Origin of the sequence: Clostridium tyrobutyricum DSM 2637 = ATCC 25755 = JCM 11008, from assembly GCF_000359585.1 — a bacterium.
In the GTDB taxonomy this organism is placed as follows: domain Bacteria; phylum Bacillota; class Clostridia; order Clostridiales; family Clostridiaceae; genus Clostridium_B; species Clostridium_B tyrobutyricum.
In genome coordinates this window covers 1-57,671 of the sequence record NZ_APMH01000003.1, presented here as the reverse complement: position 1 = coordinate 57,671, position 57,671 = coordinate 1, and the positions used below count along the sequence as shown (strand labels likewise).

63 protein-coding genes (1 of these 63 running past the window's edge) are annotated in these 57,671 nt (G+C 30.1%); 5 read left to right on the top strand and 58 right to left on the bottom strand.

Going from position 1 to position 57,671, the window contains the following annotated elements:
* Positions 1 to 468: the 5' portion of a cell wall-binding repeat-containing protein gene (locus J418_RS0102425; RefSeq protein ID WP_017894719.1), read on the bottom strand. Its footprint begins 1,809 nt before the window's first position; the window shows 468 of its 2,277 coding nt (coding positions 1-468); it begins with the start codon at positions 466 to 468; its stop codon lies off the left edge, out of view.
* 218 nt (positions 469 to 686) lie between these two features.
* On the opposite strand from J418_RS0102425, the gene J418_RS0102420 reads away from it, so the two are divergent.
* On the top strand, positions 687 to 1,850 hold the full coding sequence (locus J418_RS0102420; protein WP_017894718.1) for a YibE/F family protein: 1,164 nt from the start codon (positions 687 to 689) through the stop codon (positions 1,848 to 1,850).
* A gap of 45 nt (positions 1,851 to 1,895) precedes the next feature.
* On the opposite strand, the gene J418_RS0102415 is transcribed toward J418_RS0102420, so the two are convergent.
* The 47 genes from J418_RS0102415 to glyA form a co-directional block, all read right to left on the bottom strand.
* Positions 1,896 to 2,186 (bottom strand): hypothetical protein, encoded by a 291-nt coding sequence (locus J418_RS0102415; protein WP_020381123.1) that lies wholly within the window; start codon positions 2,184 to 2,186, stop codon positions 1,896 to 1,898.
* Positions 2,187 to 2,206: 20 nt separating this feature from the next.
* Positions 2,207 to 2,578, bottom strand: coding sequence for a CBS domain-containing protein (locus J418_RS15860; protein WP_023625193.1), 372 nt, complete (start codon positions 2,576 to 2,578; stop codon positions 2,207 to 2,209).
* On the bottom strand, positions 2,568 to 2,912 hold the full coding sequence (locus J418_RS15855) for an EAL domain-containing protein (RefSeq protein ID WP_023625192.1): 345 nt from the start codon (positions 2,910 to 2,912) through the stop codon (positions 2,568 to 2,570). Before J418_RS15855 ends, J418_RS15860 begins: the two co-directional genes overlap by 11 nt.
* Positions 2,913 to 2,979: 67 nt before the next feature.
* Positions 2,980 to 3,384 carry an EAL domain-containing protein gene (locus tag J418_RS15850; RefSeq protein WP_023625191.1) on the bottom strand — a complete coding sequence of 135 codons (405 nt, stop codon included), beginning with the start codon at positions 3,382 to 3,384 and terminating at the stop codon, positions 2,980 to 2,982.
* Between the two features lie 128 nt (positions 3,385 to 3,512).
* The gene (locus J418_RS0102395; protein WP_017894716.1) at positions 3,513 to 3,794 is read right to left on the bottom strand and encodes a hypothetical protein; all 282 of its coding nucleotides are present in this window, start codon (positions 3,792 to 3,794) and stop codon (positions 3,513 to 3,515) included.
* 284 nt (positions 3,795 to 4,078) lie between these two features.
* A complete protein-coding gene (gene nrdR / locus J418_RS0102390; protein WP_017750694.1) occupies positions 4,079 to 4,534 on the bottom strand; it encodes a transcriptional regulator NrdR in 456 nt (151 codons plus the stop codon).
* A 143-nt stretch (positions 4,535 to 4,677) separates the two neighbouring features.
* The gene (locus J418_RS0102385) at positions 4,678 to 4,968 is read right to left on the bottom strand and encodes a YlmC/YmxH family sporulation protein (protein ID WP_017750695.1); all 291 of its coding nucleotides are present in this window, start codon (positions 4,966 to 4,968) and stop codon (positions 4,678 to 4,680) included.
* Positions 4,969 to 5,011: 43 nt separating this feature from the next.
* Positions 5,012 to 5,785 (bottom strand): RNA polymerase sporulation sigma factor SigG, encoded by a 774-nt coding sequence (gene sigG, locus J418_RS0102380; protein ID WP_017750696.1) that lies wholly within the window; start codon positions 5,783 to 5,785, stop codon positions 5,012 to 5,014.
* 73 nt (positions 5,786 to 5,858) lie between these two features.
* Positions 5,859 to 6,566 (bottom strand): RNA polymerase sporulation sigma factor SigE, encoded by a 708-nt coding sequence (gene sigE, locus J418_RS0102375; protein WP_017750697.1) that lies wholly within the window; start codon positions 6,564 to 6,566, stop codon positions 5,859 to 5,861.
* A gap of 75 nt (positions 6,567 to 6,641) precedes the next feature.
* Entirely contained in the window at positions 6,642 to 7,427 is a 786-nt protein-coding gene (gene spoIIGA / locus J418_RS0102370; protein ID WP_017750698.1) for a sigma-E processing peptidase SpoIIGA, read from the bottom strand.
* A 202-nt stretch (positions 7,428 to 7,629) separates the two neighbouring features.
* Positions 7,630 to 8,763 (bottom strand): cell division protein FtsZ, encoded by a 1,134-nt coding sequence (ftsZ, locus tag J418_RS0102365; RefSeq protein ID WP_017750699.1) that lies wholly within the window; start codon positions 8,761 to 8,763, stop codon positions 7,630 to 7,632.
* Positions 8,764 to 8,779: 16 nt separating this feature from the next.
* A complete protein-coding gene (gene ftsA / locus J418_RS0102360) occupies positions 8,780 to 10,054 on the bottom strand; it encodes a cell division protein FtsA (RefSeq protein WP_017894715.1) in 1,275 nt (424 codons plus the stop codon).
* A 174-nt stretch (positions 10,055 to 10,228) separates the two neighbouring features.
* Positions 10,229 to 11,503 carry a glycosyltransferase family 2 protein gene (locus J418_RS0102355; RefSeq protein WP_017750701.1) on the bottom strand — a complete coding sequence of 425 codons (1,275 nt, stop codon included), beginning with the start codon at positions 11,501 to 11,503 and terminating at the stop codon, positions 10,229 to 10,231.
* A 95-nt stretch (positions 11,504 to 11,598) separates the two neighbouring features.
* Positions 11,599 to 12,648 carry a type IV pilus twitching motility protein PilT gene (locus J418_RS0102350; RefSeq protein ID WP_017894714.1) on the bottom strand — a complete coding sequence of 350 codons (1,050 nt, stop codon included), beginning with the start codon at positions 12,646 to 12,648 and terminating at the stop codon, positions 11,599 to 11,601.
* Between the two features lie 111 nt (positions 12,649 to 12,759).
* Positions 12,760 to 13,467, bottom strand: a complete 708-nt coding sequence (sigK, locus tag J418_RS0102345; protein ID WP_017750703.1) for an RNA polymerase sporulation sigma factor SigK — start codon at positions 13,465 to 13,467, stop codon at positions 12,760 to 12,762.
* A 68-nt stretch (positions 13,468 to 13,535) separates the two neighbouring features.
* On the bottom strand, positions 13,536 to 15,206 hold the full coding sequence (locus J418_RS0102340) for a penicillin-binding transpeptidase domain-containing protein (RefSeq protein ID WP_017894713.1): 1,671 nt from the start codon (positions 15,204 to 15,206) through the stop codon (positions 13,536 to 13,538).
* A gap of 61 nt (positions 15,207 to 15,267) precedes the next feature.
* Positions 15,268 to 16,497, bottom strand: a complete 1,230-nt coding sequence (locus tag J418_RS0102335; protein WP_017894712.1) for a peptidase U32 family protein — start codon at positions 16,495 to 16,497, stop codon at positions 15,268 to 15,270.
* A 1-nt stretch (position 16,498) separates the two neighbouring features.
* Positions 16,499 to 17,149, bottom strand: a complete 651-nt coding sequence (locus tag J418_RS0102330; RefSeq protein WP_017894711.1) for an O-methyltransferase — start codon at positions 17,147 to 17,149, stop codon at positions 16,499 to 16,501.
* Between the two features lie 37 nt (positions 17,150 to 17,186).
* Positions 17,187 to 19,010, bottom strand: a complete 1,824-nt coding sequence (typA, locus tag J418_RS0102325) for a translational GTPase TypA (RefSeq protein WP_017750707.1) — start codon at positions 19,008 to 19,010, stop codon at positions 17,187 to 17,189.
* A gap of 170 nt (positions 19,011 to 19,180) precedes the next feature.
* Entirely contained in the window at positions 19,181 to 19,534 is a 354-nt protein-coding gene (locus J418_RS0102320) for a YlbF/YmcA family competence regulator (protein ID WP_017750708.1), read from the bottom strand.
* 30 nt (positions 19,535 to 19,564) lie between these two features.
* Complete coding sequence (locus J418_RS0102315) at positions 19,565 to 21,232, bottom strand: ribonuclease J (protein ID WP_017894710.1); 1,668 nt, start codon at positions 21,230 to 21,232, stop codon at positions 19,565 to 19,567.
* Between the two features lie 21 nt (positions 21,233 to 21,253).
* Entirely contained in the window at positions 21,254 to 21,718 is a 465-nt protein-coding gene (locus J418_RS0102310; RefSeq protein ID WP_017750710.1) for a Fur family transcriptional regulator, read from the bottom strand.
* 202 nt (positions 21,719 to 21,920) lie between these two features.
* The gene (locus J418_RS0102305; RefSeq protein ID WP_017750711.1) at positions 21,921 to 22,187 is read right to left on the bottom strand and encodes a DUF1292 domain-containing protein; all 267 of its coding nucleotides are present in this window, start codon (positions 22,185 to 22,187) and stop codon (positions 21,921 to 21,923) included.
* A gap of 53 nt (positions 22,188 to 22,240) precedes the next feature.
* The gene (ruvX, locus tag J418_RS0102300; RefSeq protein WP_017750712.1) at positions 22,241 to 22,648 is read right to left on the bottom strand and encodes a Holliday junction resolvase RuvX; all 408 of its coding nucleotides are present in this window, start codon (positions 22,646 to 22,648) and stop codon (positions 22,241 to 22,243) included.
* A gap of 147 nt (positions 22,649 to 22,795) precedes the next feature.
* Entirely contained in the window at positions 22,796 to 23,047 is a 252-nt protein-coding gene (locus tag J418_RS0102295) for an IreB family regulatory phosphoprotein (RefSeq protein ID WP_017750713.1), read from the bottom strand.
* A gap of 62 nt (positions 23,048 to 23,109) precedes the next feature.
* Positions 23,110 to 25,749 carry an alanine--tRNA ligase gene (gene alaS / locus J418_RS0102290; protein ID WP_017894709.1) on the bottom strand — a complete coding sequence of 880 codons (2,640 nt, stop codon included), beginning with the start codon at positions 25,747 to 25,749 and terminating at the stop codon, positions 23,110 to 23,112.
* Between the two features lie 296 nt (positions 25,750 to 26,045).
* Positions 26,046 to 27,089: an AI-2E family transporter gene (locus J418_RS0102285; protein WP_017750715.1), complete on the bottom strand. Its 1,044-nt coding sequence runs from the start codon at positions 27,087 to 27,089 to the stop codon at positions 26,046 to 26,048.
* 12 nt (positions 27,090 to 27,101) lie between these two features.
* Complete coding sequence (locus tag J418_RS0102280; RefSeq protein ID WP_017750716.1) at positions 27,102 to 27,548, bottom strand: PRC-barrel domain-containing protein; 447 nt, start codon at positions 27,546 to 27,548, stop codon at positions 27,102 to 27,104.
* Positions 27,549 to 27,658: 110 nt separating this feature from the next.
* A complete protein-coding gene (locus tag J418_RS0102275; RefSeq protein ID WP_017750717.1) occupies positions 27,659 to 28,102 on the bottom strand; it encodes an RrF2 family transcriptional regulator in 444 nt (147 codons plus the stop codon).
* 92 nt (positions 28,103 to 28,194) lie between these two features.
* On the bottom strand, positions 28,195 to 29,484 hold the full coding sequence (locus J418_RS0102270) for a replication-associated recombination protein A (protein WP_017750718.1): 1,290 nt from the start codon (positions 29,482 to 29,484) through the stop codon (positions 28,195 to 28,197).
* A gap of 85 nt (positions 29,485 to 29,569) precedes the next feature.
* The gene (locus J418_RS0102265; protein ID WP_017750719.1) at positions 29,570 to 30,331 is read right to left on the bottom strand and encodes a histidinol phosphate phosphatase; all 762 of its coding nucleotides are present in this window, start codon (positions 30,329 to 30,331) and stop codon (positions 29,570 to 29,572) included.
* 100 nt (positions 30,332 to 30,431) lie between these two features.
* Positions 30,432 to 31,112 carry a phosphatase PAP2 family protein gene (locus J418_RS0102260; RefSeq protein ID WP_017750720.1) on the bottom strand — a complete coding sequence of 227 codons (681 nt, stop codon included), beginning with the start codon at positions 31,110 to 31,112 and terminating at the stop codon, positions 30,432 to 30,434.
* Between the two features lie 148 nt (positions 31,113 to 31,260).
* Positions 31,261 to 31,593: a phosphoribosyl-ATP diphosphatase gene (hisE, locus tag J418_RS0102255; RefSeq protein WP_017750721.1), complete on the bottom strand. Its 333-nt coding sequence runs from the start codon at positions 31,591 to 31,593 to the stop codon at positions 31,261 to 31,263.
* A 15-nt stretch (positions 31,594 to 31,608) separates the two neighbouring features.
* Positions 31,609 to 31,953 (bottom strand): phosphoribosyl-AMP cyclohydrolase, encoded by a 345-nt coding sequence (hisI, locus tag J418_RS0102250; RefSeq protein WP_017750722.1) that lies wholly within the window; start codon positions 31,951 to 31,953, stop codon positions 31,609 to 31,611.
* Positions 31,954 to 31,964: 11 nt separating this feature from the next.
* Positions 31,965 to 32,726: an imidazole glycerol phosphate synthase subunit HisF gene (gene hisF, locus J418_RS0102245; RefSeq protein WP_017750723.1), complete on the bottom strand. Its 762-nt coding sequence runs from the start codon at positions 32,724 to 32,726 to the stop codon at positions 31,965 to 31,967.
* 20 nt (positions 32,727 to 32,746) lie between these two features.
* Positions 32,747 to 33,814, bottom strand: a complete 1,068-nt coding sequence (gene hisC, locus J418_RS0102240; RefSeq protein WP_017750724.1) for a histidinol-phosphate transaminase — start codon at positions 33,812 to 33,814, stop codon at positions 32,747 to 32,749.
* A gap of 27 nt (positions 33,815 to 33,841) precedes the next feature.
* Entirely contained in the window at positions 33,842 to 34,555 is a 714-nt protein-coding gene (hisA, locus tag J418_RS0102235) for a 1-(5-phosphoribosyl)-5-[(5-phosphoribosylamino)methylideneamino]imidazole-4-carboxamide isomerase (RefSeq protein WP_017894708.1), read from the bottom strand.
* Positions 34,552 to 35,157: an imidazole glycerol phosphate synthase subunit HisH gene (hisH, locus tag J418_RS0102230; protein ID WP_017750726.1), complete on the bottom strand. Its 606-nt coding sequence runs from the start codon at positions 35,155 to 35,157 to the stop codon at positions 34,552 to 34,554. The genes hisA and hisH overlap by 4 nt, the downstream gene beginning before the upstream one ends.
* Positions 35,158 to 35,179: 22 nt before the next feature.
* Positions 35,180 to 35,779, bottom strand: a complete 600-nt coding sequence (gene hisB, locus J418_RS0102225; protein ID WP_017750727.1) for an imidazoleglycerol-phosphate dehydratase HisB — start codon at positions 35,777 to 35,779, stop codon at positions 35,180 to 35,182.
* Between the two features lie 12 nt (positions 35,780 to 35,791).
* Positions 35,792 to 37,084 (bottom strand): histidinol dehydrogenase, encoded by a 1,293-nt coding sequence (hisD, locus tag J418_RS0102220; RefSeq protein WP_017750728.1) that lies wholly within the window; start codon positions 37,082 to 37,084, stop codon positions 35,792 to 35,794.
* Positions 37,081 to 37,758 carry an ATP phosphoribosyltransferase gene (gene hisG / locus J418_RS0102215; RefSeq protein WP_017750729.1) on the bottom strand — a complete coding sequence of 226 codons (678 nt, stop codon included), beginning with the start codon at positions 37,756 to 37,758 and terminating at the stop codon, positions 37,081 to 37,083. Before hisG ends, hisD begins: the two co-directional genes overlap by 4 nt.
* A 24-nt stretch (positions 37,759 to 37,782) precedes the next feature.
* Complete coding sequence (gene hisZ, locus J418_RS0102210; RefSeq protein WP_017750730.1) at positions 37,783 to 38,958, bottom strand: ATP phosphoribosyltransferase regulatory subunit; 1,176 nt, start codon at positions 38,956 to 38,958, stop codon at positions 37,783 to 37,785.
* 234 nt (positions 38,959 to 39,192) lie between these two features.
* Positions 39,193 to 40,359, bottom strand: a complete 1,167-nt coding sequence (locus J418_RS0102205) for an iron-containing alcohol dehydrogenase (RefSeq protein ID WP_017750731.1) — start codon at positions 40,357 to 40,359, stop codon at positions 39,193 to 39,195.
* Positions 40,360 to 40,632: 273 nt separating this feature from the next.
* Positions 40,633 to 41,517: a DegV family protein gene (locus J418_RS0102200; RefSeq protein ID WP_182915950.1), complete on the bottom strand. Its 885-nt coding sequence runs from the start codon at positions 41,515 to 41,517 to the stop codon at positions 40,633 to 40,635.
* Positions 41,518 to 41,594: 77 nt separating this feature from the next.
* Positions 41,595 to 45,359 carry a phosphoribosylformylglycinamidine synthase gene (locus tag J418_RS0102195; RefSeq protein ID WP_017894707.1) on the bottom strand — a complete coding sequence of 1,255 codons (3,765 nt, stop codon included), beginning with the start codon at positions 45,357 to 45,359 and terminating at the stop codon, positions 41,595 to 41,597.
* Positions 45,360 to 45,478: 119 nt separating this feature from the next.
* Positions 45,479 to 45,718 (bottom strand): hypothetical protein, encoded by a 240-nt coding sequence (locus J418_RS0102190; RefSeq protein ID WP_017750734.1) that lies wholly within the window; start codon positions 45,716 to 45,718, stop codon positions 45,479 to 45,481.
* A gap of 123 nt (positions 45,719 to 45,841) precedes the next feature.
* A complete protein-coding gene (gene glyA / locus J418_RS0102185) occupies positions 45,842 to 47,077 on the bottom strand; it encodes a serine hydroxymethyltransferase (protein WP_017750735.1) in 1,236 nt (411 codons plus the stop codon).
* A gap of 208 nt (positions 47,078 to 47,285) precedes the next feature.
* Between glyA and J418_RS0102180 the strand changes: the two genes are divergently transcribed.
* Both J418_RS0102180 and J418_RS0102175 read left to right on the top strand, forming a co-directional pair.
* Positions 47,286 to 48,056, top strand: coding sequence for a threonine/serine exporter family protein (locus J418_RS0102180; protein ID WP_017750736.1), 771 nt, complete (start codon positions 47,286 to 47,288; stop codon positions 48,054 to 48,056).
* Entirely contained in the window at positions 48,053 to 48,544 is a 492-nt protein-coding gene (locus tag J418_RS0102175) for a threonine/serine exporter family protein (RefSeq protein WP_017750737.1), read from the top strand. Before J418_RS0102180 ends, J418_RS0102175 begins: the two co-directional genes overlap by 4 nt.
* Before the next feature lie 36 nt (positions 48,545 to 48,580).
* Here the strand turns inward: J418_RS0102175 and J418_RS0102170 are convergent, their stop codons facing one another.
* Positions 48,581 to 48,853: a metal-sensitive transcriptional regulator gene (locus tag J418_RS0102170; RefSeq protein WP_017750738.1), complete on the bottom strand. Its 273-nt coding sequence runs from the start codon at positions 48,851 to 48,853 to the stop codon at positions 48,581 to 48,583.
* A gap of 157 nt (positions 48,854 to 49,010) precedes the next feature.
* Here J418_RS0102170 and J418_RS0102165 point away from each other — a divergent pair, with 157 nt between their 5' ends.
* Together J418_RS0102165 and J418_RS0102160 are read left to right on the top strand one after the other, a co-directional pair.
* Positions 49,011 to 49,484 (top strand): DUF4883 family protein, encoded by a 474-nt coding sequence (locus tag J418_RS0102165; protein WP_017750739.1) that lies wholly within the window; start codon positions 49,011 to 49,013, stop codon positions 49,482 to 49,484.
* 84 nt (positions 49,485 to 49,568) lie between these two features.
* On the top strand, positions 49,569 to 50,222 hold the full coding sequence (locus tag J418_RS0102160; RefSeq protein WP_017750740.1) for a DUF4397 domain-containing protein: 654 nt from the start codon (positions 49,569 to 49,571) through the stop codon (positions 50,220 to 50,222).
* Positions 50,223 to 50,271: 49 nt separating this feature from the next.
* On the opposite strand, the gene J418_RS0102155 is transcribed toward J418_RS0102160, so the two are convergent.
* The 9 genes from J418_RS0102155 to J418_RS0102115 all read right to left on the bottom strand — a co-directional run bounded on the left by J418_RS0102155 (position 50,272) and on the right by J418_RS0102115 (position 57,539).
* Positions 50,272 to 50,913 carry a lactate utilization protein gene (locus J418_RS0102155; RefSeq protein WP_017894706.1) on the bottom strand — a complete coding sequence of 214 codons (642 nt, stop codon included), beginning with the start codon at positions 50,911 to 50,913 and terminating at the stop codon, positions 50,272 to 50,274.
* A gap of 75 nt (positions 50,914 to 50,988) precedes the next feature.
* A complete protein-coding gene (gene scpB, locus J418_RS0102150) occupies positions 50,989 to 51,522 on the bottom strand; it encodes an SMC-Scp complex subunit ScpB (protein WP_017894705.1) in 534 nt (177 codons plus the stop codon).
* Complete coding sequence (locus tag J418_RS0102145) at positions 51,491 to 52,267, bottom strand: segregation/condensation protein A (protein WP_017894704.1); 777 nt, start codon at positions 52,265 to 52,267, stop codon at positions 51,491 to 51,493. Before J418_RS0102145 ends, scpB begins: the two co-directional genes overlap by 32 nt.
* Positions 52,236 to 53,423 carry a tRNA nucleotidyltransferase/poly(A) polymerase family protein gene (locus tag J418_RS0102140; RefSeq protein WP_017894703.1) on the bottom strand — a complete coding sequence of 396 codons (1,188 nt, stop codon included), beginning with the start codon at positions 53,421 to 53,423 and terminating at the stop codon, positions 52,236 to 52,238. Before J418_RS0102140 ends, J418_RS0102145 begins: the two co-directional genes overlap by 32 nt.
* 166 nt (positions 53,424 to 53,589) lie before the next feature.
* Positions 53,590 to 54,801: a D-alanyl-D-alanine carboxypeptidase family protein gene (locus J418_RS0102135; RefSeq protein WP_017750745.1), complete on the bottom strand. Its 1,212-nt coding sequence runs from the start codon at positions 54,799 to 54,801 to the stop codon at positions 53,590 to 53,592.
* A gap of 174 nt (positions 54,802 to 54,975) precedes the next feature.
* Complete coding sequence (gene xerD / locus J418_RS0102130) at positions 54,976 to 55,854, bottom strand: site-specific tyrosine recombinase XerD (RefSeq protein WP_017750746.1); 879 nt, start codon at positions 55,852 to 55,854, stop codon at positions 54,976 to 54,978.
* A 242-nt stretch (positions 55,855 to 56,096) separates the two neighbouring features.
* Positions 56,097 to 56,744: a stage II sporulation protein M gene (gene spoIIM, locus J418_RS0102125; RefSeq protein WP_017750747.1), complete on the bottom strand. Its 648-nt coding sequence runs from the start codon at positions 56,742 to 56,744 to the stop codon at positions 56,097 to 56,099.
* A gap of 65 nt (positions 56,745 to 56,809) precedes the next feature.
* Positions 56,810 to 57,331, bottom strand: a complete 522-nt coding sequence (locus J418_RS0102120; RefSeq protein ID WP_017750748.1) for an NUDIX hydrolase — start codon at positions 57,329 to 57,331, stop codon at positions 56,810 to 56,812.
* A gap of 25 nt (positions 57,332 to 57,356) precedes the next feature.
* A complete protein-coding gene (locus J418_RS0102115) occupies positions 57,357 to 57,539 on the bottom strand; it encodes a hypothetical protein (protein WP_017750749.1) in 183 nt (60 codons plus the stop codon).
* Positions 57,540 to 57,671: the final 132 nt, after the last annotated feature.

The window sequence follows — 57,671 nt, the reverse complement described above, 5'->3', positions numbered from 1 at the left end:
GAAATTGATCCCTTTGGATATATCCTGTGTAGTATAGTTGTCAACTGAACTCCAGTTAGTTCCGTCACCTACTCTGTATACATATGCTGTAGCCTGTTTTAATCCTGTTACTGTTACCTTGTTTGAAGTGTATCCATCATTTCCTTCTGACTTCTGTCCTTTGAAAGTCTTTGCCTTGTCTTCTGGAAAAGTACTTCCGGTCATGTCAGATTTTAATGCAACTTGTACCTGTGGATCTGATGTACTCTTTGAATACCATGCAAAGTTTAGCTGTGACTGGTCTGCTCCAGGTGCAAAGGTTATATCCTTTATATCTGGATTAGTTCCTTCTAATGTAACTGATTGACTTTTTTCTGTATTTTCAGCTGCTCTGGCAGACATTGGAACCATAAGACCTGAAGACACAACTAAAAAGCACAGCATGAATGATGCTGTTTTTGATACCAATTTTTTAAGATGCTGATTCATGAACTTTCCCCCTTATATGATTTGGTTAACATTTATTAATTGCATACAATACGCATTTTATCACCACTTATTTATTTCTTCTGTCTTGTTCATGTAAAATTCATGTAAAACAATAATAACATTTTTGTATTTAACTTAAATTTTACACAATCTTTATCACTACCTTGCATTGCTATTATAAAATTAAAAAATATATAAATATAAAACGGAGGAATATCATGATTAAATCTTCAAAAATATTTCAAATATCAATTTTTGTAATAGCTGCACTGCTATTTGGCATTTTTTTATACCACTTTAATGTAAGCCATCCTGTAACATACAACAAACAAAATGGGAAATCCTATGTGAAGTATGAAAAAGCACAAGTATTATCAGTAAAAAACATATCTTTAAAACAATTCAAGCAATCTAAAAATACATATTTTGGCACCCAACAATCTCAAATTAAAATTCTTACAGGAGAGCATAAAGGTGAAATCAAAAATGTAACAAATTATTTAAGTGATACACACAATGTATATTTAAAACCAAATATGAAAATAGTATCAGAAATATCTACAGCTAATGGAGGCAGCTATAGTGTATCAATATATAATTACTATAGAGCCAAAACACAATATATATTTATATTCATTTTCTTTGCCGCTCTTTGTATAATAGGTGGTAAGAAAGGATTTAGGTCTGTTATCGGTCTTGTTTTTACTTTAGCATGTATAATATTTTTATTTGTTCCTATGCTATATAGAGGATACTCTCCAATTTTCGCTGCAATACTTATAATAATTATAACAAGTTGTGTTTCACTGTTTTTATTAAATAACTGGAGTGCAAAAACTTTATCAGCTATATTGGGCACTATATCCGGAGTTATAATTGCAGGTATAATTGAAGCCATCTTAGGACATTTTTCTCACTTGTCAGGACTCAATTTAACTGATGTAGAAAGCTTGAATATGATTTCGAATGTATCTGGTATGAAGGTACATGAATTATTGGCCGCAGGAATTCTAATAGCGTCTTTAGGAGCTGTAATGGATCTAAGCATATCAATTGCTTCTTCCATACAGGAGATATATATGTCTAATCCCGGTATGAATAAAAAAGAACTATTCAGATCAGGAATGAATGTAGGAAGAGATATGATGGGTACTATGGCAAATACCTTGATTTTAGCCTTTGCAGGAGCATCTCTTACCATGATTATAATAATTTATTCCTACAATGTCAGTTATAATCAACTTATCAACATGGACATGGTAAGCTTGGAAATAATCCAGGGATTAACTGGAAGTATGGCAATAATTTTTACAGTACCACTTGTTTCATTTATCTCATCAGAAATTATTATAAGATCTTCAAAACAAAAGTCATTAAATTAACTATAAAGGACAATAGCTTATTGTTAAGCTATTGTCCTCATATTTTTATTTAATTTTAATTTTAACTTTAAATTGATCTACTATGTCAATAAGTTTTTTTGCATTATTGGCATTTTCAACAGTATCTAAAGATATATCTGCATTTTTCTGTTCTATTAAATTCATATTGTCAAGTATATTTATTGCCGCATCTGTACATTTTCCAACAGAATCATTAATACCACTAATTACATTTGAAATTTGCTGCTGTGACGAATTTATATCATCAGTAAGAACATAAAAATTTTTTATATAGGATTTGATTTTGATTCCGTCATTTTGATATTCCTTACTCATTTTTATTACTTTAAAATTATTTAAATCAGCGTAAACCAAAAAAAGTTACTGTCACAGTTCAAAATATTATTAAGAGTTGTGTTTATAATTTTATTTCCAGGAAGTCCTGTTAGAGGATTAAGATTTTTTGCATTATTTTTTTCAAATTTTACAGTATACTCAAGTAAATTTTTAATAGTCACAATTCCACAGTATTTATTTTCTTTTGTAACTATAACATAGTCATATATTCTTTTAGAATCCCTTGACATTGCAATTTTGGATACATTACTTATAGTATTGTAGTAATCGAATATTAATGGAGATGAATCCATAATCAATGATACAGGACGTTTTAAAAAAACGGAATTACCATATTGAGTAGCAAGTATATAATCAAGATTATGCTGCATAATTATCCTTTACAATGCATACACCTGTAACACTTGAAAATTCAAAAAATTTTTTCACCTGTTTGTTAGAGGCTGTTAAAGAAAATGTTGGATTTTTTTGTACAATATTACCTATATAGCTTATTTCAGATTTGAGTTGATTTTGCCTTATATTATTATACTTGATTATCTTCTTCTTTATATCTTCAGATATATCAAGAAATTTTTTATATGGTCTCTGAAGTAAATATCCCTGACCTGTTGAAACTCCAAGATTTATTAATTTTAGAAGCTCTTTTTCAGTTTCAATTCCCTCTGCAATAATCTTCATATTTGTAAAATGTGCTAATGACACAAAATTCCTTACAAGCTATTGTTTAAATTCATCTTTATCTATTACACTTATAAACGATATATCTATTTTAATGTAGTGGGGTTTTGTCTCCATTAGTGTCTTGAGTCCTGAATATCCTGTTCCCATATCTATGTTTTTTTAAGAACTCCCTAGTAAATCCCTTTCTAAATCTTTCATCCTTAAATATTTTAGGATCTACATTTATAAAAAGTAATTTATCTTTATCTATCATCTTTGCCCTTTCAATAGCTTTTTCTCTACATAATAATTCAAGTTCCCATATTCTATCACATTCTTCCGCAGTTGAGAAAAGATTCTCTGGTAAATGCAAAGGTGAATCTTCCGGTCCTCTACTTAAAGCTTCATAACCTATAACAGAGCCGTTTTCAAGAGATATGATAGGTTGAAATACAGTATTGATACTTTCACTTTTTAATATTTTTTCCAGTTCATATTTATATTTTAGATTCATTTCTACACCAACTGTCTTAATAATTATTTGTTAAATATAATTAATAATCCTATTAAGTCCATATATTAACTACCCTTTTCCATTACAACTAAAAGATATCAGCTAGGTAAAATAATAGTGCATTTTATCTAGCTGATATTTTGAATCTCAATTGTAAATTCTGGTGAATCGCATATTATTCGTTTCACTATATTTTTAAATACATTTTCAAATATACTTTTTATAATCTTATCTGAACAGGAATATATGATATCAAAACTAAGTATGTTATTAGTAATAAAAGAACTAACTATCTTAATGTAGTTATACTTTTCAATTTCAGATGGTATATTTTCAATAAAAAAGTCAATTAATATATTAAAATTTTTTAAATCAGTTATTATTTTACATGTAGCTAATTTACTGTCCATTTTTATTTCCCCTTTTGATTTTAATATATGACCCTTATTTATCTTATATATTTTATTTTAAGTTTCTAGTATTAAAATAAAATTGTATTTATGTTAAATTTGCATAAATACAGACAAAATATTTTTATTTAATTTGAAAAAAATAAGTATCAACAACCGCAACTAGTAGTTGTCAATACTTATCCTTTAATTATAAAAATGGATTAATTTTATTATACCAACTAATCACAAAGAAATTGTTTAGTTTATGTTAAATTATAATTAAAAATCCACCTATATATATTTTATTCTTTTGAAATAAGCTTCCTTATCTCCTCCATAAAAGTATTTATATCTTTAAATTGCCTATATACAGATGCAAATCTTACATATGAAACCTCATCTATTTCCTTAAGACTTCTCATGACCAATTCTCCAATATCTGTTGAACTTATTTCGGTTATCATTTTATTGTTTATCTTTTTCTCAATGTCATCTGCTATACCCTCAAGTTGTTTTCTGGAAACAGGTCTTTTCTGACATGCTTTTATAAGACCATTTAATATTTTATTTCTGTCAAAGTATTCTCTATCCATATTTTTCTTTATAACTAATATAGGCAAGTCTTCAATTTTTTCATATGTGGTATATCTCTTTTTACAGCCGAGACATTCTCTTCTTCTTCTAATGGCTCTACTGTCCTCAGTAGATCTTGAGTCAATAACTTTACTATCTGTATAACCACAATAAGGGCATTTCACTTCTCTTCACGTCCTTCTTTTATAATTATATATATTATACACTTTTTTCTTATTAATTTCATCATATAGCAAATTAAAACATTTTTATATATTAAAAAGAATAAGCACAAGGAGAATAATAATATTATCCTTGTGCTTATTCTTTAATCATTTACAATATCTTTTCCATCTACAAGAAGTACATCTATACCTATCTTGTTTACATTCTCCCAAGCTATCTCTATGTCTTCACTTTTTCCAAACAAACTAATTTTAGATGTCTGTGAAGGCAATATTATAGAAATAATTCTATTTTCATCACAATCTATCTTTAAGTCTTTTATAAATCCTAGTTTTGCTCCCGTATTTATGTCTATAATCTCCATGGCCATTAAACTTGCCAATGAATATAATGAAACATTCTCTTCTTCCATATTATTTTCATTATTCTCCATATTATATGTAACCCCCATTAATATTACTTACAATATAAATATATTATATATATTTTTTCATATGCCTCAATGCCGTCTTTTCTAATCTGGATACTTGAGCTTGAGATATTCCTATTTCATCTGCTACTTCCATCTGCGTCCTACCATCGAAGAAACGCAAATTCAATATAAGTTTTTCCCTATCATTTAACTTCTTCATTGCCTCTTTTATAGATATATCTTCAAGCCAATTTTCATCAACATTCTTAGTATCACTTATTTGGTCCATAACATATATGGCATCTCCTCCATCTCTATATATGGGTTCAAATAATGATACTGGATCTTGAATTGCATCCAATGCAAATACTACTTCTTCCCTTGGCATATTCAATTCCTTGGATATTTGTGATATAGTAGGTTCTTTATTATTCTCTTTTATAAGCTTATCTCTAGCTTGAAGTGCCTTATAAGCTATATCTCTAAGTGATCTACTTACTCTTATTGAATTGTTATCTCTTAGATATCTTCTTATTTCACCTATTATCATAGGAACTGCATAAGTAGAAAATTTTACATTTTGACTTAAATCAAAATTATCTATTGCTTTTATAAGACCAACACATCCGACCTGAAATAGGTCATCTGCATTTTCACCTCTATTGTTAAATCTCTGTATTACACTTAAGATAAGTCTTAAATTTCCCTTTATAAATTTTTCTCTAGCTTTAAGATCTCCATTTCTTGTCTTAATAAGAAGTTCCTTCATCTCTTTTTCCTTTAGAACTGGCAATTTTGAAGTATTTACGCCACAAATTTCAACCTTGTTAATTATCATGCAATCAGCCCCTTTAGAATATATAGCATTTTAAGTATTTACTAAGATGCTATATTTTATACTAAAGACATGCTCATAACATTTTATTTATTTCTTTTTTTAGTCTTTTTATTATTCTCTTTTCTAATCTGGATATATACGACTGAGATATACCAAGCATATCTGCTACTTGCTTCTGAGTTCTTTCAGTATACCCATTTAATCCAAATCTCAGATTAACTATTTTCTTTTCTCTTTCATTTAATTTTTGCATTGCCATAACTAACAGTTGTTTGTCTACTTCATCTTCTATCAAATCATAAACTATATCATTATCTGTGCCAAGTATATCAGACAGTAATAATTCATTTCCATCCCAATCTACATTCAATGGCTCATAAAAAGATATTTCAGCTTTTACTTTATTATTTCTTCTTAAATACATCAATATTTCATTTTCTATACATCTGGATGCATATGTTGCCAATTTAATTTTTTTGTTGGGATCAAAAGTATTTACTGCTTTTATTAATCCTATTGTACCCACTGATATCAAATCTTCTACATTGACTCCAGTATTTTCGAATTTCCTTGCTATATAAACAACTAGTCTTAAATTTCTTTCAATTAATGTGGATCTTACTTTTTCATCTCCTGATACCAATTTAAGTACCAAATCCTGTTCTTCCTCTTTACTAAGTGGTGGAGGAAGTACTTCGCTTCCTCCTATGTAGTATAAATTTTTTACAAAAATTTTAAATTTTAACATGCACCTGTTTAATAATACAGTTAGCTTAATCATAATTTTCCTCCAATTAATCATAGTTTTTAATTCTATATCTAATGTCCAAACTTATTTTTTGTCAAATAGTTATTACTAAATTACTCCTCTAGGTAATAATGCATGGTAATCACTGAATTCACTTAGCTTGTCCTCGCAAAATGCAATTATAGCTTCTCTTATCTCTGTATCTCTCCCTAAATCTATTTTAACTGCCTTTGGTCTAAATCCAGTTAATTTACCTCGCTTTCCATTCACAACCCTGTATGGTATATAGAATTTATCATAATTTTCAATATTAGTATTATAAAATACTGATTTTTCAACTATTATTACCGGAAGATTGGTAGCAGGCTCTTTTAATTCATTTCCTGTATCTAAAAACGCTTTCACCTTTTTACTGCCATTGTTCAATATGATATCAATATTAAAAATCAAGGTAGTCAGCGTTTTTCTATCTCTTATGTATATAACTAATCTATCAATTAAAATATACACAATCATAATAGAGCCTAAGAGCCATTTATAAGAAAAATCGTATAAATTATATGTACTAGTATTGTACTGGATGAACATACATATTCCAGCTAAAAGCATAGAATACATTATAAATATGCAAAAAGCCTTAAAATTAAAAATAATTTTCTTATTTCTAAAGGTTATTAATATTAATATAAATGCTATTAATATTTTAAAAAACAGACTAGAAAACATTGCAAAACGTGGATAAATTATTGTTATGACATAAACTGCACCTAAAAAAGATGATAAGAACATGTATCTTAATTTAGTTTTTACCCTAAGAGTTTTAGCTGTTATATACATCAGGAAAAAATTTACCACCATATTTATAAAAATTAAGACATCAAGAAATACAATCAATATAAACCATCTCCCCTATATCCTTTCCAATATTTATTTTTATTATATACTTATTATCTTCAAAATTTTGTCATTTTATAATCATATACAATATTTTTATTTTCTATAATATGCCATAGTATTTAAATTTATGCGAAAGGTAGATAAGAAATGGACAAATAAAAAAAGCATGTACAGTTTATTACACTATACATGCTTTTTGTTATTTTCTCTGTCTTCTCAGAAATGCCGGTATTTCAAGATCTTCATTATCAAGATCTCTATATTCAGATGTGGCAGCTGCCTCGTTTTTATTATTAATACGATCATTATCTAATCTATTCTCAAATTTATTTCTATTTAAATCCTGTTTTAAATTATCATTGGCTTTTGATTTAATTCTATCTTCTTCAAACCCAGTAGCTATCACTGTAATTCTTATTTCATCCTTTATGTCTTCATCTATAACTGCACCAAATATAATATTAGCATCTGGATCTGCAGCATCTTGTACAATTTCTGCAGCCTCATTTATTTCAAGCAATCCCAGATCAGCACCACCTGTTATGTTTAAAAGTACTCCTGTAGCTCCTACTATTGAAGTCTCAAGAAGAGGACTGGATATGGCCTGCTTAGCAGCATCTTGAGCTCTATTATCGCCATTTCCTCTTCCTACGCCCATGTGAGCAAGTCCTTTGTCTATCATAATTGTCCTAACATCTGCAAAATCCAAGTTTACAAGTCCAGGAATAGTTATAAGATCTGATATACCTTGTACACCTTGTTTTAATACGTCATCTGCAAATTTAAATGACTCCATTAATGTAGTTTTTTTATCAACTATAGACAATAATCTTTCATTTGGAATAGTAACTAAAGTATCTACTCTATCCTTTAAGTTATTTATTCCTTCTTCGGCATGTATCATCCTTTTTCTTCCTTCAAAAGGAAACGGTTTTGTAACTACACCTACTGTAAGTATGCCCATAGATTTAGCTGTTTCAGCAATTACAGGGGCAGCTCCAGTACCGGTTCCTCCTCCCATACCTGCAGTTATAAAAACCATATCTGCTCCTTTTATAGCCTGGGATATTTCATCCTTACTCTCATCTGCAGCCTTTTGTCCTATTTCAGGATTTGCCCCGGCTCCAAGACCCTTAGTAAGCTTTTCTCCTATCTGTATTTTCTGAGAAGCTTGTGAAAGCATTAACGCCTGCTTATCTGTATTTATAGCTATAAATTCTACATTCTTCAGCCCCTCTGTTATCATCCTGTTTACAGCGTTGTTTCCACCGCCTCCACAACCTATTACTTTTATTTGAGCAAATTGTTGAACATCAACATCAAAATCTAGCACAATAATACCCTCCCTATTAGAAAAAGTCTGTAAAAAATTCTTTTATTTTTGATACAAACCCACTATTTTCATAATTTTCTTTTTCCCTAGTACTTGCTTCTGTCCAATTTTCATAGCTTTTCTTGTTATTATCTTCATATTCATTAATCTTATTTTCATGTTTAACTTTCATTGAACTAGCTGCATCTTCAACAATACCTGCAACTACAGCATATATTGGACTAGATGCTCCTATATAATTTGGACTACCAATTCTAACTGGTTTCTCTAATATTTTTCTACTAAATTCTTCTATACCTTTTATTTGAGATATTCCACCACCAACTATAACTATTTCTGATATGTTTTCATAATTTTTAAGAAATTTTAACTTGTTATTTATCATAAGCAACAGTTCTTCTACCCTTGCTTCTATCACTTCAACAAGAATATTATAGTCTATATGAGTTTTACCATTATATCCGCTGTTGACTTCTATTTTCGACGACTTGTCTTTATTAAAATATCCAACAGCCCCATACTTTTTCTTTAGTTTTTCTGCACAAGATATTGGAACCTTTAAGCATACGGAAATATCATTTGTTATAGTATTTCCTCCTAATCCTATTGTATTTATATCGTTTATTTTTCCTCCTTCATAATCATAAATATTTACCGAATCTGCACCCATATCTACAAGTATAACTCCTCTTTGAATCTCTTCTTCTTTTAATACAACCTTTGATATGGCCATAGGTTCAAAAACTAATCCCATTACTTTAATTCCTGCTTTATTTACACTTTTAAAAAGATTATTCACTATAGTGGATTGTGCCAAAATTACTTGTGCATCAACTTCCAACCTAACGCCACTCATACCTATAGGATCTTTTATCTTATCATAACCATCAATTATATATTGTTGTGCTATTACCCCTATTACCTCTTTATCGCTTGGAATTGTGATAATTTTTGCTGCTTTTAAAACTCTTTTTACATCATTTTCCGTTACTTCTCCATCCTCTGACGATACAGCAACTATGCCCTTACTTTGCATAAGTTCACTTAACCCACCTGGAAGTGCAATATAGGCTCCCTGTATTTTTATATCTATCATTCTTTCTAATTCATATATACACTTTTTTATGGACTCAGAAGTACTATCTATATCTACTACTACTCCCTTTTTCACTCCGTTACACTCAGAAGATGTAATTCCCATTATTTGCATTTTACCGTATTTATCTAATTTGCCTGCAGCTGCACATATATTAAATGATCCAATATCTATTCCTATTATATAATCGCTCATCAAATATTTACCCCCTGTAAGAGAACCATCAAACATATATATTCAACAAAGAATTAGAATTTCCTCTTATTATTTTATCATATTTTGATAAAATCTAAAATATAATCAAAGCACATTATTCAATATATAGTAAAAGGAAAAGGTTAAGACCTTTTCCTAAAATCCACTTAAATCTTAATTAGCTTTTTTAAGATCCTTCATTTTTACACTTCTAGTATGCACTGTATGACTCCATTCCTTGTTATTTTTATTCAAAATACCCTGAATTGAAATTGGAAACCATGATAATACATACAATGGATATATTATGTAATATAGGAATATTTTAAAGCTTAATTTTTCTTCCAAAATTAATACAAAAGGAGTATATGCATATTGAAATATAGAAGCAACTATGGTTAAAATAGTAAATAGGCTTATGTTTATAGAATACACTACAGTATTAAAATTCGATATTACATTATACGTAACCATAAAGTGTTGTACTAACCCACTTATAGCTGAAATACCTATCAAAACTGTAACTATAGGTTGAATACTATATAAGGCACAATCAAAAGGTATAAAACTAAAACTTGTTACACCTTTTTTCAATAATTTAAAAAAATATCTGCTTGCTACATCAGTAAATCCTTGCATCCATCTTTTTCTCTGTCTCCATGATTGCCTTAATGTAAGGGGTTTTTCATCATATACTATAGCCTTATGTGCCCATCCTATTTTATAACCATGAAGTATAAGCTTACAGGTAAATTCTAGATCCTCTGTAAGACAAGTAGCTCCCCACCCTAGCTTTTTTAACATATTTGTCTCTATACAAAATCCCGTTCCTCCAAGTTGGGTAGATAGTCCCAAATTACTCTTGGCAAGTTGAAACATTCTATTATTAGTCCAAAATGCAATAGAATAACTACCTGTAATCCACGTATCCTGAGGATTCTTACTATCCAAATAACCCTGTACAACTTTATATCCTTCACATAATTTTTTATTCATTTCTTTTAGAAAATCCTTATGTACTAAATTATCTGCATCAAATATGGCAACTGAGGAATATTTTTTTCTCATTTTAAATAACTTGTTAAACATCCATTCCAAGGCATATCCTTTACCTTTTTTATCTTTATTAAATCTCTCATATACAATGGCACCTTTTTCTCTTGCCTTTTTTGCAGTCTTATCCGTACAATTATCCGCAACTACAAAAATATCATATAATTCTTTTGGATAATCAAGCGCCTTTAAGCTTTCTACAATACCATCGATTACGATTTCCTCATTATGAGCAGCTACAATAAGTGCAAAACTAAATTTTGCTTTAACTTCTTTATCATCCTTCTTTTTCCACAATCCAAAAAAAGATATACATAAATAATATAATGATATTATGTAAACGCCATAAGTTAAAATACGAGAGGCATTATGAATTATTTCCTTAAAGATGTTCACTCTAATCCCCCTTACTTTATTGTTATTTTATCATAAATGTTCATTAATTACTATAATATAAATTTTAATAATTGGCAAACATTTAGGGGATTATTTTACAGCATCCTTTTTAACATTTCCTTATCAACTGCATATCCAAGTGCTGCCTCAGAAGATATCAAACCTTTTTTATATAATTCTGACAGACATATATCCATAGTTTTCATACCATATTTTCTTCCTGTTTGCATAGATGATTCAATTTGATGTGTTTTGCCTTCCCTTATCATATTTTTTATAGCAGGAGTTGATATCATTATTTCAAAAGCTGGAATTCTTTCTTGACCATCTGCACTAGTTATAAGCTGCTGAGATATTATTCCCCGTATAACAGCAGCTAGTTGTATTTTTACTTGCTGCTGTTGATGAGGAGGAAATACATCTATAATTCTATCTATTGTTTTTGCCGCACCTATGGTATGTAATGTAGAAAATACTAGATGTCCAGTTTCAGCTGCTGTTAAAGCAATAGATATTGTATCTAAATCCCTCATTTCTCCCACTAAAATTATATCAGGATCCTCTCTAAGAACAGCCCTTAATGCACTCGAATAACTAAATGTATCTTTACCTATTTCTCTTTGATTTATAATAGATTTATTGTGTTTATGCAAATATTCTATTGGATCTTCTAAAGTTATTATATGTGCTGATCTAGTTGAATTAATTTCATTTATCATTGCGGCTAGTGTAGTACTTTTACCACATCCAGTTGGTCCTGTTACCAAAACTAATCCTCTATTATATGATGTAAGCTCTTTTAATACTTTTGGAAAATTAAGCTCATTTAAAGTTGGTATTTTCAATCCTACTACCCTTATTGCAATTGCAGTACTTCCCCTTTGCTTAAATACATTAACCCTAAATCTTCCTATTCCGGATACTGAAAATGAGCTATCACATTCTCCATGTTTAATATAACTGTCATAATTGTCTTCAAGTATCTCCTTTGCATATTTTTCTGTATCTTCAGATTTTAATTTTTCATTTGTTACTCTATTCAACTTTCCATTTACTCTTATAACTGGTGGTATACCAACAGTTAAATGTAAATCTGATGCTTTTTTTTCAACAGTAATTTTTAATAAATATTTTAGTGAATCCACTTTATTTCCCCTTTCAGACATATCAAAAGATATTTCAGCTAATCATACATTTCACTATTATTATTCGTATTATATTAAAAAATTTTTATATATTTTTTAATCTTAAGAATATTAACTTCCCTTCTTACCGTAATTTAACTCCTTATATAATTTTTTTAGTGCCTTCTTTTCAATTCTAGATACATAGGATCGCGATATTCCAAGCAACTTTGCTATCTCTCTTTGAGTCCTAGGCTTGCTTTCAGAAAGTCCATATCTCATCTCTACTACACACTTTTCACGAGTTGTAAGACATGTATTTATTTTTGAGTATAATTTTCTTACCTGTATCTTGTGGTCTACAATTTCAACTATTGAATCCTCATCGCTTCCAAGAACATCCATAAGTGATATTTCATTGCCTTCTTTATCAATACCTATAGGATCTTGAAGGTACACTTCACTTTTTATCTTCTTATTGTTTCTTATTAGCATAAGTATCTCATTCTCAATGCACTTTGCCGCATAAGTTGCAAGTCTAGTACCTTTTGATTGATCAAATGAATCTATTGCTTTTATTAAACCTACTGTTCCTATAGAAATTAAATCATCTATATCCTTCCCCGGATAAGAATATTTTTTTACAATGTGAGCCACTAATCTTAAATTTCTCTCAACTAAGACAGTTTTGGCTAACAGGTCCCCTTCTTTTAATTTTGTTAAATAGTGCTTTTCCTCCTCATTATTTAGAGGTTGTGGAAATGAATTGTTATTTGTAACATAGGCAGTCATAAATAACATGTTATTAATAATATCCAATAAGCAATTTGTTAAAAACACAGCTGCTCCTCCTAATAGTGCTTATTAATATATTATGAAGGTGCTTTTAAAAAAGTGCATATATATAATTAATTTTTTGTCATACTGTGTTTTAAATTTAAAACTATATCTCTAAAAATAGGTGCAGCTGTATTTCCTCCACTTTCATCATCTTTATTTATATCTTGAACAAATACTACCATTGAATAATTTTTTCCACCTATATTAAAGAAACCTATGAACCAACCATCAGAATGCTCTTTTATTGATTTGTCTTTACCTGAAGCTTCCATTCTTTCAGTACTTCCAGTTTTTCCACCTATTTCAATCTCCTTTAAATTAGCTGCCATACCCGTACCGTTTTTTACTACACTTATCATCTGTTTTTTCATTTCATCTGCAGTTGACTTTTTCAGCAATTGATTGCTGTTATATGTTAATTTTTCCAATGTTTTATTGTTATTGTCTACATATGCATCAATTATGTGGGGTTTTACATATATACCTGAATTCACTACTGTATTTGGTATGCTTATTGCTTCAATTGGAGTTATTCTTATATTTTGACCTATAGAAGCCAATCCCAAGCTTCCATCAGAAGTTTTAGGTTCTTTTACTTCAAAAGCTCCTGACTTTTCACCGTCAAAATCCAATACTTTATCAAATAACCCTTGGCTTTTGGCATTTTTAAAAAAGCTCTTAAAGCCAACTTTAGTACCTATTTGAGCAAAAATATCATTACGTGAAACTGTCAAAGCTTCTTCTGGTGTCATACTTCCATAACGCAATTCATCTTTCTTTTCATAAGTTCCAGTACATTTAAATTTATCAAAAGGTGATATTGTATTTTCATCCAATCCTGCTTCTTCCACAATAATTTTAAATATAGAACCTGGAAAAAATCCATTGTTTGTAGAAACTCCCAAATTCACATTTGGTTTGCTGTCATCTTTTTGTACTATAGCTTTTATGTCTCCAGTGTTTGCCTCCATCAGAACTACTCCAATCTGACTAAACTTTTTATTGCTATAGCTGTCTAATATTGTCTTTATATTATCTTGAATACCTCTATCCAGTGTAAGTCTTACATTTATATTGTTTTTATTTATCTTGTTTGTCTGTCCTATTATATTATTGTTTACATCTTTTTGAAAAACAATTTTAGATATTTTGTTGTCTTTAGTTTTATCGTACAACTGTGTCTCAATAGAATCCTTAGACTTCTTGGAATCATCCTGAGTTCTATTTGGGTTTATAAGTAAATTTTCAAGTTTCCACGCACCCTCCTTTTTGACAGGAGTATATTTATAAGCATAGAACCCTTTTATTCCCTTCAAATTTTTTACCTTATTATAGGTACTTTCATCTATTTCATAATACAATTTTTGACTCGTCTTCAGAGTTCCAATTTTTGAAAGATCATAATCTTTATTATAATTTCTAAGAGTATATATCAAGGTGAGAATTTTTTCAGATTTTATATCCTCGTTATCCCCTACAAATATATCTGGACATATAACAGCATAATACTTTTTATTATAATCCAACAGTTGCTTTCCATTTGAATCAAATAGCATAAAATTTGCATCTGTTGTATTTTCATTATATGAATATTGAGAATTAGCCATAACACTCAATTCACCATAATCTAAATGTTGAATTTTTACTACTTTAAATACTAGAATGAAAAATACAACAGCAATTATTATAAAAATTTTTAATTGTCTTTTACTTATTCTATTTCTATCTATTTCAAACATAAAAAACACCTCACCTAGACTAATTTCTGTCCAAAATGAGGCATTTTATTCACATAAACAATTATTTATTTTTCCCTTTAGCTTTTATAAGCATATCTTCTGGTTCTAAATCATTGTCGGACTTAATTGTAAATATCATTTGGGCTCTAGGTGCTGAGTTTATTTTTTGACCACTGTCATTCTTCATATCATTTAAATATATATAAAAGTTATCTCCTCTAGTGCTTAATATTTCAACCTTGTCTCCATCATATACTTTATTTCTCTGTTCTATAGCTGCAACTCTACTTTTTCTATCATATTCTTTAACTATACCAACTATATCGTAATCTCTTATATATGAAGATGTTTCATATATCTGGGCATCCGGTTTTCCAAAATAAAATCCTGTAGAATACACTCTATGACTTACTTTCATTAGATTATCCAGCCATTTTTGTTGAAAAACATAATTTTTGGGATCACTAAAGTATGTATCTATAGCCTGCCTATAGGATTTCACTACTGCAGCTACATAATATGAACTTTTCATCCGTCCTTCTATTTTGAAAGAATCAATACCAGAATTCATAAGTTCTGGAATATGTTCTATCATACATAAATCCTTTGAATTTAATATATATGCACCTTTGTCATCTTCAAATACCGGGAAATATTCTCCTGGTCTCTTTTCCTCCATTAGATAATATTTATATCTACATGGCTGAGCACACGCTCCTCTATTAGCATCCCTTCCAGTCATATAATTTGATATAACACATCTTCCTGAGTAGGACATGCACATAGAGCCATGTACAAAAGCCTCTATCTCACAGTCTTCTGGCAAATTTGATTTCATAACTTGAATATCATCAAATGACAACTCTCGAGCCGCAACAATCCTCTTTATTCCCTGTTGGTACCAAAATTGAGCAGACTTCCAGTTTACATTATTAGCTTGAGTACTTAAATGAAGTTCCATACCCGGTATAATTTCTCTAGCAGTCATTATTATTCCAGGATCAGATACAATTAAGGCATCTACTTTCATTTCCTGTAGTTTTTTTAGATAATCTGGAAGCCCTTCGAAATCCTCGTTATGTGGAAATACATTTACAGTTACGTAAACTCTTCTATTTCTACAATGTGCATATTCGACTCCGTCTTTAAGTTGCTCATCTGTGAAATTATCTGCAAATGCTCTCAAATTTAACCTACTTCCCCCAAGATAAACTGCATCAGCCCCAAAATTTACAGCAGTTTTTAATTTTTCAATATTCCCTGCTGGAGCTAAAAGTTCAGGTTTTTTCATGTCAATCTCTCCTAACTGTAATGGAAATTCCATCACCCATTGGTATAACAGAGGTTATAAATTTTTTATTGTCAGATACCATTTCTAAATATTTTCTCATTCTTTTAACTATAGTTATCTTTCTTCTGACAACTAATTTATCAGATGCTACCATTCCTCTAAATAGTGCATTATCTGAGACTATTATTCCATTATCTTCGAGAAGTCTTAAACAATGCGGTAAGAAATGATTGTAATGTCCTTTTCCTGCGTCTATGAATATAATATCATATTTGTCCCTCAAATTTGAAAGAACCTCAAGACAGTCACCTTCTATTAGATTTATGTTTTTTTTGAAACCATACTTTTCTATATTTTGTCTAGCTATATTTACCATATCAGTATTTCTCTCAATAGTAGTAATATTACTATCATTTTTAGAACTTAAACTCATAAGTATAGAAGAATATCCTATAGCAGTTCCAAGTTCAAGTATCTTTTTAGGCTTCTTTATGTTTATCAATAAATCTAAAAAATTTCCAACCTCTTTTTGTACTATAGGTACAGAGTTCTCTTTAGCATAATCCTCCAGTTCCTTCAATATACCTGAACTTTCTCCAATTAAAGATTTTATATAATTCTCTATATATTCAAGACTAACACCACTACTCATTTTTTCCTCCAAATCACTATTTTTGAGCAATTATATATTATTTTCTTCTCATGGCTTTTTTTCTTAAATCAGCATTCAGTATTTTCTTTCTCAACCTTATATTTTTAGGAGTAACTTCAACCAATTCATCAGATGATATAAATTCCAGTGAATTTTCCAGACTCATTGGTGTAACTGGTACCAATTTAAGTGAATCATCAGCTCCTGAAGATCTAGTATTTGAAAGATGCTTTTTCTTACATACATTGACATCTATATCATCAGCTCTTGAACATTCTCCAACTATCATACCTTGATATACATCAACTCCGGGTCCAATAAAAAGTACTCCTCTTTCCTGGGCATTAAACAGTCCATAAGTTATTGATGTTCCTGCTTCAAATGCTACAAGAGATCCTTTAGTTCTCTCAGGTATATCACCTTTATATTCCTCATACCCATCAAGTACGTGATTCATTATTCCATTTCCCTTTGTATCAGTCATGAATTCACTTCTAAATCCTATAAGTCCCCTTGCAGGTATTCTGAATTCCAATCTTGTATATCCATTAACTGCTGAAGTCATATTCACCATATCAGCTTTTCTAGGTCCAAGCTTCTCCATAACAGTTCCCATAAACTCTTCCGGAACATCTATAGTAAGATACTCAATAGGTTCAAGCTTTTTTCCATTTTCTTCTTTGTATATAACTGTTGGTTTCGAAACCTGAAGTTCATATCCTTCTCTTCTCATAGTTTCTATTAGTACTGAAAGATGAAGTTCTCCTCTACCACTTACCTTAAAGCAGTCTGCCGAATCAGTTTCTTCAACTCTAAGAGATACATTTGTCTCCAATTCCTTAAATAGTCTGTCTCTTAAATGTCTTGATGTTACAAATTCGCCATCCTGGCCTGCAAAAGGTGAATCATTAGCTATAAAGTACATATTAAGGGTAGGCTCATCTATCGCTACAAATGGAAGTGCCTCAGGTTCTGCTGCATCAGCTATGGTTTCTCCTATATTTATATCTGGAATTCCTGAAACAGCCACTATATCTCCAAGTTTGGCTTCATCTGTTTCTTCTTTCTTAAGCCCGTTGTATTGGAATAAATTTGATATTCTTACATTTTCTATTTTTCCGTCTCTTCTTATAAGTGCTACCTGCTGATTCTTCTTTATGGATCCTCTCTTTATTTTACCAACACCAATTCTACCTACATACTCATTATGATCTATAGTAGTAATTAACATTTGAAGTGGCATGTCAAGGTATCCCTCTGGTGCTGAAACATTTTTAACTATAGTTTCAAATAATGGGTCCATATTTGTAGATTCATCATCCATTTCCAATTTTGCAAAACCAGCTTTAGCTGAGCAATATACTACAGGAAAATCAAGTTGTTCATCATTTGCACCAAGTTCTACGAATAAATCAAATATTTCATCCAATACTTCATTTGGTCTTGCATTAGGCTTATCTATCTTATTTATAACAACTATTGGATTCAATTTTAATTCAAGTGCCTTCTTCAAAACAAATTTTGTCTGAGGCATAGGTCCTTCATAAGCATCTACTAGTAAAAGTACACTGTCTACCATCTCAAGAACACGTTCTACTTCTCCACCGAAATCAGCGTGTCCAGGTGTATCTACAATATTTATCTTAATTCCATTGTGCATAACGGAAGTATTCTTTGAAAGTATAGTTATACCTCTTTCTTTTTCAAGGGCATTTGAGTCCATAACCCTCTCTTGAACTTTTTCATTATCTCTAAACACATGACTTTGTTTAAGTAATGCATCTACCAATGTGGTTTTACCGTGATCTACATGGGCAATTATTGCCACATTTCTTATATCGTTTCTTGTAAATAAATTCATTATTATTCCTCCAATTTTACACTTAAACTAATCAAATGTATTAAAATTATACTAAACATTCAAAAAAATTGGATACTTTTAGTATCCAATTAAAGTTAACATATCTATTTTAATATCATAGTCTAAAAAAGTCAACTTACATAGAATTAGTTTAAATATTTTGCTTAAAATTATTTTTTAGATCCTCCAAATGAAAAATCTATACCTATAGCATCATTTAATATTTTTAATATTTTCTGCCACATAACAGTAAACTTTTGTTCTGACTGTATATATTGGTTTACAGATTCATTACTTGATATTATTGTTCCTATATCATTGAATTTCTTAATGGTTTCATCTGATACCTTTCCAGCTTTCATTTGCTCTGAATAAGCATCCATCTGTATATTTCTGAAGTCATCTAATACTTTTTTATTTGGCTCATTGCCCTCTATATTCTTGCTGGCTTCTCTTAAATCAACAACCTCTTTTGAATTTTTCAATTCTTCTGCCAATTGATTTGCCTTATCATATATACTCATAATAAAATATCCTTTCTACAACAAGCATTGTCATATTTCCATAATTATAGGAAGAATCATAGGCCTTCTCTTGGTTCTCTCATATAGAAATGATCTTAGAACTTCCTTAACATTCGATTTTATGTTTGCCCATTCAGTTATGTGCTTTTCTTCACATTCTTTAAGCACACCACGAACAAGTTCTTTTGCCTCTTCCATAAGATCTTCTGATTCCCTTACGTATACAAAACCTCTTGAAATTATATCAGGTCCTGCAATAACGCTTGCACTTTCCTTTTCAATTGTAACAACTACAGTAAGTATTCCATCTTGAGATAGATGTCTTCTATCTCTAAGCACTATATTGCCTACGTCTCCAACTCCAAGTCCATCCACAAACACTTGACCTGAAATTACAGTACCAGCTCTTTTTATAGAATTCCTTGTTAATTCTATAACGTCACCATTGTCTCCTATAATAACATGATTAGCTGGAAGTCCAAGCTTCATAGCTAAATCAGCATGCTGCTTCAAATGTCTATATTCTCCATGAACAGGCATAAAAAATCTAGGTTTTACAAGAGTATGAATTAACTTTAATTCTTCCTGACAAGCATGACCTGATACATGAACATCTGCTAATGCTTCATATATTACTTCTGCACCCTTTTTAAATAGCTGATTTATTACTTTCGATATTAATTTTTCATTTCCAGGTATGGCACTTGCTGAAATTATTATTCTGTCACCTGGAATTATATTTACTTTTTTATGCTCTGAAGCAGCCATTCTTGACAACGCAGACATAGGCTCTCCCTGACTGCCTGTAGTTATTATAACTAATTTATTGTTAGGGTACTTATTTATACTATCAATATTTATAAGTGTATTCTTATTTATATTAATATATCCAAGTTTCATGGCTACATCCATTATATTTTCCATACTTCTTCCAGATATAGCAACTTTTCTATTATATTTTTCTGCTGCAGTTATTATTTGCTGTATTCTATGGATATTTGAAGCAAAGGTAGCCACAATTATTCTATTTTTTGCAGTTGCAAAGAACTTTTGAAATGTCTCTCCAACTGTCCTTTCAGACATGGTATATCCAGGCCTTTCCACATTTGTACTATCTGCGAGCATAAGAAGAACACCTTTCTTACCTAACTCGGCAAATCTTGCTAAATCAATCAAGCTTCCATCAATAGGCGTATAATCTATTTTAAAATCTCCTGTATGAAGTATTACTCCAAGAGGTGTGTGTATAGCTAATGCAGTTGAATCAGCTATACTGTGACTGGTTCTTATAAACTCTACCGACATATTCTGAAGTCTTATAATATCTTTCGGTTTAACACAATTAAGTTTAACTTTACTAAGGATTCTATGTTCCTTTAATTTAGTTTCCACTATACCAAGAGTCAATTTCGTACCATATACTGGTATATTTATTTCCTTAAGTACATATGGAAGTGCTCCTATATGGTCTTCATGTCCATGGGTTAAAAATATACCTCTAACTCTCTCAATATTTTTCTTAAGATAAGTAATATCCGGTATGACCAAATCCACCCCCAACATCTCATCATCTGGAAACTTTAATCCACAATCTATGACTATTATATCATCTTTGTATTCTATAGCCGTCATATTTTTGCCTATTTCACCTAGACCGCCTAGTGGAATAACTTTCACTTTATCTCTTTCTTTACGCAAAAAAATCCTCCTTTCTTTATACTATACTTTCTTAGATTTTTTTAAACATTCACTACATATTCCGTAAAACTTTAGACTATGATTTAAAATTTTAAAATTATAGTTTTTTTCTATTTGTGACTCCAAATCCTCTAAAAGATGATCTGGAACCTCTATTATCTTTGAGCATTTAGTACATATAAGGTGATGATGATGATGAATTTCCTTTTCATGGACTATTTCATATCTACTGCATCCATCATCTAAATCAAGTTTACATATTACTCCGATATCTTCTAATAACTGTACTGTTCTATATACTGTTGCCAACCCTATTTCTGGGCAATCTTTTTTTACCAAATCATATATTTCTTCTGTTGTAAGATGTTTACCTTCATTTCTTATTATCATATCAACAATAGCTCGTCTTTGCGGTGTAAGCTTATATCCCTTTTCTTTTAAACTATTCTTTAATTTTTCTATTTCTCCAGACGAAAGCTTTGACATTATAATACCTCATTTCAATTAAAATTTTTTAAACAGCTGATAATGTTATATTTCAACATTGCCGAGAACTATATTTATTCTATTTATATTTTAGTGTAATACTATAAAAAGTAATAGTCAATTGAAAATCAATTAATATCAAAATTAAAAGCTATGATATCATAGCTTTTAATTTTGATATTAATTAAATAGTATTTAATAATTAATTTTGCATATCATCTTTAAAAAGCATTTCATATTCACTAGCTACAGAAGAAAATTCTTTCTCATCTTCTACGGTCAATAATATAGCATTTCCATCAATATCTTTGTCTATTCTAAGTGCTATGGCTTCACCAGAGTTTTTAGCATCTTTTGGAACTACAATCACATATTCTCTATCTTCTATATCAAATTTGGTAACCAACTCAAACTTGCATTTATTTCCTGATTCATCTTCAAGTACTATGTTTTTCAAATCAATTTCCATAATAGAATTCACTCCGATTATAAACTTTCATAGAATATATTAAAAATAGTAATTTAAATACTATCTAGATATCCTTGTAATATGTATGTAGCAGCCATTTTATCAACTATTTTCTTTCGTTTTTTTCTTGACAAATCCGCTTCAAGCATAGCTCTATTTGCTGCTACCGTTGTCAATCTCTCGTCCCACATCTTTATTGGAAGTTTAATTCTTTCTTCTATGATCTTACAAAATTCAATTACCTTTTTACTCTGCGGTCCAAGTGTTCCATTCATATTTTTGGGTAGACCAGATACAATGGATTCTACATCATACTTATTACATATATCTTTTAGTTGCTCTATATCAACATCCTCATTTTTTCTTCTTATAGTAGTTATTCCCTGAGCTGTAATCCCAAGTGGATCACATACAGCTACTCCAATAGTTCTGTCTCCTATATCCAATCCCAGTATTCTCATTCTAATCTCCCGTATTTAATTATTTAAAGCTAACTCACCCCATCTTTTGTAGATGGGGAGGTACTGATTTCAAATTTACAGATTTATTTTTAGCTTTTACCATAATATGTTTGTCGGCTCATACTTGCAGAGAAATATAAAGGCATTCTATTTTATATTCAGATATGTCTTCAATACTTCTTCCAATATCTCATCTCTTTCAAGCTTCCTAACCAATGACCTTGCACCATTATAATTAGTTATATATGTGGGATCTCCAGAAATCAAATATCCAACAAGCTGATTTACCGGATTATATCCCTTTTCAATTAGCGAATCATAAACCTCAGTTAATATCTCTTTTGTCAATGCCTTCTTGCTTTCTGAAATATCGAACTGAATAGTATTATCGTCACTCATTTATATCACCCCGCTAATAATTCTATTAATTATATTATAAAACATATTTCATAAAATGTATACTATTTAACTGTGTTTTGTATAATAGATAAAGATTTATCTATAGCCTCTTCTAACTTTTCAGGAAGCTTTCCACCAGCTTGAGCCATATCAGGTCTTCCTCCGCCGCCTCCGCCGCAGATAACTGCTATTTCTTTTATTATTTTTCCACAGTGAATTCCATCTTTTACTGCAGCCTTAGATGCCATGGCAAGTAATTTAACTTTTCCATCCACATTGCTTCCCAATACTATAACTGATTTTTCATATTTGTCTCTTATTCTGTCAGCTAGATCTCTAAGTGCATTCCCATCTACCTCATTTAGTATTCCAGTAAATACTTTAATATCCCCCATATTCTTTTCACTATTTAATATGTCAGCTTCAGAATTGCCTGCAAGCTTTGATTTTAATTGTTCTATTTCTATTTGTCTATGCTTTTGTTCTTCCATTAGAATATCCAGTTTATGAAGTATTTCTTTTTCTGAACATTTAAATTTATCTGCTATATTTTTTAGTATATCACTTTTAGCTTCTATATATTCAAGTGCATATTTTCCTGTAACTGCCTCTATTCTTCTTATTCCAGATGCAACTCCAGATTCAGATATTATTTTAAATAATCCTATTTTTCCAGAATTACTTACATGAGTACCACCACAGAGTTCACGGCTAAAATGTCCTACAGAAACCACTCTTACTTTTTCTTTATATTTTTCATCAAATAGTGCTATAGCTCCACTTTTCTTTGCTTCATCCAGAGACATAATATCAGTTTTTACACTATATGCTTCCATAGCGATTTTATTTACTAATTTCTCTATTTTAAATAATTGTTCATAACTTACAGGTTCAAAATGATTAAAATCAAATCTTAGCCTTTTATCATCAACATATGATCCTGATTGATGAACGTGCGGCCCTAAAACTTTCCTCAAAGCTTCATCCAAAATATGAGTAGCAGTATGATTTTTTCTTATATTATTTCTTCTAATTTCATCTACACTTAAGCTTACAGTGTCATCAACATTTACTTTTCCATGTATTATCTTAACAAAGTGAAGTATTTTTCCAGCTACATTATTTTTACAATTTAATACTTCAGCTTTAAATTTATCATTATATATTACTCCAGTATCTCCTACCTGACCTCCCATTTCAGCATAGAAAGGAGTAACCTCCGTAACTATTACACCACTATCTCCCTTAGATAACTCTGATACCATTCCTTCATTTTTTACAATAATTTTAACTTTTGAATCCAACTCTAACTTTGTGTACCCATCAAATTTTGTATCAATATCAAGAGGAATTTTATTCAATATAGTATCTTCAGATCCCATATAATTGGTTTCTTCTCTAGCTGATCTAGCCCTTTGCCTTTGTTTCTGCATTTCTTCTTCAAAGTCTTCCAATTCTATACCTATGTTGTTTTTTTCCAATATTTCCTCTGTAAGTTCTATAGGGAATCCATATGTATCATATAATTTAAATGCTTTTTTTCCAGAAAGATTTTTTTCTTTTTTATCTTCAATATCCTTCATGTAAGAATCAAGTATGGACATACCACTGTCTATAGTTTCATCAAATCTTTCTTCCTCAAGTTTTATTATCTTTTTTATATAACTACTTTTTTGTTTTAATTCAGGATAATTTTCAAATGAATTATTTATAACCACATCAGTCAGTTCATATAAAAAAGCTCCTTCTATACCAAGAGATTTTCCATGAACTGCAGCTCTTCTTAGAAGCCTTCTGAGAACATATCCTCTTCCTTCATTTGATGGCAATATTTCATCGCTTATCATAAAAGTAATGCTTCTTATATGATCTGTTACAACCCTTAACGATACATCAAAATTTCTATCGACTCCATATTGTTTCTTTGAAATCTTACATATTTCTTTTAATATGTTTTGTATAGTATCCACTTCAAAAATACTATCTTTTCCTTGCATTACCGTTGCCATTCTTTCCAATCCCATACCTGTATCTATATTTGGATTTGGAAGTTTATTATAATTTCCATCTTCATCTTTATCAAATTGTGTAAATACCAAATTCCACAATTCAACAACCTTGTCTTCGTCTCCAGCCTTAACAAATTCTTCAGCACTATTTATTTTCATTCCAACTTTATCAAAATGGATTTCTGAACATGGTCCACATGGACCTGCTCCATGTTCCCAAAAATTATCTTCCTTGCCAAGTCTAAAAATTCTAGATGGATCAATATCTGTCTTTTTAGTCCATATATCATACGCTTCATCATCATCCAAGTATATAGTAACATATAGTTTATTTTTAGGTAATTTCATAACTTCCGTTATAAATTCCCATGCCCATGGTATAACTTCATCTTTAAAATAATCTCCAAATGAAAAATTTCCAAGCATTTCAAAAAATGTACCATGTCTTGAGGTCTTTCCTACATTTTCTATATCGCCAGTTCTTATACATTTCTGACAGGTTGTAACCCTCTTTCGTGGAGGTACTTGAAGCCCTGTAAAATATGGTTTAAGAGGTGCCATTCCTGCATTTATTAAAAGCAAGCTTTTATCCTGCTTAGGAACTAAAGAAAAACTTGGCAATCTTAAATGCCCTTTACTTTCAAAAAATCTTAAATACATTTCTCTAATTTTATTTAATCCTAAATTTTCCATATATGTATCTCTCCTTCTTTTATATTAAGTATCCACTGCAAAATAAAAAAGCCTACATCCCTAAAGGGACGAAAGCCATTCCGTGGTACCACCCTAATTACATAAACATAAAACTTAAAAACTGCCTATGTCACTCTCATACAAAAACTCATAGATAGCTTCAGCAAATTCATTAAGAAGTTTTCACCTTCCACTTCCTCTCTACATATACAAATATGCCTACTAGTTCCAATCATCGTTCAAATATTCATTTACTATAAAATTATAAATAAAATAAAGTTTAATGTCAATAAACTTTAGAATATATAATAGTTCAAATCCTTATATATTACCTTTATTGCAGCCCCCAATGGAACTGCAGCTACCATTCCAATAAATCCAGCAATCTTCCCACCCAAGAGAAGCAATATAATTACTGTAAGTGGATGCATGCTTATACTATCTCCAGTTATCTTTGGACATAATATATTTCCTTCCAACTGTTGGAGTACATAAAGACATATTATAACTTCAACTGCAGTTTTCGGTGAATTTGTAAATGCCATAAAAATTGCAGGAACCGCTCCGAATATAGGACCAAAATAAGGAATTATATTAAAAAATGCATTTATTAAAGACAATATAAATGGAAAATCCACTTTCAGCAGTGTTAATATAATAAATGTAACTATTCCAACAAATAAACTTAAAATCAACTGACTCAATATGTATCTTCCAAGTATTTTATCTACATGACATCCTATTTTTACTATTGAGCTTCTACTTTTTACAGGGAATAGATTTAACAAACCATGCTTTATAAGTTTTCCATCCGCCAAAAAATAATAAACAATTATGGGAACTATTATCATATATAGAAGGCTTCCACTTAAATTTACAGCAGCATCACAAATTTTAACAGATAATCCCTGTATAACAGTATTTAATTTATTGTATAAATTACTACTAATAATATAAAAGGTAGTATCATTGTTTTTAGCAGGTTTTAACTTTATATATACAACATCTATTAGATTTTGTATGCTATTCAATGCATTTCGTATATTTAAATTATCCTTCATAAAATATGGTATTATTACAAATAAACTTCCTGCAACCACAAATATAATTCCACCTATGAGTATTAAAGCTGATATTGATTTATTTATACCCATATCCATTAATTTTGTTTGAAATGGTTTCAACGTATATGATACTAAGAATGATATTATTATCAAATAGCCGATTTCCTTTAATATTTGATTGTGTATAAAAAATATAGCAACTGTAATTAATATAAAAAATATCAAACTGTATTTTATTATATGTTTTTTTGATATATCTTTTCCATTAATTTTCATATTTATTTCCCTTCATATTTTATGAATTCTTCTATATAAAATATTTTTTTCACCTAATATCAAATCTTTTGCCGGTAATATTTTTTTACCATGAGCAATATCATAAAAAAATCCTCTTGATATAATAAATGCTCTTATGCGAAATGTTCCCTTATAAAATACTATGTCCTCAAGTCTTCCTATAATATTTCCTGTGTTGTCCACAATATCTATATTCCTTATATCATTAAACTTTAATACATCCTCCTGTTTTGATTTTATAGCTATAATTACTGGATCAAAACTCACTATATCCTCTACATACACATTTATATCCTTTTTCAAAATACTATTTGAAATTACATTAAATCCTTTTACCAGCTTAAAATTAAAATCTACAATCAAGTCTCCTACAAACCCAAGATTCTTGCCATTTAAATTCATAACCTCTGTAAAAATGAAATTTCTTATCCTATACAAATTGGCACCCCTTTATCAATTTACAATTGATTACTATCTTAGTGTGCCCAGAGAGCAAAAAAATATAACTTCAGTAAATTTACTGAAGTTATATTTATATGTGATTATATTTATTTAACTATTTTGTTCTTCTTGTTAATACTGTTATAGTCATCTACAATATCCTGCAATGTAGTGGATTCCATAACTTTGTCTATGCTATCCTTAATTTTAGACCATAGAAGTCTAGTGGCACAACATTCGATATTATTGCAGGAGTTTCCATCAGTATCATCTATACACTCAGATATTTCTATAGGCCCTTCAAGGACTTTCATTATATCTCCTACTTTTATGTCCTTTGGATGTCTATTTAAGATATAACCTCCCTGTGCTCCTCTTACACTTTTAATCAGCTTTGCTTTTCTAAGGGGAGAAAACAATTGTTCCAAATAATATTCCGATATATCCTGTCTTTCTGAAATACTTTTTATAGATAATGGTTCATCGCTGTAATGAATAGCAAGATCCACCATAGCCTTTACTCCATATCTTCCCTTTGTGGATAGTTTCAATTAACCACTTCCTTTAACACTCAACTTCTATTATTATCTAATTATTATGGTATCAAACCCGAGTAAAATTGTCAACAATAATGAAAACATATTCAAGAATTTTGGACATTGTTTTTATGATTTCCTTTTATTCGTTTCATATAATTATCTGCAGCTATTTCCATTTTATTTTTTCCAGGTACATAATAAATTTTATTTTTTAACTTATCCGGAATATATTGTTGGTATACATAATTATTTTCATACATATGAGGATATTTATAATTTACACCTCTGCCCAACTTTTTTGAACCAGTATAGTGAGCATCTCTTAAATGAGAAGGTACTTCTCCCAATTTTCCATTTTCTATATCAGAAATAGCTTCATCTATGGCTTTTACAACAGAATTTGATTTAGGACTTGTAGCTAAAAGAATAACGGCTTGAGAAATTGGAATTCTAGCTTCTGGAAGTCCAATATAAAGTGCACTTTGGACTAGTGAATAAACTATACTGGCAGCCTGTGGATATGCAAGTCCTATATCTTCTGAGGCTATTACAAGAAGTCTTCTGCAAATTTCCCTTAAATGTCCTCCTTTTATCAAGACAGCAGTATAATATATAGCTGCATCAGCATCACTTCCCCTTATGCTCTTTTGAAATGCACTTATACTGTCATAATAATAATCTCCATTTTTATCAAAATTGAATCCTTTTTCCTGAATCAATTCTTCAATATCCTGTACAGTTAGATGAATCTTATTTTGTAAATTGTCATTTTTAAAATATACAGCCAATTCAAAAAAGTTAATTGCCTTTCTAACATCACCACTGCACATTCCAGCTATACATTTAAGTACATCATCCTCCAAAACTATATCTATATTATCCTCTAATTTTATAACTTTCACTGCTCTTTCCAGTGCACTGACTATCTCCCCCTCTTCAGGAGGCTTGAATTCAAATACTATAGACCTGCTAAGTATAGCACTATAAATACAATGGTATGGATTTTCAGCAGTACTCGCAATTAATGTTATCCTTCCATCTTCAATATATTCCAAAAGTGACTGCTGCTGTTTTTTATTAAAGTTTTGTATTTCATCTAGATATAGTACTACTCCCTTATATCCTATAAATGTATCTAAACTTTTAACTATTTTCTGAATATCAGATACAGATGCATTAGTAGCATTTAACTTATACAACTTCTTATCTATAGAATTTGCAATTATATTTGCCGTAGTAGTCTTACCTATACCTGGAGGCCCATAAAAAACCATATTCATAATTTTGTTGTTTTTAATCATATTGTATAGAGGTTTACCTTTTCCCAGTATATGTTTCTGCCCTATTACATCATCTATGTTTTTTGGTCTTAACCTTTCTGCTAATGGCTTCACAACAACACCTTCTTTTTTCTATATAGGTTTTATAAATATCAGTTAAAAATAGGAGCACTGTCAGCACTCCTAATTAAGTATTTAATCAATATTCCATTTTTCTATCCAGAAAATGCACTATTTTTAAATTGCATTTTTCTGCTATATTTAAAGCTGTATCAAAATTATTTCCTATGGAATCATGATCATGGGCATCTGAACCTAAAGTTATATACTTGCCCCCAAGTTCACTATATCTTTTATAAATGCTAAACAAATTTGAAACTGCAGGTTTTGAATTCAATCTTCTGGTATTTAATTCAATACATTTTCCAGTATATAATATATTTTTAAATATTTCATCAAGTATATCAGAAAAATCACTATATTTAAGCTCTGAATTTTTATATTTTGCATATCTGCATATATAATCTATATGGCCAAGGCTGTCTATAAAATCAAATTCCTTTATATTTTTCAATATTACCTGCAGATATTTTTTGTAGGCATCCTGTTTGGTCTTGTCTTTATAAAAATTACCATAGTATAAATCCATATCATCTACAAGATGTACAGAACCTATGACATAATCAAAAGGGCTATTATATACTACTTTTCTTGATTGTTCTACACAGTCTTCTTTCATTCCAATTTCTACACCTAATAGTAAATCATCACTTTTAAATCTAGAATAAGCATCAAAATAATCTTTTACATCAAATAAGAATTCTCCTTTTTCAGGATAGTTAATATCCATATGCTCTGTAATTACTAAAGATAAATTGTCATTTTTAGCAGTCTTTAAAGCATCTTCTATCTTCATATCGGAATCAGTAGAAAATTTAGTATGTACATGAGTATCGAACACAATATCCACTTCCCTATTTATAATAATATTATATCTATATTTACATACTATATCACTAAAATCCCCTTGCAACAACACATATAATAGTCATATGTGAAACCTATGCCTGTAATTTATTTTCTATATTAAACCACTTACAAAACTTTCTTATACATAGAAAACTAATTTTTGAAATATATTCTGCAATAAATCTATATATAATTTCTCCTAATATTATAGCGGCAACTAAATCCAAAATAACATGTTGTTTTACAAACTGTGTAGCTAAAATTATAAGTAAACCTACTATACATATACATAATTTAGCTTTTATATCTTTTTTAATAGACTCCATTGCACCTCTCATAACAACATAAGTGGTCAAAACATGAATACTTGGGAATCCATTAAATGGCTTGTCACATTTATAAGTTATTCTTATAAAATCAGAAAGTATATCGCTGCCATAAACAGATGGTCTTGGAACCATCGTCTGAAAGAGAAAATAGACTATATAACACGAAATCATACCTGTAATTATAGTAAATAATACTTTATAATAAGTACATCTATAATTAATACAAAAATATACTAATGATATTATCATAAATGGATACCATATCCAGTATGGAAGAATAAATACTTTTATGAAAGGCACTTGTACATCAAATCTGGTAGCTAATACATAATACCCTCTAGATGAATTGTCCAATAAACCATAGGCAATATTTAAAATAGGTATAGCTATCATCATACTCAAATATATTAGATTCTTTTTTAAATTTGGTAATATCTTTTCCATATCTATCTCCTGTCAATTATCTATGTTTATACGAAAAATCAGATTAATTATAACATTATTTTTCTTTATATAATATTAAATATTTTTTAATAATTATCATAAAAAAACCGAAATGAATAAAATATCATCTCAGTTTAATTATATGAATCTAAATTTTCTCTATACTTTTTCTTTCAGGTTTTTTATTTTTTATTTTTTTTCTTCTTTTTTCAAGTTCTGCTTCTATTTCCTCCAGGCTTATTCCTTGATTTACCATAAGCACTATTACATGATATATCAAATCACATATTTCTGGAACCTCTTCCTCTTTATTTCCATTCTTGCTTGCAATTACAACTTCAGTAGATTCTTCTCCTACCTTTTTTAAAATTTTGTCCAGTCCTTTGGTGAAAAGGTAGTTAGTATATGAATCCTCTACTGGATTTTTCCTCCTGTCCTCTATTACATTATAAAGTTCTTCAATAGCACCTTTTATTTCCATATAATCTTTTCCTTCCTATTCAATAGTCAATTTATTAAAAAAACAACTTCTACTTCCTGTATGGCAGGCTGCTCCAATTTGATCTACTTTTACTAAAATAGTATCATAATCGCAATCAACTGATATGCTTTTTACATATTGAAAATGTCCAGAAGTTGCTCCTTTATTCCAATATTCCTGTCTTGATCTGCTCCAGAACCATGTAGTACCTGTTTGTATAGTTCTCTTAAGGGATTCTTCATTCATATATCCAAGCATAAGTACTTGATTATTTTTAAGATCCTGAATTACAGCAGGGAGAAGTCCTCCCTTAAAATCAATTTTATTTAAAACATCCTCGTTGCAACTAAATTTTTTCATATTTTCTCCTATCAAAATCTAACCGGAATATCTTTATGGTTTAAATATTCTTTTACCTGGCCTATACTGAGTTCACCATAATGAAATAATGAAGCTGCCAGTGCCGCATCTGCACCGGTATTTTTAAACACATCATAAAAATCCTTCAATGAACCACAGCCTCCCGAGGCAATTACAGGTATATTGACTAAATTTGAAATAGCATCTGTTACCGGTATGTCATAGCCAGCTTTTGTTCCATCTGCATCCATGCTGGTTAAGAGGATTTCTCCTGCACCAAGTTGCTCAACTTTTTTTGCCCATTCAAGTGCATCCAATCCAGTATCAATTCTTCCACCATTTATAACTACATTCCACCCACTATTATCTTTTCTCATTCTAGCATCAATAGCTACTACAACGCATTGACTTCCAAATCTGTCTGCCGCTCTCGTTATAAGTTCAGGATCTCTTATAGCTGCAGAGTTTACTGATATTTTGTCTGCACCCGCTCTTAAAATATTTTTAAAATCATCCAAATTTCTTATACCGCCACCTACTGTAAGTGGTATAAATACCTGTTCTGCAGTTCTTCCTACTACATCTATAACTGTTTTTCTTTTTTCATTAGTAGCTGTTATATCAAGAAACACTATTTCATCTGCTCCTTGTTCATTATAGGTCTTAGCTATTTCAACAGGATCGCCTACATCCTTTAAATCCACAAAATTTATTCCCTTTACTACTCTTCCCATATTTACATCTAAACAAGGTATTATTCTCTTTGTAAGCAAATTGATGCCTCCTTTCTATTTTAGTTTATTTCATCTATAATCTCTTTAAGTTTTTTTATAAAAAATTTCATGTCTTCATCTGAACCTATACTTACCCTCAAATAGTTATCTATTCTATCTTTATCGAAATATCTTACCAGAACACCCTTTTTTCTCAAATTTGTAAAAATCAATTTTGCGGCATATGTAGGATGTGTTATAAAAATAAAATTCGCCTTTGAAGGTACAATATTAAAACCAAGTTCCTTTAATTCTGCTATAACCCATTGTCTAGTATTTTCTACTTTATCAACACACTGTTCAAAGTAATTCTCGTCCTTTATAGCCTCTATTGCAGCTTCATTGGCTATTCTATCTACAGTATAGGAATTAAATGAATTTTTTATTCTATTAAGTCCGTCTATAAGTTCCTCCCGACCAAGTGCAAAACCAAGTCTGATTCCTGCAAGGCAGCGTGATTTTGACAATGTATGTATTACAAGAAGATTCGGATACTTCTCTATAAGTCCAACTGATGAAGTTCCTCCAAAGTCCACATATGCTTCATCAATTATAACTACATTTTCACTATTATAATTCAAAATTTTCTCAATAGAATCAAGTCCAAGACATCTTCCTGTAGGTGCATTTGGATTTGGAATAACAACTCCCCCATTCCCAGTTAAAAATTTATCAACTGGAATAGAAAAATCTTCATTCAATTTTGCAAGTTTATATTTTATATTATATAGTCCTGCATATACAGGATAAAAACTATAACTAATATCCGGAAATATTATAGGCTTATCTGTGTTGAAAAAAGCCAAAAAAGAAATTGCCAGTACTTCATCGGAACCATTTCCAATAAATACCTGCTCTTTATTTAAATTATAATATTCTGCAATAGTTTGCCTTAGTTTATCACAATCTGGATCTGGATATAGTCTAAGATCACTATTTGCAGCATTTTTTATTGCATCCAATACCCTTGGTGATGGTGGATATGGGCTTTCATTTGTATTTAACTTTATATATTTTTTATCTTTAGGCTGTTCACCACATACATATGGCTCAACACTTTGTGTAATTTTGCTCCAATACTTACTCATAATTAATTCACACCTTCTACAGTAATTTTAATTACATGATTGTATGGCTTCACTTAAATTTATATTTCCAGAATATATGGCTTTACCTGTAATAGCTCCATAAACTCCCATTTTATTTATATTTATTAGATCATCTATATTTTTAATTCCACCTGAAGCTATTATATTGCATCTGACACTATCTTGTATTTTCTTAAGTTGTTGTAGATTAGGACCTTGTAGAGTACCATCCTTACTTATATCTGTAAATATAATTGTTTTAACTCCTATACTCTCCATCTGCTTGGCAAATTGTATATAATCTACATTACTAATATCAAGCCATCCATTTACTGCTACTTTTTCTTTCTTTGCATCTATGCCTACAGCTATTTTTTCTCCATATTTTTTTACTGCTTTCTTTACAAAATCAGAATCTTTTAAGGCAGCTGTTCCAAGTATAACTCTTGATATACCTGTTTGTATAAACATATCTATAGTTTCCATATTCCTTATTCCGCCGCCGAGTTCAACTGGAATCCCTGAATTTTTAACTACTTTGGATACAGCAGATAAATTTTTAATCTCTCCATTAAGTGCACCATCCAGATCCACCATATGAATATATTGAGCTCCAGCTTTTTTAAATTTCAATGCTACTTTAAGTGGATCCTCTGCTACTATCTCCGATTTTTCAAACTTTCCTTGATATAATCTTACACATTTTCCATCCTTTAAATCTATAGCCGGAAGTATTATCATTTTATCAGCTCCCAAAAATTTTTTAGCATTTGCATCCCTGGTTCTCCACTTTTCTCTGGATGGAATTGCAATCCAAATACATTTCCCTTACTGACTACAGCAGGTGTATTTATACCATAGAAGCTATGTGCTTTCAGTACTTCTTCTTCCTGAATTTTTGCATAATATGAATGTACGAAGTAAACATAGCTTCCTTCTTTAACGTCTTTTAATATCTCACAATCACTATCTATAATAAGATTGTTCCATCCCATATGTGGTATTTTTAAATCCACATTAAATTTTTTAATCTTTCCCTTTAAGAGACCAAGGCCCTTTGTATTTCTCACTTCTTCACTTTCATCAAATAAGAGCTGCATTCCAAGGCATATTCCCATAAGAGGTGTTCCTTCATTTACGGCTTCATTCAATACAGTGTCAATACCAAGCTTCTTTATGTTATCCATGGCATCAGGGAATGCTCCTACTCCAGGAAGAATTATTCCACGGCTGTTTAATATTTTATGCTTGTCACCAGTTATCTCAGCTTCAGCGCCTATAAATTCAAGAGCTTTTTGAACACTTCTCAGATTTCCCATTCCATAGTCTACAATAGAAATCACTTTGCATCCCTCTTTTCAATTACTATATTGTTCCTTTGGTAGACATTACTCCATTTATTTCATTGTCTATGGTATATGCTTCTCTAAATGCATGACCAAAAGCTTTAAATATTCCTTCTATAACATGATGTGTGTTTTTTCCATAAAGTGATTTAACATGAAGTGTCATATCACTATTAAAAGCTACTGCTCTAAAGAATTCTTCTATGAGTTCCGTATCCATATCCCCTACTTTTTGACTTTTAAAATCTGCATCAAATACTAAATAAGGACGTCCACTTAAATCTATAGATATCATCTCCAAACTCTCATCCATTGGTATAAAGAATGTACCATATCGTTTTATATGCTTCTTGTCTCCTAATGCCTCTTTTATACATTTTCCAATAACTATTCCTATATCTTCTACAGTATGGTGAAAATCTACATTAAGATCCCCATTTGCCTTTACATTTAAATCTATCATTCCATGCTTGGATATCATGGTAAGCATATGATCAAGAAATCCTATTCCAGTATCTATACTATATTTTCCCTCTCCATCTATATCCATATCAACACTTATACTTGTCTCGAAAGTATTTCTAGAAATAGAAGACTTTCTATGGTTGTTTGAATTCATACTTCCACCTCTTTAATTTTTTCTCACGTATATTGAATTTCTATGTGCAGTGAGTCCTTCATCTTCTGCAATAGTCATAATATTATCTGCAACTTTTTGTAATTCCTCTTTTGAATAATATATATAACTCGATTTTTTAACAAAGTCATCTACGGAAAGTGGGGAATAAAATCTAGCCGTACCACTAGTTGGAAGCACATGGTTTGGCCCTGCAAAATAATCCCCAAGTGGCTCCGGACTATATGAGCCTAAAAATACAGATCCTGCATTTCTAACACATGGAAGATATGAAAATGGATCTTTTATACATAATTCAAGATGTTCAGGTGCTATTTCATTTCCTATTTCAAAAGCTTCTTTTATATTATCAACCAAAATAATTATTCCATTATTTTTAAGAGACTCTTCTATTATTTCCTTTCTGTCAAGGTCTTTTATCTGAATCTCTATTTGCTTATTTACCTTTTCTGCAATATCAAAAGATGTAGTTATAAGTGCAGAGGATGCTAATTTATCATGTTCTGCCTGTGACATTAGATCTGCTGCTACAAATTTTGGATTTGCAGTTTCATCTGCAATAACAAGTATTTCACTTGGACCTGCTATCATATCTATATCTACTTCTCCATAAACAAGTTTTTTTGAAGTAGCTACATATATATTACCTGGTCCGACTATTTTATCAACTTTTGGAATTGTTTCAGTACCATAGGCGAGAGCTGCTACAGCTTGTGCTCCTCCTATTTTATATATTTTATCTGCACCTGCTATATCTGCTGCTACAAGTACACTAGGGTTTATATCAAGATTTTCTCTGACAGGAGTTACCATTATTATTTCATCTACACCAGCTATTTTAGCAGGAGTTATATTCATTAAAACAGATGATGGATAAGCAGCTGTACCTCCTGGCACATATACTCCAACCCTTTTCAACGGAATATATCTCTGTCCCATTATTTTTCCGGGTTCGTCTGCCAATACAAACGAATTGTGCTTCTGTTTATCATGAAATTTCTCAATATTTTTTTTAGCTTGTTTTATAGAATCAATAAATTTTTTATCTACTTTATTATAAGCATCTTTTATTTCATCTTCTGTAACTAAAATATTCTGTGAATTTAATTCTTTGGAGTCAAATTTGTTTGTATACTCAATTAATGCAGAGTCTCCTCTTCTTTCAATTTCATTTAATATTTTTGTAACTGATTTAACAACATCTGAATTAACTTCAGTTCTTCTACTATTTAAAAGTTTTAAATAATCATCCCTGCCTTGCTTATTTCCTTTAATTAATCTAATCAACTTATGACCTCCTTAGATTTATCTGATTGCTCCTTTTTAACTATTTCCTCTTTAAGTCTGTCTACTATATCCTCTATCTCCATTTTTTTCATTTTCAAGCTTGCTGTATTAACTATAAGTCTTGTACTTATATCACATATATCATTATATACTTCCAATCCATTTTCTTTGAGAGTCGTTCCTGTTTCAACTATATCTACTATAGCATCAGACAATCCAAGAATAGGGGCTAATTCTACAGATCCTTCTATTTTTATGATTTCAATATCAAATCCCAATTTTTTAAAATAGCTTCTTGCTACGTGAGGATACTTGGTGGCTATTTTTTTTCTTGAATAACCTTCATAAAAATTTTTACCTTTTGGTCCTGCAAGAGCAAATTTACATTTACCAAACTTCAAATCCATGAGTTCATAGCAATTTTTATCAAACTCCATCATAGTATCTTTTCCCACTATTCCAATATCAACTACACCATGTTCTACATATGTAAGTACATCCGGTGCTTTTACAAGTACAAAATCCACATTATATCTATCATCATGAAAGATAAGTTTTCTGCCTTTATTTTCAAGTCCCCTGCAATCTGCACCTATGGCCTTAAATATTTCTACTGCATTTTTCTCTATTCTTCCTTTTGTCAAAGCTATTTTCAAAGGTTTTCTGGTATCCAAACATTTCACTTCCCTATATATACTTTAAATTGTTATAAATTCGTCCATTTGTTTTAAATCACAATACTTGCGTGCTTCAGATTCATTATCAAAAATACTCATTTCTACAATGGCATCTTTTTTCCTCAGCTCTTCAGCCTTTGCATAGGCTTTTGCATAATTCTCTTTTTTGTAATATATGAATATCTTTTTTTTGTGAATTCCATATTCATCTACACTATCTATAGCTTTCATTATACTGTCTACATCTATAGCAAGTCCAGTAGCACATTCATCATCACCAAACTGTTTAGCTAAATTATCATATCTTCCCCCGCTAAGTATACTATCACCTACACCTTGTGCATAGCCTCTGAAAATTATTCCAGTATAATAATCGATGTTTTGTATCATTCCTAAATCTACAGATATGTAATTCTTGTATCCTGCGTCACAAACTGCATTATAAAGTTCTCTTACATTATTTATGGATTCAAGTGCTCCTGAATTATCTGTCATTGAAGCTGCCCTGTCTAGAATTTCAATACCACCAAATAATTTTGAAATTTCTCTAAATAGACATCTATCTTTTTCATTTATACAACATCCATTTTCCTCTATGAAATTTTCAAGAGCAGTAAAATTTTTATTTTCTACATAATATTTTAATAATTTTTCTTTTTCATCGTCCATTTCAGTCTCTTTTATTATGCTCTTAAAAAAGTTAATTTGACCGAGTTCTATTTTAAATTCCTTGAGTCCACATTTTAAAAGTGCCCTTATAGCAGTTGTCACAATTTCGGCATCTGCTTTTATGCTTTCTGCACCCAATATCTCTATTCCAGATTGGGCAATCTCCATATCCTTGCCATTCAAATTTTCATTTTCCCTATATATATTTTCTGTATAACATAGTTTCAGCGGATGTGGTGCTCTTTTTAATTTTGTAGCGGAAATTCTAACTGCAGGTGTTGTCATATCAGGTCTCAATACCATCATTCTGCCCTGTTTATCGAATAATTTATACATATTTTCCTGTTTGAATATTGTTTTATCATAATTAAACACATCGTAAAATTCTAAAAGAGGTGATGAAATTTCTAAAAATCCAGCATCTATATAAGTTTGTCTAAGTATATTTTGTATCTCAACTTTTTTACTGCATTCTTCAAAAATAAGATCTTTAGCTCCTTCAGGTATATATCTCTTCCAGTTTTCCATCTCTTGCCTCCTAGTTTTATAATTTATCATGGTAAAGTGATAAATTACTGTAGTGTTAGTTTATCAAATTCTAAAATAAAATTCAATAGTTTTTTTATATTTTATTAGACCTATTCATTATAGAGTAATTCAGCTTATATATTGACTATATTATATCATCAATGTATGGTTATAAAAACAGCATGTGGAATTTCATATGAAATTCCACATGCTGTTAAACAATAATATAATAGATTAAAAATCAACCTTTTTTCCACTATAAATATACTGGAGAAGTTTTTTCATCTCTGGTTCAGTTATCTTTCTAGGATTTGCACCTGTACAAGCATCTTCTATAGCATTGTGTGCTATAAAATCTACATTTTCATTAAAATCATTTTCTTCTATACCATAGTCTTTCATAGTAAGAGGTATGTTCATCGATTTGTCCATATCCTGAATAAGTTTAGTTAATGAATCAATCAATTCATCCTGTGTATTTCCTGAAAGTTCAAGTTTTCTGGCTATTTCAGCATATCTTTCTCCGCAAGCCTTTTTATTAAAGTCTATAACATAAGGTAGGAATATTGCATTTGCACATCCATGAGGTATGTGGAATACAGCACCAACTTTATGTGCCATACTGTGTGTTATTCCAAGAAGTGCATTTGAAAATGCCATTCCGGCCAAACACTGAGCTATATGCATGTGACTTCTAGCTTCCTTGTCTTCTTCATAGGATTTAAACAAATATTTATGAATCATAGTTATAGCATGCATAGCAAGAGGATCAGAAAAATCTGAACGCAATCCTGCAACATATGCCTCTATTGCATGTGTAAGTGCATCCATTCCGGTATGTGCTGTAAGTTTTTTAGGCATAGTTTGAGCAAGAGCTGGATCTATAATTGCTATATCAGGAGTTAAATTAAAGTCAGCTAATGGATATTTAATTTTAGATTTATAATCTGTTATTACTGAAAAAGAGGTTACCTCACTTGCGGTTCCACTTGTAGAAGGTATAGCTACAAATCTAGCCTTCTGTCTTAATTTAGGAATTCCAAATGGAATTATTGCCTTCTCAAAAGTAAAATCAGGGTATTCATAGAATATCCACATTGCCTTTGCCGCATCAATTGGTGAACCTCCACCTATTGCAATTATCCAATCTGGTTCAAAATCTCTCATAGCTTTGGCACCATTCATAACAGTTTCAACAGATGGATCAGGTTCAACACCTTCTATTAACTTAGTCTGTATTCCTGCCTCTTTTAAGTAATCTTCCACTTTTTGCAAGAAGCCAAATCTTTTCATTGAACCTCCGCCTATAACAATTACGGCTTTATTGCCTTCTAATTTTTTCAATTCCTCTAAAGAATTTTCTCCAAAATAGATATCCCTTGGTAAAGTAAATCTAGACATATTCATTTTCCTCCATATAATTTATATTTGTTAAACTATTATCTTTGTTTATTATAACATTTCTCTATATAATAGGTAAATATCTAAGTACTACAAACTTATCAACTTTTATCTTTATAATTAAAGTTAGACTAATCTCATATATCGTTTTCAAATGATAATTATACTGAATTATCATTTGTTATAATTTATATTATTAATAAGTTAGTATAAATTATAACAATTAATGTACTTTTATAAAAAGGTGGAGCTTTAAATAGACTCCACCTTTTCTCATTCATAATCTCTAGTTTTTCCTAAAAAGCATAATGATACCATTCCACTTCCACAATGACTTGCAATTCCCAAACCAAGTGGTGCAATAATAAATTTATTATTGGGGAATTCCTTTTCTAACATATTTTTTAGAATCATTGCATCTCCCATACAATCTCCATGAGAAATTCCGATGAGTTGGTCTTGAGTATGAATTCCAGCCTCCTTAAATCTCTGGATTAAATATTTAAATGCCTTTTTTTTACCTCTTATATTTGCCACATTTTTAAGAGCACCATCTTTATGTATAACTATAATTGGCTTTACATCAAGTATTCTTCCAATTACAGCCTTTGAGGAAGATATTCTGCCACCTCTTTGCAAGTGTTTTAAATCATCCACTACAAACCAATAGTTCATCTTATTCTTATTTTGTTCCACCCATTCTACAATATCGTCCTTGTTATATCCTTGCTCTGCCATTTCTACGGCATGATATACTAGAAGTCCCAACCCAATAGAAGCTCCCTTACTGTCTATTACAGTTATATCAGCATCTTTAAATTCATCTAGTATTTCCTCTCTTGCAAGTTTTGAACTATTAAATGTTCCACTTATTGCAGAAGATATTCCTATATATATTATAGGTCTATGTTCCTTTAATAATTGTCTGAACTTTTTTAAGAATCTATATTCATTTACCTGCATAGTATAAGGCATTTCTCCATTTCTAAGTTCTGCATAAAAATACTTATAATCCAATGAATTCCAAAAATCGTCCTCATATTCATTACTTTTAAAATTACACATAAGTCCTAAAAAAGGGATATTATTATTTGTAATATATTCTTTTGGCATATCACAAGTAGCATCTGTCATTATTATAGGTTTTGTCACAAGCATCTCCCCTTATGAGTTTTAAATTTATAACATAATCTAAAACCTAGTATATCATCAATGCCCCATTATTTCTAATTATTTTAGAGTTTAAAATAATTTACTCCAGCTTCAAATATCTTCTGATCTTTATTTCCATAGATATTTTTTATTACATTTTCTCCCACTCTCTCTGAATGGCCCATTTTACCAAGTACTCTTCCATCTGGACTAGTTATACCTTCTACTGCATAGAATGATCCATTTGGATTGAATTCATCATCATAAACTGGCTGTCCGTCAAAATCTACATATTGTGTAGCTACTTGGCCGTTTTGTATCAATCTATTCATGATATCTTCACTTGCAACAAATCTTCCTTCTCCATGTGATATTGCTATAGAATGAATATCTCCAACTTTTACATTACTAAACCATGGTGAAAGATTAGAAGATACTCTAGTATTTACTACACGTGAAATATGACGTCCTATTTTATTGTAAGTAAGGGTTGGATAATCTTCTTTTATATCTCTTATATCCCCAAATGGAACCAACCCTAATTTTATAAGTGCCTGAAAGCCATTGCATATTCCAAGCATAAGTCCATCCCTATTATTCAGAAGTTGCTCAACTGCCTCTTTTATTTTAGGATTTCTAAATACATTTGCTATAAACTTTCCAGATCCATCTGGTTCATCACCTGCACTGAATCCTCCTGGAATCATGACTATTTGAGATGAATTTATTCTACTTTCCATCTCATCTATAGAATCCTCTATCTGATTGACAGTTAGATTTTTAAGTATAAAAGTATCTACTTCCGCACCTGCGCTTTCAAAAGCTCTTTTGGAATCATACTCACAATTTGTTCCTGGAAACACGGGTATAAATACTCTTGGTTTTGCAATTTTGATAGACGGAGATACCCTATCTTTTACATAAAAATCTATTTTACATATATTTCTATCATCTTTTTCAGTCCTAGTAGGAAACACTCCTTCTAAAGTTTCACTCCATTTATCTATCATTGAGTCCAATTCTAAAACAGCATTTCCAAACTCTATAGTTCTGTCTTTATGAGTTATACCAATTATCTTGTAATTTAAATTTTTTAAAGTTTCCTCAGCATCTAAGTCATTATCTAATTCAACTACTATAGAACCATAGTAAGGGAAGAATAATTCTTCTTCTTTTAAACTATTGGAGAGTTTTATCCCTATCTTATTTCCAAAACTCATATTACTTATTGCTTCAGCTATTCCACCGTCTTTAACCGCTTCAGCTGATATTATTTTTTTGTTTTCTATCAGAGAATGTAAAATTTTATAATATTTATTCATAGAGTCAAAATCAGGTATATCGCAATTATCTATATTTACTTTAATAATAGCTATACTACTGCCAAACTTTTTAAATTCTGGTGATATGATTTTTTTCGCATTTTCAGTAGTTACAGCAAAAGATACTAAGGTTGGAGGTACGTCCATATCTTTAAATGTTCCAGACATACTATCTTTTCCACCTATAGCTGCTATATTTAATTTATCTTGTGCATGTAATGCTCCCAGCAGTGCAGAAAATGGTTTTCCCCATCTTTCAGGATCTTTTTGTGGACTTCCAAAATATTCTTGAAACGTAAGTCTTATTTTATCTGCTGATCCCCCTGCAGCCACAATTTTTGCTACAGATTCACATACTGCATACACTGAACCATGGAAAGGACTCCATCTAGCTATTTTAGGATTATAACCATAACTCATAATAGTAGCTGTATTTGTATTTCCAGAAAGTACTGGTAATTTAGCTGCCATAGCTCCTATTTTTGTAAGCTGATATTTCCCACCAAAAGGCATTAATATTGTATTACTGCCTATAGTTCCATCAAATCTTTCTACAAGACCTTTTTGACTGCATACATTGAGATCTCCAAGCATATTCATCCATCTGTTTTTTAAGTCATCATTGCTGCATAATCTCTTATTGTCAAAATATCCATCTGATTCATCAGGAGATTTTACAAACACTTTATTTTTTGCTCTCACTCCATTGGTATCTATAAATTTCCTGCTTAAATCTACAATTATGTTGCCTCTCCAATAAAATTTCAATCTATCTTCTTCAGTAACTACAGCAACCTTTGTAGCCTCAAGGTTTTCTTCTTCTGCATATTTTATAAATCTATCTGCATTTTCTCTTGATACTACTACTGCCATACGCTCTTGTGATTCAGAAATGGCAAGCTCCGTTCCATCTAATCCTTCATATTTTTTAGGAACTAAGTCCAAATTTATCTCAAGTCCTCTTGCAAGCTCTCCGATGGCTACTGATACCCCTCCAGCTCCAAAATCATTACATCTCTTTATTAGAGTACTTACTTCTGACTTTCTAAATAGTCTCTGAAGTTTTCGCTCTGTAACTGGATTTCCTTTCTGCACTTCAGCTCCTGATGTAAGTATTGATTTCTCCGTATGTTTTTTAGATGACCCTGTAGCACCTCCACAACCATCTCTTCCAGTTCTTCCTCCAAGGAGTATTACTATATCCGAAGGCTGGGGCCTTTTTCTAATTACATTTTCCATTGGCGCAGCTGCAACTACTGCTCCAACTTCCATTCTCTTTGCAACATAACCACTATCGTATATTTCACTTACAAGTCCGGTAGCAAGACCAATCTGATTTCCATATGAACTATAACCCTGAGCTGCTCCTACAGTTATCTTTTTTTGTGGAAGTTTCCCCTCCAAAGTTGAATTTAGATCAACTGTTGGATCTCCGCTTCCCGTAACTCTCATAGCTTGATACACATAGGATCTTCCAGAAAGAGGATCTCTTATAGCTCCTCCAATACATGTTGCTGCTCCTCCAAATGGCTCTATTTCAGTAGGATGATTGTGAGTTTCATTTTTAAACATCACAAGCCATTTTTCTATCTTTCCATCTATATCTGCATCTACAACTATACTACATGCATTTATTTCCTCAGACTCATCCAAATCATCCATTTTTCCTTCAGCCTTTAATTTTTTCATTGCAATAGTAGCAATGTCCATAAGACATACAGGTTTTTCATTCCTATTTAAATCATCTCTAAACTTCAGATAATTATTATAGGAACCTTTAATTGGTTCAGAAAATTTTCCGCTTTCAATTTTTATATCTTCCAGTTCAGTCATAAATGTAGTATGTCTGCAATGATCCGACCAGTATGTATCTATTACGTTGATTTCAGTTATACTTGGATCTCTTTTTTCATTATTTTTGAAATATTGCCTGCAAAATTCCAGATCATCCAGACTCATAGCAAGACCTTTTTCATCTATAAATTTTGCTAATTCCTCTCTAGTTTTGTCCCTGAATCCATTCAGTTGTTCTACATTTTCTGGAATGTGAACTTTCTGTTCCAATTGTTCTGGTTTTTCAAGAGGTGACTCTTTAGAATCCACTGGATTTATACAGTAATTTTTTATGCTTTTAAACTGCTGATCTGTTATATCTCCTTCAATTACATATACCTTGGATGATATTATATCAATTCTCTCTTTTTGAGTTAATATTTGAATACATTGAGCTGCTGAATCAGCTCTCTGATCATATTGTCCCGGGAGATACTGAACTGCAAAAGTTCTTTTTCCAACTGTGTCATCTAATTTTTCTTCATAAACTGTATCAACAGTTTTCTCTGAAAAAACTGTATGCCTGGATTGTTCATATTCTTTATTTTCCATGCCTGCGATATCATATCTATTTAATATTCTTAAATTATTTACCTGCTTAATATTCAGGCTTTCCCTTATATCCTTTAAAAGTTTCTGGGCCTCTATATCAAATCCTCGTTTTTTTTCTACAAACAATCTTCTGATCTTCATTCTGTTATCTCCCCTAATCATAATTATATTTTCGAACATTATTTATGTTTTAAATAGGATTATTCGCATATATTATATCATATATACTCATATTGGGGAATAACTACTGAAAAATAAGACTAAAAACTTTTAATTTGTAAAATTTCCTTGGCCTTTTTAGATAAATGATGAACGTTTCCCGAAAAATGCATATCCTTATATACAATTCCCTTAACCAAGTGACCTGACATTGTCCTTACACTAACATATTCTCCAACATTGCAATCAGTTATGCATATACCCCTAAATAATATTTTTACATCATTTCTATTTTCTATATATATTTTTTCTACTTCAACTAGACTTCCCATTTTTATCATAAACATACCTCCGTTAATTTATAAATTTATAAATTATATGAAATATATCGTAAATTTATTCAGATGAAAATAAGAAAGGACGCCGAATAACTTCGGCATCCTTTCTTACTGTATCAACATAATTTATTTATATATAGGAAATCTATTGCAAAGTTCTCTTACTTCTTCCCTTAATCCTGAAAGATCCTTATCCCTATTTTCAACTATATAATTAATGAAATAAGCTATCTTTTTCATTTCTTCCTCTTTAAAGCCTCTAGTTGTTGCTGCAGGTGTACCTATTCTAATCCCACTTGTAACATTAGGTCCCAATTTATCAAAAGGTATAGCATTCTTATTTACTGTTATCCCTGCGTTTTCTAATAATTTCTCTGCTTCTTTTCCAGTCATGTTTTTATTGGTAAAATCAATTAATATAAGATGATTGTCAGTTCCACCGCTTACAAGTCTAAATCCATATTTTTTAAGCTCATCCGCCAACACCTTTGCATTTTTTACTACCTGATTTATGTACTGCTTGTATTCATCTGTAAGTGCCTCTCCAAAGCACACAGCTTTACCAGCAATTATATGCATAAGTGGTCCACCTTGAATTCCAGGAAATATAGTCTTATCAAGTGCCTTTGCATACTTCTCCTTGCACATTATTGCTCCGCCTCTTGGACCTCTTAGGGTTTTATGTGTAGTAGTTGTTACAAAATCAGCATATGGTACTGGAGAAATATGTTTGCCTGCTGCAACTAATCCTGCTATGTGAGCAATATCTACCATCATATAAGCTCCTACTTCATCACATATTTCTCTTATTTTCTTGAAATCTATTTCTCTAGGATAAGCACTGGCTCCTGATACTATCATCTTAGGCTTATATTCTAATGCAAGTTTTCTCATTTCATCATAGTCAATAGTTTCAGTATCCTTTTTTACTCCATAAGAAATAAAATTATACAATTTTCCTGAAAAACTTACTTTGCTTCCATGGGTTAAATGTCCACCATCACTCAAACTCATTCCAAGAACAGTATCACCTAATTTTAATACTGACATGTATACTGCCATATTTGCCTGTGAACCTGAATGAGGTTGTACATTTACATGCTCTGCGCCAAATAATTTTTTCAATCTATCTCTGGCAATATCTTCTACTTTATCTACTACATAGCAGCCTCCATAATATCTCTTTCCGGGATATCCTTCAGCATATTTATTAGTTAGATAAGAACCCATTGCTTCCATAACTGATTGACTTGTGAAATTTTCAGAAGCAATTAATTCTATGCCATCTTCTTGTCTAACTCTCTCTTCCTCTACTATATCATATACCTGTTTATCTGTATCTTGTAGATTTTTAAAATCCATTTTTATTCCTCCTCGGTATTCTAGTGCAGAAATTACACATCTATTATTATATGCTAATTATTATACAGCTTATGTAAATTATAATCAATTATTTTGCTAATATAAAAAATGCTCTAATAATTTATAATTAATTATAGCAAATAATCTTAACTTATACTATAATAATTGTGAATTTATATTGCCATTTTAATTAAGGAGCATTCTACTTATGGATATTAATCGTACGATAAATATAGCTGCTTATGCAGGAAAAATACTTTTAGAAAGCGGTGCAGAAATATATAGGGTAGAAGAGACTATAACCAGGATATGTAATTCCTGCGGTATATTGAAAGTAGATGCCTACGTAACTATAAACGTAATAATAATATCTGCAGAGAGTAATTATAGTGAAACAGTATCTCTTATAAAAAGGGTAAAACGCAGCAGCCAAAATTTAGAAAAAATATCTAGAGTAAATAACATTTCCAGACATATAAAAGATTCTGGTTATACTTTAGAAGACATATATAAAAAGTTACAGAAAATTGACAGTTTGAAGACATATAGTTATAAATTAAATATATTTTCCTCTGGAGGAGCTTCTGGATTTTTTTGTCTTGTATTTGGTGGCAATATAAGAGACTTTGCTATTTCATTTATTATAGGTTGCTTAATAAAATTAGTATCTTCAACTTTAAGTTATCTGCAGGCAAATGAATTTTTTATAAATATAATTTGTGGTGCTATTGCAGCACTTATAGCTTTAGTTAGTACAAAATTAAATTTATCTATACATACAGATACAGTAATAATAGGATCCATTATGCTTTTAGTACCTGGCGTTGCTATAACAAACTCTATAAGGGATACTATTGCAGGAGATTTGCTATCTGGAGTTTTAGGTGGGGTAGAAGCTTTGCTTGTAGCCGTAGCCATTGCAGTTGGCACAGGAATAGTAATGAGATTATGGCTAATTACAGGAGGTTTTAGTTTATGATAATAAATTCTATATATGCACTAATAGCAACCTTTTGTTTTGCTGTACTTTCAAATGCTAGAGGAAAAAAATTGATTTTTGCTTCTGTAGGAGGGGGCATAACCTGGTTTATATATTTATTTGTATCCTCATATTTAAATTTATCCAGTATACTATCTTATTTTTCTGCATCTCTAGTAGGTGCAATTTATTCTGAAACAATGGCACGTGTATTTAAAACACCAGTAACTACATTTATAATAGGTGCTATAATTCCTCTAGTGCCTGGAAGTGGAATGTACAACACTATGTTTGAAACCGTACAGGGAAATATAGATAAATCTTTAGCTACAGGAATCAATACTATTGGAATAGCTGGTACAATTGCAGTAGGAGTCTTTTCTGTATCCTCAATATCAAAAGCAATTATACTGTTTAAAAGGAAACTACATTTAGATAGAATAAGAGCGCTTAGACATAGATCAAAATCTCATAATTCTAAGATTTAGACTAATTAAGCCAAACTCTAAATCTTAGAAATAAATCTATTTCAAAAACATAGTAAGTGTTGATACAAGCTCTTCTATTTTCTTTTCTTCTGATCTTTTATCATATTCTGTTAAGAAACAAGTTTTAGCATAATTTTGAAGCAATAATCCACCAACTTTATTTATAGCAGCTCTAACTGCTGCAACCTGTATTAGTACATCTTTACAGCAATTTTCTCCTTCAATCATCTTTTCTATTCCCTTTATCTGTCCCTCTATTCTTCTAAGCCTAACTTGGATATCTTTTTTTGGAATTAATTTTTTCTCCAAAGTATTCACTTCCTATTTTATTAATATATTTCAATGAAATCATTTATAAACTGTCTATAATAAATATTATTTATACTTAAACTTTTGTAACTGTAATAAAATATGGTACTTAAACATATTTTTATTTATAACAGTAATCTGATATCAAGGTGATAAAATGAAAAAACTATTATTATGTTCTATTATGATAGTTGCTGTATCCCTTATGCTGGTTGGATGCAGCAACAGCTTAAATATTATTAAATTAAACTCAAAAAAACCTAACCAATTTTACTATACAAGTATATTATTAGAATCATTAAGTTCTGAAAGACCTTCAAAATGTATTATAACCGAGACCAATTTTTACAGAGAAAAACAGTTGGATGCTGATACTATTACAGACATAGCAACTATGTTTAAATCTCTTAATGGAAAAAATTTTATAAGCAGGCCAAATAAACTTCCTGCAAAACCAGCTTATAAAATACTATTAATATTCAAACAGCAAAAGTTACTAGTCAATGTATATAACCAGCAGTATATATCCGTATATCCCTGGGATGGTGAATACCCTATGGATTACATAATTACAAGTAAAATACCTATATCCTTAAACCTATATAATTTAGGAAATTATATGTTTAAATGATGATTTATTCCTTATAATTGTATCACAGTTACCTATTTAAGCATATATTATAATGTGAATAAATTAAATAAAAGGTGGCCTGTAATGTTTATTTCTCCTTATTCATTTTATAGCAATTTTTATAGAATACAGAATCCAATATCATATATGAGAATTTTAAATGCAAGTACAAATTCTCCTGCATTAGATGTATATTTAAATAACAGACTTTTATATAGGAACTTAAATTTTAAAGCATTTTCTGACTATATACCTTTACCATCAGGAACGTACAATGTTACAATTTTTCCTTCTGGTACTACAAGTAACGCTGTCTTTAACAGGGCTATATTTATACCTCCAGAAAAAATCTGGACTACTGCTGTTATAGGTACTTATCCAAATATAAATATACTTCCAATAGAAGATGAAATAAGGCCTAAACTTCCACATAAAGCTCTGGTTAAGTTTGTAAATCTATCTCAAGATTCATCAAACTTGAACCTGTCTATTCAAAACGGAAGAACTTTATTCAGTAATATACCTTATAGAGGAGTTACTGATTATGTTGATTTAGATCCTAACACATATACATTTAATGTTACAGACAGCAATACCGGAAATCGACTTATATATGTTCCAAATATCAGATTAACTCCTAATAGATTTTATAGTATCTACACTGTTGGGAATGCTTCAGAACCTTCTAATCTACAGCTTCTTATTCCTCTAGATGGTAATAGCTACTTAAGACTTTAACTATATGTTTTTAAATCTTGTTAAAGTAAGTATTTACTTTAACAGGATTTTAATATCCTAGATTTTTATCTACAATAATAACTTTTATTCTTCCTTTTACATTTTGTCTTTTTATTAGAACATAATCATTACAAATTCTGTTATCTGATTTACACTCTACACAATATCCAGACTGAGTACAGGGAGTACCTACATTCAATCGTTTCGTATTAGCAGGAGCTGCAAAATATTTAGTTCTCTCCACTGCAGCATCTATATCTTTGACTATTTTATTCAATCCAGCTACTACCAAAACCTGTTCCGGCCCATATATCATGGCAGCCACTCTATTTCCGTTTCCATCCACATTGTATAATTCTCCACTTTCAGTTATTGCATTACTGCTCACTATATATGTGTCACTTAATAGACTTCTCCTATAAATATCTTTCATATCTTTTCGATTTAATCCTTCTTTGTATCTATCCAAAAAATTGTAGTTTCCGCTCTTTAACATATCTATTACGCCAGTTTCAAAAAGTGTCATAGAACCTCCTACAGCTATAATTTCTCCATCTTTTATAAAAGATTTGACCTTATTAACAGCTTCCTTTTCATCTTTAACTAAATATGCTTCCATATTATTTTTTTTCAAATTTTCTATTGTTCTTTTTATTCTCTGTCCATTTACCCATTTTAAATTTTTATCCATAAGTATCAGTATCCTTTCATTTATTGCTTATAATTATAGTATAAATAATTAAATTTCTATTTTCAACTGTACAAATCAGCTCAAGTCAGGCAATACCTCTATATTCTCAAGTCCAAAATACCTTAGAAACTCCTCAGTTGTACTATATAATATTGGTCTTCCCGGAACATTTAATCTTCCACTTTCTTTTATAAGTTTCTTTTCCAATAAATTATAAATTGCCCTGTCACTTTTAACCCCTCTTATTTCATCTATGTCCACTCTAGTTATAGGCTGCTTATATGCAATTATAGAAAGTGCTTCAATGGATGCCTGTGAAAGTGATTGTCTGGAATTTATACCAAGCAGTTTTTCTACATAATCACTATTTTCTGATTTAGTAACTAAACTATATTTGTCATCTAAATTCATAATCTTTATTCCTCTATCAGAACTATCATAATTCTTCATCATTTCATTCATTACTTCTTTTGTAAAATTCAAACTACATTCTATAATTCCAGCAATTTGATTTATCTTTACAGGTTCACCAGATACAAAAAGGAGTGATTCAATTACTGAAAAATATTTACTATTATTATTTATGTCCATCATAATTTGATTTATCATTCTCTTCTAACCTCTCTACATATATTTCTTTAAAATTTTCTCTTTGAACTACTTTTACTGTTCCAATTTTTATAAGTTCTAAAAGTGCAACAAAAGTAACTGCCTTTTCAATTTTATATGAGCACTTTTTTAAAATATTGGAAAATGCAAGGGATTGTCCAATGTTTATGTTATCTATTATGTATTTCATCTTGTCTTCTATTTTAAATTTATCCCTGGATATTTTTCCTCCAAACTTATTTTCTCTATTTGTTTTTTCCATATATATATCCATAAGTTTAGAATAAATATTATATAATTTCATCATAGTCAAACCTTTTAAAAATTCTTCTGGCTTCAAATCTTCTTTGTTTCTAACTATTATTTCAGGCTTTTTATTAAAATTCCTTCCTACTTTTTTTTCCCTTTTTTTTAGAAATTCCGCTGCACTTTTAAACTTTTTATATTCCACCAACTTTTTTACCAATTCTTTTCTTGGATCTTCAGATTCCTTTTCATCTTCAGTATCAATTGATTGTTTTGGAAGAAGCATTTTTGACTTTATCTCTAAAAGTGTAGATGCCATTACAATAAATTCAGAGGTCAATTCTAAATCCAACTGTTTTATGGTATGTATGTACTCTAAATATTGATTTGTTATATCATGAATCTTTACATCGTATACGTCCATTTTGTTTTTTCTGATGAGATGAAGAAGCAAATCAAAAGGTCCTTCAAAATTTTCTATCTTTATATTTAAGAGCATTTTTTATTTCCTCCGGATCAAGTTCTTTTTCTATACCTGTATTTAATCGTATTTTCATACTATGTTTTAGTATTATTCCAATACACTTTCCATTTTTAACACCTAATGACTTTACCTTATTCCCATTTAAGCACAATTTACATGATTGTAAATTATACATATAGTTGTATATTTTATAAGCCAATTTAAAATTCCAGCTTAAATATATTAAAACATAGCTATGAATACCTTGGAAGACTTTAAAGATTTCATAGTTATCTAAAATATTATCTTCAATGCTCTTAATAGAATGATAATTTTCTCTTATATAAATTAAAGCCTTCTTTACTCTTGTATCCAAAATAGAGTTATATGTTAAGATATTACCTTGCTTTTTATCTCTAAGTGAATAGTATAAATTTAGGACTCTGATATTTATGTCATTATAGTCTGTATTCAAATTAATTTTTCCAATAAGGCCACAATTTAATTTAAATATATGAAACTTTTCAAATAACAAATAAGCATTCTTCCAGTTCTCTTCTTTACATAATAAATATATTTCTCTTACTAAACGATCTGTACTTATACTCTGAAGTGCTTTATTACATATGCAGTTCATTATTTCATTAACATCATATAAGTAAAATCCATATCGTATACTATATTTAATTGCTCTAAATATTCTAGTAGGGTCCTCCATGTAACTGTTTTTATGTACTTTCTTTATCAATTTTTTCTCTATATCACTATTTCCCCCATAAGGATCTATTAGTTTATGATCTGACAAATCATATGCCAATGCATTTACAGTAAAATCTCTTCTATAAAGATCATCTTTTATATCAGATGGAATAATTTTTGGGAGCATACCCGGCTTTAAATAAACTTCTTTTCTACATCTTATAAGATCTATACTTATTCCATTATTGAATATTATGGAAGCCGTTTGAAATTCATCATAATATTTGAATTTATGCACTCCTCCTAAACTTTTTAAAACAACTATAGGATCCTCATTTAAACATATGTCTATATCTTTTACATTGACATGAAGCAATATATCCCTAACTGCTCCACCTACTACATATGATTTTATATCTTTAATTCTGCATATACGTTCTATTGAATTTACAATATATAACTCTTCATCATTAAATCCGCTTAATATATCCAAATTTATCTCTCCATATTATAATAAAGGCAGAAAAATCACCTTATAGGTAAATTTCTGCCTTTATTATACCATTACATACTTATAAATAAGAATTTTATTTATAATTTATATAACTTTAATAAGAATTTTATTTATAATTTATATAACTTTAAATAGTCGATTCATGTCAAACTCCTTTATTTATAATATCAGAAAAATTATTTTTCAAATTTTTTAAAATTCCTGGTGATTTAACATCTCTATCAGTGCAAACATCTACTTTTCCAACCAATTTTCCGTTTGTATATATATTACAATATCCTATATTTTCACCTTTTTTGTACTTCTTTTTATTTTTATTCAAAATGCAATTATAGGTAATTTTGTCTTTGCTATTTTTTTCAACTATGACATTAAAATCATCTTTTGCTATTGCATAGAAAAATTTGTCTCCTTTTTTATTTAAATTTATCTTTTGTACTGCTTTTCCCTTAGTAATTGATTTTATAGACTTATATTTTGAAAATCCATAATTCATTAACATACTTGCGTCTTTATTTCTTATTTTATAGCTTGGAGAACCCATTATAACAGCTAACATTCTAACATTATCTCTTGTAGATGTAGCAGATATACAGTATTTAGCTGCATCAGTAAATCCTGTTTTCAGACCGTCACAACCCTTGAAAAATCTAACCAACTTGTTGTGATTGACTAATTCTATTGGACTTTTTCTTCCTTCTGATATAGTTTCCATATATGTTCCCGTATACTTCAATATTTGTGGATGTTTAAGAAGTTCTCTTGACATTATGGATATGTCATAAGCGGAAGTCATATGGCCAGGAGCATTTAGTCCAGTGCAGTTTTTAAAACTAGTATCCTTCATGCAAAGTTCCTGTGCTCTTTTATTCATCAATCCTACAAAGGCCTGCTCACTTCCTCCTAAATATTCAGCCATGGCAACTGCTGCATCGTTTCCGGAAGCTATACCAATTCCCTTTATAAGTTCTTCAACAGTTCTTACTTCCCCAGTATCTAGGAGCATTGAACTTCCACCCATTTTTTTAGCATTTTCACTTATGGTTACCTTATCTTTCAAGCTTATTTTTCCTGAGTCCACAGCTTCCATAGTAAGAAGCATAGTCATTATTTTGGTAACAGAAGCCGGTTCAAGTTTTTCATGAGAATTTTTTTCAAATATTACTTTTCCAGATGTAGGTTCCATAAGTAGAGCAGACTTTGCATCTACAGTTAAATTTTCATTGTCTTGTGAATTATATATATGTTTTGAAGATACTTCATAGGCTTTGGTATTACACGTATACGTAATGCAAATCGATAATATGAAAAATACACATAATAATTTACTTATAATCTTCTTTTGTGTTTTTATCATTGATTTTTCTCTCCCTTCATATGTACTTTGAAAAACACAATAATTCTAAGTTTATTATTCTCAATTTAATGAGTTATTTATTCATGATAATGAATTATTTAGAATTTTTATAATTTGGACAAAAAAATATACCCCTCTTTTATAAAGAGAAGTACTTTAATCCTTTTATTTGTTTTATGCCCTTGGATGAGCTTTTTTATAAACTTCCGCTATTTTATTTTTCTTTAGAATAGATTCATATATTTCAGTAGCAGATAAATCTTTATGCCCTAAAAGTTCTTGAACAGATCGTATGTCAGCCCCATTTTGCAATAAATGTACTGCAAAAGAGTGTCTAAGTGTAAACGCATTTATATTTTTATCTATATCTGATTTCTCGGCATAATATTTTACTATTTTCCAAAACCCTTGTCTACTCATCTGTACTCCTCTTAAATTTAAAAATAGAAAATCCAAATTATATGTATTTAATCTATTACGTACATTTAAATATTTTTTTAAATACTTAACTGCTATAGAACCTATAGGTATTATTCTTTCCTGATTTCTGGAATTTCTGCATTTAATATAAGAAAGTTTCAAATTTATATCATATATAGTTAAACTCAAAAGCTCCATAACCTTCATGCCTGATGCATACATAGTTTCAAGCATTGCCTTATCCCTTATCCCCTTATCCTTGCTAAGATCAGGTGAATCCAATAATTTATCCACTTCATCTATAGTAAGTATTTTAGGTATAGTATGTTTAACCTTTGGCATGTCATAATATAATACTGGATTTTCATCCACCACACCTTTGAGCATAAGATATTTGTAAAAACTTCTGAGTGATACTATATTTCTAATTATAGAAGAAACAGCTTTTCCTTCTTTCTGCAGATATTGAACATAGGCCATTACAGATACAACTTCTATGTCTTTTATATTCTCATCCCTATTTTTTATAAAATCACAAAATTTGCTTATATCCCTTACATATGCATCTAATGTATTTTTAGATACCTGTTTTTTTTGTAATGCATAAACATAATTAAGTAAAATACTGTTCAAATCTACCACCACTCTTCAAAACTTCAAAAATTGACTAAAAATCATAATATAATTATACAGTATATTATGATTTTTGTTAAATATATTGTATACAAATATACTATTTTCATATACATTTGGTTTTACTACAAAATAATATATTATATAATCTAAAATTTTCGGCAAAAATATTCCAAATAAAAGGAGTAAAAAGAAGCACTTGAAAATAGTTATTAAAAATCGTAAATTATACTGTCTATCTATCATAATAATGCAGTCCCATTCAGTACAATTAATTTCACCATATTTGGAGTTAAATACACTTCTAATATAAATCCTATACACATTATACCTATTACAAATACAAAGGTTATAGAATAGGATGTCAACTTAAGTAGTATATGTGATTTCCACTGATTATTAGATCTATCCCTGAACATAGTAAGAGAAAACTCCATAGCAAGTACAGATGAAAATATTATACATGGTATATATATTATATTTTGTGGGAATATTCCCAGCAAATCAAACCATATACCTTTCATACCCATTTCTCCTATTATAAAACTTGAAGCAAAGCCAATAGTAAATCCCTTTAAAACATCTATTATCAATATAACAGGTATACCAATCATAGTAAGTCCAAGAAACCATATAGCTACAAGCATAGGAACATTTATCTTTAATGTTTCCATAAATATAGATTTATAATTTATACTACTGTTGTCTATACTATTTTTAAAACTATTTAAATAACTCAATAAATCACTTTTTTCAAATCCTCCCATATATCTTACACTATATACTCCAAGTACTATACCTGTACAAACACATAGAAGACTTATTACATACAGCCAAAAGTTATCTTGAACGTGTTTATTTATTAACTCAGTTACTTTGCCATTCAGCATAATTCATCCCCCTTTTGTTAATCTCTTTTTATATTTATGATGAACAAAAGAGTTATATGACTATATTATATGAACATAAATGAGCTTACTGTTTTTGCATCTTCTATATCACCTGATTTTATCATATCCTTTATCCTGTCTATTTTTATTTCCTTTAAATTTATAAATTCATCTTCATCTCCTATATCATCCCTGCCTTTGTATAGGTCTCTGGCTTCATATATATATATAATTTCGTCACAGAAACCTGGACTTGTGATTATCTTTCCAAGATAATTAAAATTTTTTGACTTATAACCTGTTTCCTCTTCTAATTCCCTTTTTCCACAAGTTTCTGGATCTTCACCTTTTTCTAATTTTCCTGCTGGTATTTCTAAAACCATCCTTTCAAATGGTTTTCTAAATTGCTCCACCATAATTAGAGTATCCTGATCTTTATAAGTTAAGATGGCTACACCTCCGGGATGATTAACTATCTCCCTATTACTTTCCTTTCCATTTGGCAATTTTACTTTAAGCAAGTTCAAATTAATGATTTTACCTTCATATATACTTTTTTTGCCTATAGTCTTTTCTACAAAATTCATAAGTATTTTACCTCCTGAAATCATGTTATTTAATTTGGTCCTCTATACTATTTATAATTCGCTTATAGCTTCTTATAATTTGTTTTAATTCTTCTTCTTTATCTGGATCATTTGACATTTTAATTCTCAACTCATTAATTCTGCTTTTAATTAAATTTTTTAAATCACTTATCTCTTCCAACTCAAATTCCACTTTGATTTTTCCCATTTTATTTTTCTCCTTTTTTATATATTGTAATACTACTATTTTATTCATTCATTAAATGTTTTATTATCAAAAATCTTCCATTCCTGTTTGAATGGAAGATTTTTACTAACTAACTTTATTTTTCAATCTCAA

Coding starts and splice junctions, on each gene's coding strand:
- J418_RS0102200 (WP_182915950.1), bottom strand. CDS start 41,517: ATGCTTGTGACAAAACCTATAATAATGACAGATGCTACTTGTGATATG.
- J418_RS0102295 (WP_017750713.1), bottom strand. CDS start 23,047: ATGAGTGACGATAATACTATTCAGTTCGATATTTCAGAAAGCAAGAAG.
- J418_RS0102385 (WP_017750695.1), bottom strand. CDS start 4,968: ATGGAGAATAATGAAAATAATATGGAAGAAGAGAATGTTTCATTATAT.
- ruvX (WP_017750712.1), bottom strand. CDS start 22,648: ATGAGAATACTGGGATTGGATATAGGAGACAGAACTATTGGAGTAGCT.
- J418_RS0102160 (WP_017750740.1), top strand. CDS start 49,569: ATGTTTATTTCTCCTTATTCATTTTATAGCAATTTTTATAGAATACAG.
- J418_RS15850 (WP_023625191.1), bottom strand. CDS start 3,384: ATGAATCTAAAATATAAATATGAACTGGAAAAAATATTAAAAAGTGAA.
- ftsA (WP_017894715.1), bottom strand. CDS start 10,054: ATGAGCGATTATATAATAGGAATAGATATTGGATCATTTAATATATGT.
- J418_RS0102305 (WP_017750711.1), bottom strand. CDS start 22,187: ATGGAAATTGATTTGAAAAACATAGTACTTGAAGATGAATCAGGAAAT.
- J418_RS0102320 (WP_017750708.1), bottom strand. CDS start 19,534: ATGAGTATATATGATAAGGCAAATCAATTGGCAGAAGAATTGAAAAAT.
- J418_RS0102285 (WP_017750715.1), bottom strand. CDS start 27,089: ATGAAAATTAATGGAAAAGATATATCAAAAAAACATATAATAAAATAC.
- J418_RS0102145 (WP_017894704.1), bottom strand. CDS start 52,267: ATGCTCTTAAATATAAAGATAGAAAATTTTGAAGGACCTTTTGATTTG.
- J418_RS0102135 (WP_017750745.1), bottom strand. CDS start 54,801: ATGATAAAAACACAAAAGAAGATTATAAGTAAATTATTATGTGTATTT.
- spoIIM (WP_017750747.1), bottom strand. CDS start 56,744: ATGCTGAATGGCAAAGTAACTGAGTTAATAAATAAACACGTTCAAGAT.
- J418_RS0102120 (WP_017750748.1), bottom strand. CDS start 57,331: ATGAATTTTGTAGAAAAGACTATAGGCAAAAAAAGTATATATGAAGGT.
- typA (WP_017750707.1), bottom strand. CDS start 19,010: ATGAATTTATTTACAAGAAACGATATAAGAAATGTGGCAATAATTGCC.
- hisE (WP_017750721.1), bottom strand. CDS start 31,593: ATGGAAATAAAAGGTGCTATTGAAGAACTTTATAATGTAATAGAGGAC.
- J418_RS0102340 (WP_017894713.1), bottom strand. CDS start 15,206: ATGTTTGAAATAGATAGAAATAGAATAAGTAAAAGACAATTAAAAATT.
- J418_RS0102175 (WP_017750737.1), top strand. CDS start 48,053: ATGATAATAAATTCTATATATGCACTAATAGCAACCTTTTGTTTTGCT.
- J418_RS0102310 (WP_017750710.1), bottom strand. CDS start 21,718: ATGTCAAAGCTTTCGTCTGGAGAAATAGAAAAATTAAAGAATAGTTTA.
- hisZ (WP_017750730.1), bottom strand. CDS start 38,958: ATGGAAAACTGGAAGAGATATATACCTGAAGGAGCTAAAGATCTTATT.
- J418_RS0102395 (WP_017894716.1), bottom strand. CDS start 3,794: ATGGACAGTAAATTAGCTACATGTAAAATAATAACTGATTTAAAAAAT.
- sigG (WP_017750696.1), bottom strand. CDS start 5,785: ATGATAATTAACAAGGTTGAAATTTGTGGCGTAAATACTTCAAAATTG.
- sigE (WP_017750697.1), bottom strand. CDS start 6,566: ATGATTAAGCTAACTGTATTATTAAACAGGTGCATGTTAAAATTTAAA.
- J418_RS0102180 (WP_017750736.1), top strand. CDS start 47,286: ATGGATATTAATCGTACGATAAATATAGCTGCTTATGCAGGAAAAATA.
- scpB (WP_017894705.1), bottom strand. CDS start 51,522: ATGATAAATCAAATTATGATGGACATAAATAATAATAGTAAATATTTT.
- hisI (WP_017750722.1), bottom strand. CDS start 31,953: ATGAAAAAATTTAGTTGCAACGAGGATGTTTTAAATAAAATTGATTTT.
- J418_RS0102155 (WP_017894706.1), bottom strand. CDS start 50,913: ATGGATAAAAATTTAAAATGGGTAAATGGACAGAGAATAAAAAGAACA.
- J418_RS0102420 (WP_017894718.1), top strand. CDS start 687: ATGATTAAATCTTCAAAAATATTTCAAATATCAATTTTTGTAATAGCT.
- J418_RS0102190 (WP_017750734.1), bottom strand. CDS start 45,718: ATGATAAAAATGGGAAGTCTAGTTGAAGTAGAAAAAATATATATAGAA.
- J418_RS0102415 (WP_020381123.1), bottom strand. CDS start 2,186: ATGAGTAAGGAATATCAAAATGACGGAATCAAAATCAAATCCTATATA.
- J418_RS0102205 (WP_017750731.1), bottom strand. CDS start 40,359: ATGTCTAGATTTACTTTACCAAGGGATATCTATTTTGGAGAAAATTCT.
- hisA (WP_017894708.1), bottom strand. CDS start 34,555: ATGATAATACTTCCGGCTATAGATTTAAAGGATGGAAAATGTGTAAGA.
- J418_RS0102195 (WP_017894707.1), bottom strand. CDS start 45,359: ATGAAGATCAGAAGATTGTTTGTAGAAAAAAAACGAGGATTTGATATA.
- alaS (WP_017894709.1), bottom strand. CDS start 25,749: ATGGAAAATTTAGGATTAAATAAAATTAGAGAAATGTATTTAAGATTT.
- J418_RS0102260 (WP_017750720.1), bottom strand. CDS start 31,112: ATGGAAAAGATATTACCAAATTTAAAAAAGAATCTAATATATTTGAGT.
- J418_RS15860 (WP_023625193.1), bottom strand. CDS start 2,578: ATGCAGCATAATCTTGATTATATACTTGCTACTCAATATGGTAATTCC.
- J418_RS0102330 (WP_017894711.1), bottom strand. CDS start 17,149: ATGAGTAGTGGTGTTAGTCTTGAATATATAGAGAATTATATAAAATCT.
- hisB (WP_017750727.1), bottom strand. CDS start 35,779: ATGAATTCAAACAACCATAGAAAGTCTTCTATTTCTAGAAATACTTTC.
- glyA (WP_017750735.1), bottom strand. CDS start 47,077: ATGGATTTTAAAAATCTACAAGATACAGATAAACAGGTATATGATATA.
- J418_RS0102165 (WP_017750739.1), top strand. CDS start 49,011: ATGAAAAAACTATTATTATGTTCTATTATGATAGTTGCTGTATCCCTT.
- J418_RS0102115 (WP_017750749.1), bottom strand. CDS start 57,539: ATGGGAAAAATCAAAGTGGAATTTGAGTTGGAAGAGATAAGTGATTTA.
- hisC (WP_017750724.1), bottom strand. CDS start 33,814: ATGAGTAAGTATTGGAGCAAAATTACACAAAGTGTTGAGCCATATGTA.
- J418_RS0102335 (WP_017894712.1), bottom strand. CDS start 16,497: ATGAAAAAACCTGAACTTTTAGCTCCAGCAGGGAATATTGAAAAATTA.